The organism is Novosphingobium naphthalenivorans NBRC 102051, from assembly GCF_001590985.1.
GTDB classification, from domain to species: domain Bacteria; phylum Pseudomonadota; class Alphaproteobacteria; order Sphingomonadales; family Sphingomonadaceae; genus Novosphingobium; species Novosphingobium naphthalenivorans.
Genome location: NZ_BCTX01000040.1, coordinates 1 through 45,924, shown reverse-complemented (window position 1 = coordinate 45,924; position 45,924 = coordinate 1). Strand labels below are relative to the sequence as shown.

The 45,924-nt window shown below is 64.4% G+C and carries 41 protein-coding genes and 1 other RNA gene; 21 read left to right on the top strand and 21 right to left on the bottom strand.

Going from position 1 to position 45,924, the window contains the following annotated elements; translation table 11 throughout:
- Positions 1-32: 32 nt before the first annotated feature.
- Positions 33-977 carry a DUF808 domain-containing protein gene (locus tag NN5_RS14195; RefSeq protein ID WP_067734754.1) on the bottom strand — a complete coding sequence of 315 codons (945 nt, stop codon included), beginning with the start codon at positions 975-977 and terminating at the stop codon, positions 33-35.
- A gap of 253 nt (positions 978-1,230) precedes the next feature.
- On the opposite strand from NN5_RS14195, the gene NN5_RS14190 reads away from it, so the two are divergent.
- Both NN5_RS14190 and NN5_RS14185 read left to right on the top strand, forming a co-directional pair.
- Positions 1,231-2,055 carry a flagellin N-terminal helical domain-containing protein gene (locus tag NN5_RS14190; protein WP_067734753.1) on the top strand — a complete coding sequence of 275 codons (825 nt, stop codon included), beginning with the start codon at positions 1,231-1,233 and terminating at the stop codon, positions 2,053-2,055.
- Positions 2,056-2,228: 173 nt separating this feature from the next.
- The gene (locus NN5_RS14185) at positions 2,229-2,693 is read left to right on the top strand and encodes a MarR family winged helix-turn-helix transcriptional regulator (protein WP_067734752.1); all 465 of its coding nucleotides are present in this window, start codon (positions 2,229-2,231) and stop codon (positions 2,691-2,693) included.
- A gap of 10 nt (positions 2,694-2,703) precedes the next feature.
- Here NN5_RS14185 and NN5_RS14180 read toward each other — a convergent pair whose 3' ends face one another.
- Entirely contained in the window at positions 2,704-3,372 is a 669-nt protein-coding gene (locus tag NN5_RS14180; protein ID WP_067734760.1) for a glutathione S-transferase, read from the bottom strand.
- A gap of 127 nt (positions 3,373-3,499) precedes the next feature.
- On the opposite strand from NN5_RS14180, the gene NN5_RS14175 reads away from it, so the two are divergent.
- The 4 genes from NN5_RS14175 to tolA all read left to right on the top strand — a co-directional run bounded on the left by NN5_RS14175 (position 3,500) and on the right by tolA (position 8,209).
- Positions 3,500-4,735, top strand: a complete 1,236-nt coding sequence (locus tag NN5_RS14175; RefSeq protein WP_067734751.1) for a polyhydroxyalkanoate depolymerase — start codon at positions 3,500-3,502, stop codon at positions 4,733-4,735.
- Between the two features lie 75 nt (positions 4,736-4,810).
- Positions 4,811-5,215: a DUF2946 family protein gene (locus NN5_RS14170; protein WP_067734750.1), complete on the top strand. Its 405-nt coding sequence runs from the start codon at positions 4,811-4,813 to the stop codon at positions 5,213-5,215.
- A gap of 121 nt (positions 5,216-5,336) precedes the next feature.
- Entirely contained in the window at positions 5,337-7,490 is a 2,154-nt protein-coding gene (locus tag NN5_RS14165) for a TonB-dependent receptor plug domain-containing protein (RefSeq protein ID WP_067734749.1), read from the top strand.
- 8 nt (positions 7,491-7,498) lie between these two features.
- Entirely contained in the window at positions 7,499-8,209 is a 711-nt protein-coding gene (tolA, locus tag NN5_RS14160) for a cell envelope integrity protein TolA (RefSeq protein ID WP_084384939.1), read from the top strand.
- 20 nt (positions 8,210-8,229) lie between these two features.
- Here the strand turns inward: tolA and NN5_RS14155 are convergent, their stop codons facing one another.
- A complete protein-coding gene (locus NN5_RS14155; protein WP_067734747.1) occupies positions 8,230-8,844 on the bottom strand; it encodes a glutathione S-transferase family protein in 615 nt (204 codons plus the stop codon).
- Positions 8,845-8,948: 104 nt separating this feature from the next.
- Here NN5_RS14155 and ftrA point away from each other — a divergent pair, with 104 nt between their 5' ends.
- Positions 8,949-9,920: a transcriptional regulator FtrA gene (gene ftrA / locus NN5_RS14150; protein ID WP_067734746.1), complete on the top strand. Its 972-nt coding sequence runs from the start codon at positions 8,949-8,951 to the stop codon at positions 9,918-9,920.
- A 3-nt stretch (positions 9,921-9,923) separates the two neighbouring features.
- Here ftrA and NN5_RS14145 read toward each other — a convergent pair whose 3' ends face one another.
- The gene (locus NN5_RS14145) at positions 9,924-11,000 is read right to left on the bottom strand and encodes a cupin-like domain-containing protein (protein WP_245656494.1); all 1,077 of its coding nucleotides are present in this window, start codon (positions 10,998-11,000) and stop codon (positions 9,924-9,926) included.
- A gap of 156 nt (positions 11,001-11,156) precedes the next feature.
- Between NN5_RS14145 and NN5_RS14140 the strand changes: the two genes are divergently transcribed.
- The 7 genes from NN5_RS14140 (at position 11,157) to NN5_RS14110 (ending at position 19,509) form a co-directional block, all read left to right on the top strand.
- On the top strand, positions 11,157-11,705 hold the full coding sequence (locus tag NN5_RS14140) for a hypothetical protein (RefSeq protein ID WP_067734745.1): 549 nt from the start codon (positions 11,157-11,159) through the stop codon (positions 11,703-11,705).
- Between the two features lie 518 nt (positions 11,706-12,223).
- The gene (gene rpsF / locus NN5_RS14135; RefSeq protein ID WP_067734744.1) at positions 12,224-12,586 is read left to right on the top strand and encodes a 30S ribosomal protein S6; all 363 of its coding nucleotides are present in this window, start codon (positions 12,224-12,226) and stop codon (positions 12,584-12,586) included.
- A 3-nt stretch (positions 12,587-12,589) separates the two neighbouring features.
- Positions 12,590-12,814, top strand: a complete 225-nt coding sequence (gene rpsR / locus NN5_RS14130) for a 30S ribosomal protein S18 (protein ID WP_039284546.1) — start codon at positions 12,590-12,592, stop codon at positions 12,812-12,814.
- Positions 12,815-12,827: 13 nt separating this feature from the next.
- On the top strand, positions 12,828-13,427 hold the full coding sequence (gene rplI / locus NN5_RS14125) for a 50S ribosomal protein L9 (RefSeq protein ID WP_067734743.1): 600 nt from the start codon (positions 12,828-12,830) through the stop codon (positions 13,425-13,427).
- 152 nt (positions 13,428-13,579) lie between these two features.
- Positions 13,580-15,007: an AMP nucleosidase gene (locus tag NN5_RS14120; RefSeq protein ID WP_067734742.1), complete on the top strand. Its 1,428-nt coding sequence runs from the start codon at positions 13,580-13,582 to the stop codon at positions 15,005-15,007.
- 353 nt (positions 15,008-15,360) lie between these two features.
- Complete coding sequence (locus NN5_RS14115) at positions 15,361-18,138, top strand: TonB-dependent receptor domain-containing protein (protein ID WP_067734758.1); 2,778 nt, start codon at positions 15,361-15,363, stop codon at positions 18,136-18,138.
- A 144-nt stretch (positions 18,139-18,282) separates the two neighbouring features.
- The gene (locus NN5_RS14110; protein WP_084384937.1) at positions 18,283-19,509 is read left to right on the top strand and encodes a L,D-transpeptidase family protein; all 1,227 of its coding nucleotides are present in this window, start codon (positions 18,283-18,285) and stop codon (positions 19,507-19,509) included.
- Between the two features lie 27 nt (positions 19,510-19,536).
- Here NN5_RS14110 and NN5_RS14105 read toward each other — a convergent pair whose 3' ends face one another.
- The 4 genes from NN5_RS14105 to NN5_RS14090 form a co-directional block, all read right to left on the bottom strand.
- Complete coding sequence (locus NN5_RS14105) at positions 19,537-20,292, bottom strand: alpha/beta fold hydrolase (protein WP_067734740.1); 756 nt, start codon at positions 20,290-20,292, stop codon at positions 19,537-19,539.
- Positions 20,289-20,735 carry a GFA family protein gene (locus NN5_RS14100; RefSeq protein WP_067734739.1) on the bottom strand — a complete coding sequence of 149 codons (447 nt, stop codon included), beginning with the start codon at positions 20,733-20,735 and terminating at the stop codon, positions 20,289-20,291. The genes NN5_RS14105 and NN5_RS14100 overlap by 4 nt, the downstream gene beginning before the upstream one ends.
- A 39-nt stretch (positions 20,736-20,774) precedes the next feature.
- Complete coding sequence (locus NN5_RS14095; protein ID WP_067734738.1) at positions 20,775-21,140, bottom strand: carboxymuconolactone decarboxylase family protein; 366 nt, start codon at positions 21,138-21,140, stop codon at positions 20,775-20,777.
- A 151-nt stretch (positions 21,141-21,291) separates the two neighbouring features.
- A complete protein-coding gene (locus tag NN5_RS14090; RefSeq protein WP_067734737.1) occupies positions 21,292-22,317 on the bottom strand; it encodes an aspartate-semialdehyde dehydrogenase in 1,026 nt (341 codons plus the stop codon).
- A 194-nt stretch (positions 22,318-22,511) separates the two neighbouring features.
- Between NN5_RS14090 and NN5_RS14085 the strand changes: the two genes are divergently transcribed.
- Positions 22,512-23,855, top strand: a complete 1,344-nt coding sequence (locus NN5_RS14085; RefSeq protein WP_067734736.1) for a methyl-accepting chemotaxis protein — start codon at positions 22,512-22,514, stop codon at positions 23,853-23,855.
- A 68-nt stretch (positions 23,856-23,923) separates the two neighbouring features.
- Here NN5_RS14085 and lon read toward each other — a convergent pair whose 3' ends face one another.
- Positions 23,924-26,332 carry an endopeptidase La gene (gene lon, locus NN5_RS14080; RefSeq protein WP_067734735.1) on the bottom strand — a complete coding sequence of 803 codons (2,409 nt, stop codon included), beginning with the start codon at positions 26,330-26,332 and terminating at the stop codon, positions 23,924-23,926.
- A 260-nt stretch (positions 26,333-26,592) separates the two neighbouring features.
- Between lon and NN5_RS14075 the strand changes: the two genes are divergently transcribed.
- The gene (locus NN5_RS14075) at positions 26,593-28,701 is read left to right on the top strand and encodes a putative bifunctional diguanylate cyclase/phosphodiesterase (protein WP_084384936.1); all 2,109 of its coding nucleotides are present in this window, start codon (positions 26,593-26,595) and stop codon (positions 28,699-28,701) included.
- A gap of 16 nt (positions 28,702-28,717) precedes the next feature.
- On the opposite strand, the gene NN5_RS14070 is transcribed toward NN5_RS14075, so the two are convergent.
- From NN5_RS14070 to hrpB, 5 genes are all read right to left on the bottom strand, one after another.
- Complete coding sequence (locus NN5_RS14070; protein ID WP_067734734.1) at positions 28,718-29,053, bottom strand: YbaB/EbfC family nucleoid-associated protein; 336 nt, start codon at positions 29,051-29,053, stop codon at positions 28,718-28,720.
- Between the two features lies 1 nt (position 29,054).
- The gene (locus tag NN5_RS14065) at positions 29,055-30,941 is read right to left on the bottom strand and encodes a DNA polymerase III subunit gamma/tau (protein WP_067734733.1); all 1,887 of its coding nucleotides are present in this window, start codon (positions 30,939-30,941) and stop codon (positions 29,055-29,057) included.
- Between the two features lie 69 nt (positions 30,942-31,010).
- Positions 31,011-31,105, bottom strand: an RNA gene (gene ffs / locus NN5_RS14060) — signal recognition particle sRNA small type.
- Between the two features lie 57 nt (positions 31,106-31,162).
- Positions 31,163-31,441 (bottom strand): ETC complex I subunit, encoded by a 279-nt coding sequence (locus tag NN5_RS14055; protein ID WP_067734732.1) that lies wholly within the window; start codon positions 31,439-31,441, stop codon positions 31,163-31,165.
- Between the two features lie 45 nt (positions 31,442-31,486).
- Entirely contained in the window at positions 31,487-33,940 is a 2,454-nt protein-coding gene (gene hrpB, locus NN5_RS14050; protein WP_067734731.1) for an ATP-dependent helicase HrpB, read from the bottom strand.
- A 285-nt stretch (positions 33,941-34,225) separates the two neighbouring features.
- On the opposite strand from hrpB, the gene NN5_RS14045 reads away from it, so the two are divergent.
- Positions 34,226-36,067 (top strand): putative bifunctional diguanylate cyclase/phosphodiesterase, encoded by a 1,842-nt coding sequence (locus NN5_RS14045; RefSeq protein WP_245656492.1) that lies wholly within the window; start codon positions 34,226-34,228, stop codon positions 36,065-36,067.
- Between the two features lie 16 nt (positions 36,068-36,083).
- On the opposite strand, the gene NN5_RS14040 is transcribed toward NN5_RS14045, so the two are convergent.
- Positions 36,084-36,839 carry an energy transducer TonB family protein gene (locus tag NN5_RS14040; RefSeq protein WP_157081143.1) on the bottom strand — a complete coding sequence of 252 codons (756 nt, stop codon included), beginning with the start codon at positions 36,837-36,839 and terminating at the stop codon, positions 36,084-36,086.
- Positions 36,840-36,922: 83 nt separating this feature from the next.
- Positions 36,923-37,939, bottom strand: coding sequence for a polyprenyl synthetase family protein (locus NN5_RS14035; RefSeq protein WP_067734756.1), 1,017 nt, complete (start codon positions 37,937-37,939; stop codon positions 36,923-36,925).
- 109 nt (positions 37,940-38,048) lie between these two features.
- Here NN5_RS14035 and NN5_RS14030 point away from each other — a divergent pair, with 109 nt between their 5' ends.
- Entirely contained in the window at positions 38,049-38,348 is a 300-nt protein-coding gene (locus NN5_RS14030; protein WP_067734729.1) for a chorismate mutase, read from the top strand.
- A gap of 28 nt (positions 38,349-38,376) precedes the next feature.
- Here the strand turns inward: NN5_RS14030 and NN5_RS14025 are convergent, their stop codons facing one another.
- From NN5_RS14025 to NN5_RS14010, 4 genes are all read right to left on the bottom strand, one after another.
- The gene (locus tag NN5_RS14025) at positions 38,377-38,580 is read right to left on the bottom strand and encodes a hypothetical protein (RefSeq protein WP_067734755.1); all 204 of its coding nucleotides are present in this window, start codon (positions 38,578-38,580) and stop codon (positions 38,377-38,379) included.
- An 86-nt stretch (positions 38,581-38,666) separates the two neighbouring features.
- Positions 38,667-39,986, bottom strand: coding sequence for a sensor histidine kinase (locus NN5_RS14020; RefSeq protein WP_067734728.1), 1,320 nt, complete (start codon positions 39,984-39,986; stop codon positions 38,667-38,669).
- Between the two features lie 100 nt (positions 39,987-40,086).
- The gene (locus tag NN5_RS14015) at positions 40,087-40,764 is read right to left on the bottom strand and encodes a response regulator transcription factor (RefSeq protein ID WP_067734727.1); all 678 of its coding nucleotides are present in this window, start codon (positions 40,762-40,764) and stop codon (positions 40,087-40,089) included.
- Between the two features lie 66 nt (positions 40,765-40,830).
- Complete coding sequence (locus tag NN5_RS14010; RefSeq protein WP_067734726.1) at positions 40,831-41,142, bottom strand: PepSY domain-containing protein; 312 nt, start codon at positions 41,140-41,142, stop codon at positions 40,831-40,833.
- Between the two features lie 162 nt (positions 41,143-41,304).
- Between NN5_RS14010 and NN5_RS14005 the strand changes: the two genes are divergently transcribed.
- Complete coding sequence (locus NN5_RS14005) at positions 41,305-43,089, top strand: ABC-F family ATP-binding cassette domain-containing protein (RefSeq protein ID WP_067734725.1); 1,785 nt, start codon at positions 41,305-41,307, stop codon at positions 43,087-43,089.
- Between the two features lie 450 nt (positions 43,090-43,539).
- Here NN5_RS14005 and NN5_RS14000 read toward each other — a convergent pair whose 3' ends face one another.
- Positions 43,540-44,013: a DUF6456 domain-containing protein gene (locus NN5_RS14000; protein ID WP_067734724.1), complete on the bottom strand. Its 474-nt coding sequence runs from the start codon at positions 44,011-44,013 to the stop codon at positions 43,540-43,542.
- Between the two features lie 91 nt (positions 44,014-44,104).
- Between NN5_RS14000 and NN5_RS13995 the strand changes: the two genes are divergently transcribed.
- Positions 44,105-44,677 carry a helix-turn-helix domain-containing protein gene (locus NN5_RS13995; protein WP_067734723.1) on the top strand — a complete coding sequence of 191 codons (573 nt, stop codon included), beginning with the start codon at positions 44,105-44,107 and terminating at the stop codon, positions 44,675-44,677.
- 22 nt (positions 44,678-44,699) lie between these two features.
- Positions 44,700-45,914, top strand: a complete 1,215-nt coding sequence (locus NN5_RS13990) for a glycosyltransferase (RefSeq protein ID WP_067734722.1) — start codon at positions 44,700-44,702, stop codon at positions 45,912-45,914.
- Positions 45,915-45,924 lie beyond the last annotated feature (10 nt).

The window sequence follows — 45,924 nt, the reverse complement described above, 5'->3', positions numbered from 1 at the left end:
CTAGATAGCCCGGACGCGGAAGATGTCGGCGCTCAGTGCGGCTTGCCGCGCAGAGCGCCGATCATATGCACCAGAACGGCGATGACCGTGCCCAGCACCAGCCCCACCAGCGCCGAAGCCAGGGCATAGCCCAGCCATCCCGCAACCGGCCCCAGCGCGCCCGTGCTCGCGGCCAGCACATGTTCGATACCGTGAGCGGCCTGCGCGGGTTGCGGGAGGCCCAGCTGCTCAAGCCCGTGCAGGATGATCCCGCCGCCGACCCAGAGCATCGCCACCGTTCCGACACTGCCCAGGACCTGCAGCACCACCGGCATCGCCTTCAGCAGGAAACGGCCGACAGCCTGCGACGCCGCGCCGGACTTGCGCGCGAGATGCAGGCCGACATCGTCCATCTTCACGATCAGCGCCACGGCACCATAGACGCCCACGGTAATCAGCACGCCCACCACGGCCAGAGCCACGGCCCGCGTCAGCAGCGTGGCATCCTCGATTTGCGAGAGCGCGATGGCCATGATTTCCGCTGACAGGATCAGGTCGGTACGGATCGCGCCGGAGACGCGGTTGTTTTCAAACGTGACCGCATCTTCGACCGGGTCTTCCAGCGTCTCGCCATGCTTTGCACCGCCCAGCTTCTCCAGCACCTTCTCCGCCCCCTCGAACGAGAGGTAGCAGCCGCCCAGCATCAGGATCGGAATGATCGCCAGCGGCAGCAGCGCGCTCAGCAGCAGTGCCAGCGGCAGCAGGATCAGCAGCTTGTTGCGCAAGCTGCCCTTGGTGATCTTCCAGATCATCGGCAGTTCGCGGTCGGGGGTGAAGCCCGTGACGTAGCTGGGGGTCACGGCGGTATCGTCGATCACGACACCGGCCGCCTTGCTGCCAGCCTTGGCAACCCCCGCCCCGACATCGTCGAGCGAAGCCGATGCCGCACGGGCAATCACCGAGATGTCATCGAGAAGAGCAACGAGGCCGGAAGGCATGAAACAATGATTCCCCGTTCATGAAAGTTATCAAAAAGGGAATGCGGGCGTTTTTTTTGGCAATCAAGCTAAACAGCCGGAAACCATAGAAATAACAGCAATTTTGGGTGCCTCGCGGATGACCGGAATGCGACAAAATCGCACCAATCGCCCGCAATCCCTTAAAAGCCCTGCGCCCCCCGCCGTTCTCCTTCATGTCCGAAGGGTGCCCCTCAACGGCGCTCACAAGCGACTGAAAACTGGGGAATTAAGCATGTCTGTTATCAACACCAATATCAGCGCCATCCGCGCTTCGAACGCTTCAATTGTCGCCAGCAAGATGCTGGGCACTTCGATGGAACGCCTTTCCACCGGCAAGCGCATCAACAGCTCGAAAGATGATGCCGCCGGCCTCGCGATCGCCACCTCGATGACCTCGCTCATCAAGGGCATGAACCAGGGCATCCGCAACGCCAACGACGGTATCTCGCTGGCCCAGACCGCCGACGGCGCTCTGTCGGAAGTCACCAACATGCTGCAGCGTGTCCGCGAACTGTCGGTCCAGTCGTCCTCGGGCACCTACCAGGACACCGACCGTGAAGCGATGCAGTCCGAAGTGTCGGCCCTGACCGAACAGATCAGCGACGTGCTTTCTCAGACCAAGTTCAACGGCAACACGCTGTTCTCGACCACTTCGGGTTCGGACGTGTCCTTCAACATCCAGACCGGCGCCAACTCGGGTGAAACCGTCACGCTGACTTCCACCGCGATCGACGGCACCAACCTGACCTCGGCGGCGCTGGACGTTTCGACCTCGACCGCCGCCTCGACCACGATCGACAACGTCGATGCCGCTCTGGCGGACGTCAACTCCACCCGCGCTTCGCTGGGTGCTGGCCAGAACCGCCTCGAATCGGCGATCACCAACCTGACCAGCAACGTGACGAACCTCTCGGACGCCCGTTCGCGGATCGAGGACGCCGACTACTCGCTGGAAACGACGGCGATGTCCAAGGCGCAAATTCTCTCGCAGGCTTCGACCGCGATGCTCTCGCAGGCCAACCAGAGCCAGCAGAACGTCCTGAGCCTGCTCAAGTAATCCCCAGCGAGACCCAACCAGGTCCCGAAAGCACCCGGCGGGCAACAATGCCCGCCGGGTCAACTGGTTTTCAGGCGGCAGGCAAACTTGCCCCTGGGGTTGCTCCTCCAGACATCTTGTCAATTTTATTGATAGTCAATATTATTGACCAATAGTCTCTGACGGAGTCTGCGATGCAACCGCCCCCCTGGTACGCCGATATTGCCACCCCCGCCCTGCTGCGTCATGCCCGCACCACATACGGCAAAGCCATGCGCAAGGCGCTCGACGATGCCGGGTTCGACGACATTCCCGCCAACGGTCTCGATGTTCTGGGAGGACTGGCTCATGGTGTGCGCGGTGTCCCCATCGGCCAGCTGGTACACGAACTCTCGGTAACAAAGCAGGCGGCCGGGCAGCTTGTCGATACGCTCGTTGCGCGCGGCTACCTTGAGCGCACCCCCGACGGAAAAGACCGGCGCCAACTGCTTGTAACGCTTACCGAGCGTGGATTAGCCGCAGCCGAAGTGCAGGCCGCCGCCCGCGAGACGATCGACGACTTTCTGCTGGACCGTCTTGGTGCGCAGAAAGTGGAAGCGATGCGCGAAGGTCTGGCCGCCCTGATCGAGGCGCGCACGAAAGATTTCGTTCCGCACTGACGCCCGGCGCTCAGAACTCGACGTCGAGTTCTTCCATTTCCTCCGGCTCGGCCTTGGCCGCCGCGACCCATTCCTGCATCGGCGCCCAGTCCGCGATCGTCTGGCAATAGGCCTCGCACGGCGGCGAAAGCGCCACAGCATAGCTGACGAACCGCGTCGTCACCGGCGCATACATGGCATCGGCCACGGTCGGCTTTTCACCGAACAGGAACGGCCCGCCATAGCGTTCCAGGCAATCGGTCCAGATCGTCTCGATCCGTTCGATATCAGGCCGCGCGCCGGAGAAGACCGGGAATTTCTCGTGCTTCACTTTCAGGTTCATCGGCAGGGCCGAACGCAAGTTGGTGAACCCCGAATGGATTTCCCCCGAGACCGAGCGGCAATGCGCCCGCGCGATCGGATCGGCCGGCAGCATCTGCGCATCGGGAAACTGTTCGTTGAGAAACTCCGCGATCGCCAGCGTGTCCCACACGCTGGCGCCCTGGTAGTTCAGCCGCGGGACCAGCACCGAAGGCGAAAGCAGCAGCAACTCGGCCCGGTTGGCGGCGTCGTTGGGAACCTGCCGTTCAGTGACATCGAGTCCGGCCAGCTTGCACAGCAGCCACCCGCGCAGCGACCAGGCCGAATAGGTCTTGCTGGAAATCGTGAGCGTTGCCCCGACTGCAGCCTCATCGGTCATGACCTTTACCTCCGGCATCTTGGTTTTGCTTGCATCAGCCTATGACGCAGTGCAGCATAAATCCAGAGCGGATTGCATGCCGGTAATCGATTCCCGGCATTTAGAGCCGCCGGGGAAATTGTTGCACATGCTCTATCAGGCATATCAGGCCTATTGCGACATGATGGCGCCCGCGCGTCTGGCGGCCCGTTCGGCGACCGCCTTTCGGGATCGTTTTCTGGACGGCGCGGAAGAGATGCCGTTCGCACGCCGCCTCTTCGCACTCGCGGAAGTCTTTCATAAGTCAGCAATTACACATCATCGTCCGCCCTATGGCATTGACGAAGTGCTGTGCGGAAACGCGCTGGTCAAAGTGCGCGAGGAAGTGGCGCTGGACCTGCCGTTCGGCAACCTGCTCCACTTCGCCAAACCCGAAGTGACGGCGCCGCAGCCCAAGATTCTGGTCGCCGCCCCGCTTTCCGGCCACTTTGCCACCTTGCTGCGCAATACGGTGGAAACCCTGCTGCGCGATCACGACGTCTATCTTACCGACTGGAAGAATGCCCGCGACGTGCCGGTTTCGGCCGGCCCTTTCGGGTTTGAGGACTATACGGACTACGTGATCCGCTTCCTGCAGGAAATCGGCGATGCTGAAGCGGGCCGGGGCGCGCATGTGCTGGCGGTCTGCCAGCCCTGCGTGCCGGTGCTCACCGCCGTCGCCGTGATGGCGCAGAACGATGATCCGCTCCAGCCGCGCACGATGACGCTGATGGGCGGGCCGATCGACACGCGCGAGGCGCCCACTGTCGTCAACGAACTGGCGACCGGGCAGGCCTACGAATGGTTCGAGGCCAACCTCATCCATACTGTTCCCTGGCGCTACAAGGGCGCGGGCCGCAAGGTCTATCCCGGCTTCATCCAGCTCATGGCCTTCATCTCGATGAACATGGACCGCCACACCAGCCAGTTCCGCAAGCTCTATCAGCATATCGCCGATGTGGAGCAGGCCGAGGCTGCCAAGATCGTCGATTTCTACGACGAATATCTCGCCGTTCTCGACCTCACCGCCGAATTCTATCTGGAAACGATCGACAAGGTGTTCCAGCGCGCGCTCTTGGCCAAAGGCGAGCTGCAGCATCGCGGCCGCACCGTGGATTGCGGTGCCATCCGCAAGACCGCGCTGCTCACGGTCGAGGGTGAACGGGACGATATCTGCGCCGTCGGGCAGACGGCCGCCGCGCACTTGCTCTGCTCCAGCCTGCGGCCGCATCTCAAGCGCCATCACCTGCAGCCTGGCGTCGGGCACTACGGCGTGTTCGCAGGCTCGAAGTGGGAAAAGCAGGTCTATCCGCAAGTCCGCAATCTGGTTCTCGCCATGCATTGATCCCGCTCCCCGCGCTCCGCCTTTCTTGACGCAAGTCGATGACAAGAGGGGCAAAGGACGATACGGGACTTGCGGATGCACCTGATTCGAGCCTTCCTGCAGCGGCATTTTCATGTCGCTGCCGTGATTCTGGCGCTTGCGCTGGCGATGAAGGCGTTCGTGCCCGCGGGCTACATGATCGGTTCGACCGCGTCGAAATCCTTCACGGTAGAGATCTGCGATGGCCAGGGCGGTTCGGTCCTGTCCAAGCTGACGATTCCGGGCAAGGACGGCAGCGCGGCTGACGAGCATACCAAGGCCGCCAAGGACTGTCCGTTCACAGCGCTGTCGATGCATCTGCTGACGGGCGCCGACGACGGGCTGCTCGTCCTCGCGCTGGCCTTCATCCTGGCGCTGGGCTTCGCACCCACCCCGCCGCTGCGGCTGACCCGCATCGGCTTCCTGACGCCGCCGCTGCGAGGACCACCGGCCCTTTCCTGAAACGCGTCCGCCGGCCTGCCACGGCAAGGCCGCGGGCGTGCTGACGCGCCGCACCTGATCCGCGCTGCTTCCGCGCGGATACGGGCCGCGCCGTACTCCCATGCGATTTCAGGATTAGACAATGTACAAGCATACCCGCGCCCTGCGCGCTGCCCTTCTGGCCACCTGCCCGCTTTTCGCCACCGGCCTTTTCACCCCTGGCGCCCATGCGCAGGACAGTGGCACGGCGCTTCCGGCCGTCGATGTCGAAACCACCGGTGAAGTCACGGCTGGCAGTCCGCTCGCCGCCACCAGCCTCTCGTCCGCGGATCTGAAGGCCAGCGACCCGACCTCCACCGATACCGCCAGGGTGCTGACTTCCATTCCGGGCGTCAGTGTCAATTCGGGCGGCGGGTTCTCCTCGATGCCCGTGATCCGGGGCCTGTCGGAACAGCGCATCAAGGTGCTGGTGGACGGCCAGCCGATCGATGCGGCCTGCCCCAACGACATGAATTCGCCGCTGTCCTACACCGTGCCGCAGACCCTCTCTTCGGTCTCGGTGATCCCCGGCGTCGCGCCGGTGAGCATGGGCGGCGACAATATCGGCGGCGTCATTGCGGTCTCCGGTCCCGAACCGCGTTTCTCCACCGACGGCACCCTGCTGCTGACCGGCGAGGCCTCCGCCTTCTACCGCTCGAACGGAGACGGCTTCGGCGGCGCGGTGACGCTGACGGCGGCGGGCACCAACCTTTCCGCCACTTACACCGGCTCCTACACCCAGTCGGACAATTACAAGGACGGCGGCAGCATGGGCACGGTGCGCTCCACCGAATATGCCAAGACCGATCATGCCCTCGCCCTCGCCTGGCAGAACGCGGCCGGGCTGTGGGAGATCAAGGGCGGCTATCACTTCAGCCCCTACGAAGGCTTCGCCAACCAGTGGATGGACATGACCTCCAACAAGAGCTGGTTCGTGCAGGGGCGCTACCGGGGCGTGTTCGACTGGGGCAATGTCGACTTGTCGGCCAGCTACCGCGACACCGACCACGAGATGAATTTCCTCGCCGACAAGCTGCCCGGCGACATGCCGATGAACACGCAGGTCCACACTTTCACCAGCGCGGCGAAGTTCGAACTGCCGCTGTCGAAGCGTGACACCGTGAAGTTGGGCCTCGAATACCACCACCAGTGGCTCGACGATTACTGGCCTCCGGTCGAGGGCTCGGCGATGATGAGCCCGAACACCTTCGTGAACATCAATGCCGCCCACCGCAACCGCATCGGCGCCTATGCCGAATGGCAGGCCCAGTGGTCGGACACGCTCTCCAGCGTGGTGGGCGTGCGCTACGACCGCGTCGAAATGAACACCGGTGACGTGCAGCCCTACGGCACCTCGATGATGCAGATGGCCGACGTCATGGCGGCCAATGCCTTCAACGCCATCGACCGCAACCGCAACGACAACAACTGGAACGGCTCGGCGATCGTCACCTGGGCGCCGGTGGACAGCGTTTCGGTCGAACTCGGCTATGCCCACAAGACCCGCTCGCCCAATATCTACGAGCGCTATTCCTGGGGCCGCGGCACGATGGCGAGCCGCATGATCGGCTGGTTCGGTGACGGCAACGGCTATGTCGGCAATCCCGATCTCAAGCCCGAGCGCGCCGATACCGTCAGCGCCACGCTCTCGCTGGCCCCGGCGCAGGGTGTGTCGCTGAAAGTCTCGCCCTACTACACCCACGTCAATGACTACATCGACGCGGTCTATGTGCAGGACCTGCTCACGCCGATGGGTATGCCCACCGACTTCGTGCAGCTGCAGTTCGCCAATCTCGATGCCGAGTTCTACGGCGTCGACGTCTCGGGCGAGGCGGTTCTGGCGGGCACGCGCGAGAACGGCACGGTGGTCAGGGCCTCGCTGGCCTGGGTCCATGGCGAGAACCTGACCGAGCATCTGCCGCTCTACCACCAGATGCCGCTCAATGCGAAGCTGGGCGTGGCGCACCGCACCGGCGCGCTGGAACTGGGCGGCGAAGTGGAATGGGTGGACCGCAAGGACCGCGTCGATCCGCGCCGCAATGAGCCGGAAACGGCCTCCTACGCCCTCGTCAACTTGCGCGCGGCCTACACGCTCGCCGGATGGCGCCTGAGCGTCGAGGCGCAGAACCTGTTCGACAAGGGCTATTACCTGCCGCTCGGCGGGGTTTCGATCGGCGATTACAAAGCCACCAGCGATCTGCGTCCGGTGCCGGGCATGGGCCGTTCGATCAACGTCGGCCTGAGCACGAAGTTCTGAGAAAGCGCATGCGCCCTGCCTTCCCCGAGGACAGGGTCTCCGGCCGCTACACCCTTGGCCGGGGAACACACATGCGCCAGAGCGCCGCGCTGGCGGGCAGTTTGTTGCTGAACCTTCTGCTGCTCGCTGGCGTGGTCGCCGCCATGCGCGGACCGGACCTCCTTGCCCCCGGTGTCCGGTCCGCGCTGGTAACGGTTTCCATGGCGCCAGAGCCCCGCAAGACGGCCCCGCCGCCGCCACCGGCCGCAAAGCCGGAGGCCAGGCAGGCGGTCGCAGCGGGCCAGCCCCTGCCGGAACCCAGCCCCGCGCCCGTCCTGCTCCCGAAACCGGGGCCGGCACCTGCCAGCACCTCCGCACCGGCCGCGCCGCAGCCCAAGGCCGAACCGCCACGGCCCGCAGCCGCTGCTGTGCCCCGGCCCGAACCGCGTCCGGCGGAAGCTTCCGCCAGCCAGATCGACGCCTACCGCCAGCAGCTCTGGCAAAGCATCCTCGCCGCCCGCCCGCGTGGGACGGCCGGCACGGGCACTGTCACGATCCGTTTCCGCATCGACCGCAGCGGCGCGCTCGTCTCGGCCGCCGTCACGGGATCGAGCGGCCAGTTCATGCTGGACCGCACCGCCCTGCAAGCCGTGCGCAAAGCGGCCCCCTTCCCCGCGCCGCCCGCAGACATGGACGACGCGGCCCTCACCTTCACCGTGCCGGTGAACTTCCACCGGTGAAACCCGGCAGATCAGGCCGCTCACGCGTAGGGATAGGCCTGAAACGCCTCCAGCGCCTCGGCCCGCGCCGACAGCGCCGCAAGTCCGGGCAGTGCCGGCACATCCAGCCCATCGGGCACCATTTCGCGGGTGAACCGGAAGGCAACGGCACTGGTGATGTCCGCCTGAAGCGGGCTATCCCCGAACAACCACGGATCGGCCTTCGCGGCTTCTTCCTCCAGCAGGCGGTAAGCGGCGGCGAGTTGCCCGCGAACCCGGTCGAGCCAGGGGGCGTGCTGCTTTTCGGCCGGGCGCAGATTGTGTTCATAGACGATCTGCACGCTCTTCTCGCAAGCGGCCAGAGCCAGACCGATGATCCGCTGCGCACGGGCATGGTCTTCGGCACTGTCCGGGGCAAGGCTGCGTCCGGGCGCGGCCAGCAGCGCGGCATGTTCGAGGATCAGGCCGGAATCCATCAGCACCGTTCCCTCCGCCGTAACCAGCGTGGGCGCTTTCACGACCGGATTGATTTTCGCGAATTCATCGAAGTTCGAGAACACCGAAAGCGGTGCATGGGTGAACGGCAGATCCTGCATCGCCAGAGAAATCGCGACGCGGCGGACATAGGGCGAATCCAGCATTCCGATCAGTTTCATGGCTACTCCTTGCCGCTGCCGGCCCCCGGTGGAGCCAGGACCAGGGTCTAGCCGGGCCCGCGAATCCCTGGCCAGTGGCTGAATTGGCCATTATCGTAAGAATCATGCCAAAGCCTTCCGCCCCGCTCGTCGCCGCCCTCGTCTATGACGGATTATGCACGTTCGAATTCGGCTGCGCCTATGAAGTCTTCGGCCTCGCCCGGCCGGAGATGGGGCCGGACTGGTATCGCTTTGCCACCGCGGCTGCGGCGCCGGGGCCGGTTCGCGGCGGCGGCGGCGTTCAGGTCCATCCCGATGGCGGGCTGGACCTGCTCGTCGAGGCGGACACGATCGTCCTGCCGGGATGGCCGGGCCCCGATGCCAAGGCCCCCGAGGCCCTGCTCGACGTGCTGCGCCGGGCCCATGCGCGAGGACGGCGCATCGTATCGATCTGCGGCGGCGCATTCGTTCTGGCGCAAAGCGGCCTGCTCGACGGCAGGCGCGCCACGACACACTGGCTGCATCAGCAGCGGCTCGCCGCCGGTTTTCCCGAAATCGCGATCGACCCCCACGCGCTCTACGTCGAGGACGGCAATATCCTGACGTCGGCGGGAAGCGCGGCGGGGCTCGACTTGTGCCTTCACGTGGTGCGCAAGGATTTCGGTTCCAGCGCCGCCAACAGCGTCGCGCGGCGGCTGGTCATCGCCCCGCATCGCGATGGCGGCCAGTCCCAGTTCGTGCAGCGCCCGCTGGTTCCGCCTTCGGGGCGACGGGTCTCCGCCCTGCTGGACACGATCCGCACCCGGCTCGGCGAGCCCTGGCCGGTCGAACGCATGGCGCAGGAAGCCCGTGTCAGCGTGCGCAGCATCCAGCGGCACATCCGCGATGCGACCGGAATGCCGCCCGGAGAATGGCTCCAGACCGAACGCCTTGCCCATGCACGCGATATGCTGGAGGAAACGAAGCTTTCCATCGAGGCGATCGCCGCCATGGCCGGCTTCGGCTCCGCCACCAATTTCCGCCAGCACTTTCGCGCCGCGGTGGGCCTGCCGCCGGCGGCCTACCGCAGCCGGTTCCACGCCGGGATCGCGCCTTGACGATCAGCCTTGCGGAAAGGCCTCGTGCCCGAGATTGGGCCAGAGGAAATTGGTGCAGGTCAGCATCACGCTGAAATCCAGCGCGCGCACCTGATGCCACCAGCCGATCGGAATGAAGAGCATATCGCCGGGGCCCAGCTCGACATCGTAAGGCGTCACGTTGCGGGCCAGCGGGTGGGCCGCGATCCGCGCGGGATCGTCAAGATCGTGCACCGCGCTGAAGACGTGGCGGTGGTTGTACATCCAGCAGGTCTGCGAAGGCGGCACCAGCCGGATCCGCTTGCGGCCCGCCACCTGGATCAGCAGGTTGTTGGTGAGGTCGAAATGCAGCGGCGTAAAGGTGCCCGCCGGCCCGAACCAGAGCATCCCCGGATCGGCGGTCAGATAGGCCCCGACCGGCGCGATATCCGCCATCAGCGGCGCGAAGGCAGCGGCATTGGCGGCGTTGTTGTAGGCCGTGATATAGGCATCGTTGCCTTGCCCGCCGGGCTGCGTGACCATGGCAATGAACGCGTCGAACGGCAGCGTGTGCCGGTGCCGGTCCTTGGCCAGTTCGAAATCGCCCGCCCCCTCGCGCCCGCCCTGATATTCGACCGGCACGCTGCCCACGGTTTTCGCGAGGTACTCGGGCGTCCACTTCGCCAGCGCGGGCCAGTGATCCACGGCCCCTTCGATCACCACCGGGCGGCCCGGCGCATAGAAGTGATCGAGGAAAGCCTGCCCCGGCAAATCGCGGCAGCGCATCAGCGCGCTCGCCTGAACCGAAAGCCGTCGCTGCCGTTCCTGCACGCCCATGATCCAGTCCCGCCGGGCAAGCGCGAGCGCCTCGCCCGACGGCGCCTGCGGTGCGGCGGCCTGTGGAGCGGCGGCCTGCGCGGACCCCGAAGCCTTTCGCGGCCCGCCGGTATAGGGCCGCGGCGCACCAAGTCCGGCCAGCCCGATCGAACGCAGCGCCGCATCGAGCTTCGCCCTCTGCGCGCCTTGCGGCGTGAGCGATCCCGTCACCGGAGCGCCGCTATCCTGCCTGCCGTCCTGCCTGCCGTCCTTGCCCCCTGCCATCGAAGCGATCCTTTCTGCCAACTGCCTGCCCCGCACCCTGCAACCCATGGCGGCAAGCATCCAGCCGCGATGCCGCGCGGGCGTTGCGGGGATATTTCAGGGGGGAGCGGCATTGTCCCGCTTGGCGAGCGGCAACGCTCGTGCAAAAACTTCCAGACACAAGCGAGATCTGAATTCATGGCGAAGCGCGTTTTTTCACGGAAGGCGGAAGAAACCATCACATCCGATGAAAATGGCATCTGCTACGAACGGCAGTTTCCGCTCTGGCTCCGTATTTTCTTGATGCCCTGGGCGCTTCTCTGCCTTCCTTTCCTTTTCCTCTATTGGGACAGTGCACAATCCGTCGACTGGGCAAATCCTCCCATCGCGGGGGCCGTTTTTGCAACCATCTGCTTTGTGATCCTCCCCCTCGGCTTCTCGGGTCTCATTCTCGGGCTCGCGCTGTTCGGAGTTGCAGTGGACCTGAGACTGGACGCCAGATCGGGCGAGACGGCCCTTCGACGGAAGTCCCCGCTGCGGAACCGCGTAACCCGCTATCCCCTCGCTGCCCTGCAAATCGCCAAAGTGGAACTGGAAGCCGACCATCCCGCTTACGATGCCGCAATTGTCACGTTGAAAATGCCGGATGGCGTCAAAGTGAAGATGGGATGCTTCTTCCGTGACGAAGATGCCAAATTCTGGGTGGCGCAGATCCGCAAAACCATCGACGCTGCGCCAGAAGCTTAAACAGGCCCGACGACGGGGATGAGGCCGCACAGCAGACGCCTCCGCCCGGGCCGAAACCATTTTCCTACAGCCCCCGCCGCGCGGTATTCTCGGCGCATGTCCCTGCCCCTGCTCTCCCGCCCCGCCGCTCCAACGCCTGCTGCCACAGGCCCGGCCCGAAGATCATCGCCTTACCGTGCCACCATGGGCCGGTGCGCGACGGCAGGTTTGAGCATCCGCCGCAAGGTGACACTTCCGCCCGCACAAAGTGACACTCCCGCGCCGCAAGGTGACACTTTTGCCCTGCAAGGTGACACATTGGAGCCCAAAGTGACACCTTTTCCCCCTGGACTGTGTAAACCGTGTCAACCTGTCACCTTGCGACACATGGCCCCGCGGGTGCCAAACCGCTTGCAATCCGCGGTATATCCGCTAAGGGGCCGCCTTCCCCGTGTTCGGGGAAACCGAAGAAAGCCGGAGGGGCCCCGCAATCCCGCGGACAAGCCAGCGATCGGTTAGATGAATGAAAGGAAGCTGCCGTGGCTCTTTATGAGCACGTGTTCCTGGCTCGCCAGGATCTCAGCCAGTCGCAGGTTGATGCGCTGGCCGCCGCCGCCACCGAGATCGTCGAGAGCAACGAAGGCAAGGTCCTCAAGACCGAGACCTGGGGCCTCAAGAACCTCGCGTACAAGATCAAGCGCAACCGCAAGGCTCACTTCGTGATGCTGAACATCGAGTGCGCCGGTGACGTTGTCGCCGAACTCGAACGTCAGACCCAGATCAACGAAGACGTGATCCGCTATGTGACCATCCGCGTCGACGAGCACGAAGCTGGCCCGTCGGTGATGATGCGCAAGAACGACCGCGACAACCGCCGTCGCCGCGAACGCGAGGGAAACTGATCCATGGCACGTGCATTCTTCCGTCGCCGCAAGTCCTGCCCGTTCTCGGGCAAGAACGCGCCGAAGATCGATTACAAGGACGTCCGTCTGCTGCAGGGCTTCATGTCCGAGCGCGGCAAGATCGTCCCCAGCCGCATCACTGCGGTTTCCGCCAAGAAGCAGCGCGAGCTGAGCCAGGCCATCAAGCGCGCCCGGCACATCGGCCTGCTGCCCTTCATCGTGAAGTAAGGAGGACTTTCCCATGGACCTTATCCTCCTCGAACGCGTCGAAAAGCTCGGTGCCATCGGCGATGTCGTTTCCGTCAAGGACGGTTACGCGCGCAACTACCTGCTGCCGAACAAGAAGGCGCTGCGCGCCAACGACGCCAACAAGAAGCTGTTCGAAGCCAACCGCGCCAAGATCGAAGCCGACAACGCCGAAAAGCGTTCGGCCGCCGAATCGCACTCGGGCAACGTCGAAGGCAAGCAGGTCGTCCTGATCCGCGCCTCGTCGAACTCGGGCCAGCTCTACGGTTCGGTTTCGGTGCGTGACATCGTCGACGCTCTCAACGAACAGGGCGCCGAAGTGGCCAAGCAGATGATCGTGCTCGAACGCCCGATCAAGACGCTCGGCATCTTCGACGTGCGCGTCAACCTGCACCCCGAAGTTTCGGTCACGGTTCAGGTGAACGTCGCCCGTTCGCCGGACGAAGCCGAACTGCAGTCGCAGGGCGTGGACGTCATGGCCGCGATGTTCGAACAGGACACCTCGGGCTTCACCGAAGCTTACGATCCCAATGCCGAGCCCGGCGAGATCGTGGCCGAGGAAGAAGCTCCGGCCGAAGGCGAAGCGGAAGCCTGAGCTTCCCTTTCACCGTCAAGGAATTCAGGGCCTTCGCTCCCCCCGGGAAGCGGAGGCCTTTCCTTTTTCTGCAACACGCCCCATTTTCTGCAACACTTCCATGCAAAAAGCCCAGCTATTGCAGCGCAGCATGATTTGCGCGATAGACGGCCATGCAAATGATGAAAGAAACCCTCGCGGAATTGGTCCGCGTATATGACGCCGCCGTTGCCTGCCTGAAGGCCGACATGACCGCCTTCATCGAGAACGGCACCCTTCCCCCACCCGAACGCCGCACCGAGCGGCTCTGGACGTATCCGGAACTGCGCGTGACCTATCGCGGGCAGGAAAAGGCCGCCCGCGCCTCGCGCGCCTTCGGCCGGCTGGAAACCGCAGGCACGTACTGCACCACCGTCACCCGGCCCACTCTCTTCGCCGAATACCTCGCCGAACAGCTCTCGCTGCTCGAAGCCGAGTATGAAGTGGAATTCGAAGTCAGCCGGTCGGCACAGGAGATCCCGTTCCCCTATGTCCTCGACGGCGTCGCCATCGGCACCGTCAGGCCGCAGGACCTGGCGCAGCACTTCCCCAGCACCGACCTTGCCATGATCGGCGATGAAATCGCGGACGGCATCCACGTCTTCGAAGAAAACGACCCGCTGCCGCTGGCGCTGTTCGACGGCCTGCGCACCGACTTCAGCCTTGCGCGCCTTGCCCACTACACCGGGACCAGCCCAGAGCACTGCCAGCGCTTCGTGCTGTTCACCAACTACCACCGCTATGTCGATGAATTCGTGGACTGGGCCGGCAAGCAGGTCGGCTCGGACGGCTACACCGCCCTGTCCGGCGCCGGCGGCCTCTATCTCGACGCACCAGTCGACAATGCCCGCGCCCGCCTGTCCGACACGGCCTGGCGCCGCCACCAGATGCCGGCCTATCACCTGATCAAGGAAGACCGCTCGGGCATCACCCTCGTCAACATCGGCGTCGGCCCCTCGAACGCCAAGACCATCACCGATCACCTGGCCGTGCTGCGCCCCGAAGCCTGGCTGATGATCGGACACTGCGGGGGCCTGCGCGAAAGCCAGCGGATTGGCGACTACGTGCTGGCCCACGCCTATCTGCGCGACGATCACGTGCTCGATCCGGTGCTGCCGCCGGAGATCCCCCTGCCCGCCATCGCCGAAGTGCAGCAGGCCCTCGCCGAAGCGGCCGAACGGGTCAGCGGCGGCGGCGTCAATCTCAAGAAGCGGATGCGCACGGGCACGATCGTCACGACCGACGATCGCAACTGGGAACTGCGCTACACCGCCTCGGCCAAGCGCTTCAGCCTCAGCCGCGCGATCGGCATCGACATGGAAAGCGCCACGATCAGCGCCCAGGGCTATCGCTTCCGCGTGCCCTACGGCACCTTACTATGCGTTTCCGACAAGCCGCTGCACGGCGAACTGAAACTGCCTGGGCAGGCCAACCGCTTCTACGAGGAAGCCATCGCCAGCCACCTCAAGATTGGTCTCATCACTTGCGACCTCTTGCGCGAACAGGGCGACCGCCTCCACTCGCGCAAGCTTCGCGCGTTCAACGAACCACCGTTCCGGTGATGCCCAAGAGGCACGGTTGAGACTGGTTTATCAGATCGAAGACGGCTGCCTGACCGAGACTCGGCCAGACAGCCGCGCCAGCCCTGCCAAATGCTGCAAGCCGCTCATGCGCCTGCGCCAACCGCAGCAACAAGGACGACCTTACATTTCTCTAATATTTCAATATATTTCACATATATATCATAATCATTTAATATATTGAAATATTAGTTGCATATATACCACTTCAAGTTGCAAATATAACTAAGATTATTGCTACCTTATGGCACAAAAGGTCGTTCCGGCAGTAACCGGGAAGGCCTCAAGCCGCACGGCCATTCCTCCAAATGTCCGAAAAAAATAAGGAGCATCCGATGACCTCCCCCAACAAATGCCTGTTGCTGGCATCCACTCTTCTCATGGGCCTGCCCTCAGTCGCACAGGCCCAGGACGCCGACGTGGACACCCCCGGCGATGCCATCATCGTCACGGGCAGCCGCCTCACCAATCCGAACCTGGAGCAAGCCGCGCCGATCATGAGCGTTTCGGCCCGCGACATCGAATTGTCGGGCCAAGTCAATATCGAGAGCATTCTAAACGACTTCCCACAGCTCATTCCCGGCACCACGGCGGCTTCCAACAATCCCGGTGGCGGCGTGGCGACGGCCGACCTGCGCGGCCTCGGTGCCCAGCGCAATCTCGTCCTCGTCAACGGCCACCGCTACGTGTCCTACGACACCAACCAGATCGTCGACCTCAACACGATCCCGAGCGCGCTGATCGAGAAGGTGGACGTCGTCACGGGCGGCAAGTCCGCCGTCTACGGCTCGGACGCGATCAGCGGCGTCATCAACTTCGTCACCAAGCAGGACTTCCAGGGGCTCCAGGCGAACGCCGACTACCGCCTGACCAAGTATGGTGACGGCGCGCAGTATTCGGGCGGTCTGCTGGCCGGCACGAACTTCGCCGACGGGCGCGGCAACATCACGCTTTACGGCGAATATGCGCGCCGCAACGCGATCAAGCAGTCGGCCCGCAGCTACACCGCGGTGACGCAGACCGACGATGGCGAAGGCAACCTCGTCGCCGGTGGCTCCAGCTACATCCCGGCCGGTGCTATCGCGCTCGACGGCAATCGCTACAAGTTCGACCAGAACGGCGACTACTCGTCCTACACCTCCGCCGATGCCTACAACTATGCGTCCGAAAACTACCTTCAGGTTCCGCAGAAGCGCGAACTGCTGTTCGCCCAGACCCATTTCGACGTCAGCGACGCGCTGACCCTCTACGGTGAAGGTCAGTTCATCCACAACCGGGTGACGAACCAGCTCGCCCCCACCCCGCTTTCGGGGACCTATGCGCTCGACGTGGACTCCTCGTTCCTGTCGTCCGCTTCGCAGGCACTGCTGGCCGGATACGATACCGACAACGACGGCTATACGACCGCCTCGGTCTATCGCCGCCTCACCGAAGTGGGCGACCGCATCTCGGTCATGGACAGCAAGGCCTATCGCGGTCTTCTGGGCGCGCGTGGCAAGGTCGCGGGTAACTGGAACTTCGATGTCTACGGTTCGTTCGCACGGACCCACCAGGTCGAGCACCAGTATGGCAACGTCTCGGCGAGCCGGGTTCAGCAGGCGCTGCTGACGACTTACGATTCCAGCGGAAACCTGGTCTGCTCCGACACCAGCAATGGCTGCGTCCCGCTCAACATCTTCGGGGCCGGCAACATCAGCCAGGAAGCAGCCGACTTCATTTCGATCGATACAGTCAATCGCTCGACGATCACCGAGAAGGTCGTGAGCGGCGCGATCACCAACGACGACCTGTTCGATCTCGGCGCTGGCCCTGCCGGCTTTGCGATCGGCGCTGAATACCGCAGCGAACACGGCGACTTCGCCCCCGACGAAGCCCTGTCCTCGGGTGACGTCATCGGCTTCAACGCCAGCGAACCGACGTCGGGCGGCTATCACGTAACCGAACTCTTCGCCGAGTTCGACGTGCCGCTGATCGCCGACAAGCCGTTCATCAAGCGGCTCGAACTCAACGGCTCTGCCCGTTATTCGTACTACTCGACCGCAGCCAAATCGGTGGGCACTTTCTCGGCCGGCCTGGCTTGGGCTCCGGTGCAGGATATTACGTTCCGCGGCCAGTTCTCCCGCGCCGTCCGCGCACCGACCGTCAATGATCTCTACAGCGGCAGCGCTGAGAACTACGAGACCGCGTCGGACCCGTGTGCCAGCGATGTTGCCACTACCAATGCCAATCTCTATGCTTCCTGCCTGGCCTCGGGCATCCCGTCAGGCAAGATCGGCAACTACACGACCGACACGCAGATCGACAGCTACAACGGCGGCAATTCCGACCTGCGTGAGGAGACGGCCAACACCTACACGGTGGGCGTGATCATCAAGCCGACGATGGTGCCAGGCCTGTCACTGACCGTCGACTACTACCACATCAAAATCGACAACTTCATCACAACCATCGGCACGTCGAACCTCATCAATGCCTGCTACGGCACCGAGGACAACGACTACACCCCGATCGATTCCAGCTACTGCGCGCTGCTTCCCCGCAACACAACGAGCTACGTGATCGAGGGTGCCGTCGACAACCTCACCAATGCAGGCGGCGTCAAGACCGATGGCATCGACTTCGATGCCGGCTATTCGATCCCGCTCAACCTGTCGTCCAGCAGCGACAGCCGTCTCGATTTGCGGTTCAGCGGCACGCGCCTGTTGCACTGGAACTTTGATCCCTGGACCTCGGTCAGTGGGGACTCGTACGACTGCGCCGGTAAGTTCGGGCTGCTGTGCACGAATGTCTATGCCAAGTGGCGCCTCAACGGCCGGGCGACGCTGGCAACCGACAAGGCGACGCTCTCGCTGGCGTGGCGTCACCTCTCACCGGTACATGACGACGGTTCGGACAACTACTACACCGTCACCCGGATCAAGGCCTACGACTACTTCGACCTGACGGCCTCGGTCGACATCGGCAAGAAGATGACCTGGGCGCTGGGCATGAACAACATGTTCAACCGCAAGCCGCCGGTCCTGGGTGACAACCAGGAGCAGTCAAACACGTATCCGTCGACCTACGACGTCTATGGGCGCACGTTCTTCACGAGCGTGAAGGTCAACTTCTGATGCGATGCCGGGGAAGCAGACCGCCTGCTTCCCCGGCCATCTTCCCCCTTCCGGGACAGCGACGGCGGCGTCCATGAAGCCGGGCCAATGGAAATCTGTTGAAATCCATTGTCCTGCGGTCCCGAAGTGTGCTTTCAGAGGCGCATGGCGAAGGGGAACACCGTTTCTGGTTATTCGGCGGGGGGAGCTCTTCCGGCGATTCTGATGGTCATGGCGCTGGTATCCTGCGGCGCGGCCGACAATCCGGCGGATCCGGTCAATCCGGCGTCCGTCAGCCCGGAGGCAACCTCCGAACCTGCCGTTCCCGCCGCCGGGATATGGAGTTCGCAAGAGGTTGCCCGGCTCCTCCACTGGGTGCAAGCCGCACCGCAGGATGCGCTTCCCGCACCGGATGCACGCGAGCTGGAAGCCGCAGCCTCGGCAGGCGATCATGCCGCGATCGATGCCGCCGCATCCGCCCTGGCACTCAAGCTCGGCCGTATGCACTTGTTCGGCATCGCCACCACGGCCCAACGCGCCGGCTGGCATATCACGGATACCGATACCGCGATCGACCTCCAGGCCCGCCTGGACAAGGCCCTCGCCTCGGACGACATCGACGGCTTTTTCGAAGGACTGCGTCCCGCCAGCCCGGACTATGCCGCACTGCGCACGGCCTATGCTGCGGAAACCGATCCGGAGAAGCGCCTCACCATCGCCCGCAACATGGAACGCTGGCGCTGGATGCCGCAGTCGCTGGGCCGGTCCTATGTGCTCGTCAACACCGCGACGTTCGAAGCGCGCTTGTGGCGAAACGGCAAGCAAGCCGGCACCTGGCGCGTCATCGTCGGCAAGCGCTCGACGCCGAGCCCGGTCTTTTCCGCGCGGATCACCGGCGTGACGTTCAATCCCTGGTGGGAAATCCCCGCCAGCATCGTGCGCGAGAAACATGGCAACTTCCCTGCCCGGCTCGGCTACGTGCGGACGGCAAACGGCTTCCGCCAGAAACCGGGACCGAACAACGCGCTGGGGCAGATGAAGCTGGTCATGCCCAATCCCTTCAGCGTCTACATGCACGACACCCCGAGCAAGAGCCTGTTCGCGAAGGACGTGAGGGCCTTCAGCCACGGCTGCATTCGCGTGGGAGAGGCCCTGAATTTTGCCACCACCCTGCTCGACGGCGCCAGAACGCCGGAAGACGTGGATACGATCGTAGAGGGCCGGCAGACCACAACGATCAGCCTGCCCTCCTCGCTGCCGGTCTATATCACCTACTTCACCGCCGGCCTGCTCGGTGACGGCAGCTTCGTGGTCGTGCCGGACATCTATAGCCGCGACAAGCGGATGCCCGATATCGCTCAGGCTTCGGATACGGAGTGCTCTGCCGGATAACGAGGGGGGCAAACACTCCGCGCCGGATCAGGACTGCAGGAACTCCGCCATCGCGTAGCCCATTTCCTTGAAGGTGACGGACGACATGTGGTTGCCGGGGATCTCGGCGTAGTGCCCATCAGGCAAAGCTGCGGCGAGATCCTGCGCGGAACCGTTGTCCTGATCGTCAGCCCCGCAGACGCACAATGCAGGCATCGTCACGCCGGCAATCGCCTCGGGCGGCGTATCGTCGACTGAACCGAGCAGCAGGCGCGCCGCGACGCGGTCGACCTTCATCGTCTTCATGAACGCTTGCGCCACGAACGCCGGGTCGCCGCGCTCGATGGTGCCGAAACGGTCAATGGCGTCCACGAAGTGCGCCGACCGCCGTGCCCAGCCGGCCAGACCGGAAAGCCCCATACCGCCCAGAATCAGCTTGCGCGGCGACAGCCCTGCCAGAACGCCCCGCACCGATGTCCGCGAGCCGAGCGAGAAACCGCCCAGATCGTAATCAGTCAGCCCCAGTTCGGCCACGAGCAGCTTCAGATCCTCGACCAGCACATCTTCGGGATAGAGGCGCGGATCATGCGGTGCCTCGCTGTCCCCGTGGGCGCGCAAGTCCGGCATGATCACCTCGAAACCGGAAGCGGCGAGGATTTGCGCATTTCCGTACTTGATCCAGTTGACGTGTGCGCTGGAAAACAGACCATGCAGCAACAGCACCGGGCGCCCTGCCCCGATAGTGTGCACGGCCAGCCGCGTACCGCCGAAACCTTCGATGTAATCCTTGCGCACTTCGCTCACTCGGGGACCTCCAGACCTGCCGCTTTCCAGCGCGAAGCGACACTCTCAGTCGTCGCGCTGTAATGGCGTGGCAAGTCCTTGGTATCCAGCCAGCTTTCATGCAAGCTTTCACAGCCCGCGTGGGCCACGGGCCGGAAAAAACCGGGCTCGTCGAAACTGCCCAGCGTCAGATCCATGTTGTCCGCGCTCTCAAGAAAATCGAAACCGAGCGGCGTTCCGCAATGCGAACAGAACGGCCGCAGCGCAATCGGCGAGCTCGCGTACCAGTCCGGCTCACGCTCCCAGAAAATGGAGGCCGACGGTAATTGCACGAAGGCCGCCGCGAAACCGCCCGTAGCCTTCTGGCACATGCGGCAATGGCACAAGTAGGCCTCGTCATTTTCGACTTGCGCGGTGTAGCGGATGCGGCCGCACTGACAGCCGCCAGTCATGGTTCTGGTCATGACCGGCAGGCTAGATCACCTGCCGGCATGGCGAAACCCTCAACCCTTCGCCTTTTCATCCCACTGGTCGAAAGCTTCGAGCGCCTGCGCGGCGTACATCGCCGAGGGCCCGGCCCCCATATAGACGGCGATCCCCATCGCCTCCGCCACTTCCTCGCGAGTCGCCCCCTGACGCTGCGCGGCTGAGGCATGATAGGTCACGCAAGGATCGCAGCGCACGGCCACCGATATCGCCAGCGCGATCAGTTCCTTGGTCTTGGTGTCAAGCGCGCCGGGTTCGAGCGCGGCCTTGCCCATCTCCGAAAACGCCTGCATCGGCCCCGGCGTGCTGCGCTTCAGCTCGCCTACGGCCGGGTTGAGCGTCTTGGCCATGTTGGGCCAGTCCTTGAAGTTGCTTTTGGACATCGGTTCGGTTCCTTTCACATCCGCCTTCCCGCAAAGGATGCCCCGGCTCCATGCGGCAGGTCAAATCTCTTTACGCCATGAAAAAAGGCCTCCGAAGCCCATGCCCCGGAAGCCTTTTTTCGATCTATGCCGGAATGCGGCGAAGCCGGTGTCAGCCCTTCTTGAGGTGACGGCGGCCCAGCAGTTCCGCGATCTGCACCGCGTTGAGCGCGGCGCCCTTGCGCAAGTTGTCCGAAACGCACCACAGCGCCAGACCGTTCTCCACGGTCGGGTCCTCGCGCACGCGGCTGACATAGGTCGCGCCGTCGCCCACGCATTCGATCGGGGTGACGTAACCGCCGTCCTCGCGCTTGTCGACGAGCATCACGCCCGGCGCCTCGCGCAGGATATTCTGCGCTTCCTCGGCAGAGACTTCCTTCTCGAACTCGATGTTCAGCGATTCCGAGTGGCCAACAAACACCGGCACGCGCACGCAAGTGGCCTGCAGCTTGATCTTGGGATCAAGGATCTTCTTGGTCTCGACCACCATCTTCCATTCTTCCTTGGTGGAACCATCGTCCAGGAAGACGTCGATGTGCGGGATCACGTTGAAGGCGATCTGCTTGGTGAACTTCTTCGGCTCGACCGGATCGCCCACGAAGATCGCGCGGCTCTGCTCGAACAGTTCGTCCATGCCAGCCTTGCCCGCGCCTGAAACCGACTGGTAGGTCGACACGACCACGCGCTTGATGCCGTAAGCATCGTGCAGCGGCTTGAGCGCCACGACCATCTGCGCGGTCGAGCAGTTGGGGTTGGCAATGATGTTGCGCGCCGTGTAGCCATCGATCGCGTCCGGGTTCACTTCCGGCACGATCAGCGGCACGTCCGGATCCATGCGGTAGAGCGACGAATTGTCGATCACCACGCAGCCCTGCGCGGCGGCCTTGGGCGCATAGATCGCGGTCGGGCCCGATCCAGCAGCGAACAGGGCAATGTCCCAGCCGGTGAAATCGAAATGCTCGATGTTCTTGACCTTGAGCATTTTGCCGGTTTCGCCGAACTCAATCTCGGTGCCCGTCGAGCGCGGCGAAGCCACCGCTGCGATCTCGTCGCAGGGGAATTCGCGCTCGGCGAGGATGTTGAGCATTTCGCGGCCGACATTTCCGGTCGCGCCGACGACGGCAACCCGGTAACCCATTCTTCTATCCTTCCAGCAATCTTCTTGCGCGCATCAAGGCACACAAACGCGGCCCGTTACAAGCTGGCGTGCCGCAACACAAGCGCGCATTAGCCTGGCCGCCAAGTCCTCAAAGGCCACCTACGGAAAAACCCTGAACACCCCCAGATGCGGATTTTTCACCTTAGCTTGCAAGAAAGGCCACATTATCCGGAATGGCAGATATGTTCTTTTCCAAAAAAAACCAATTCAACCCTGAAACAGCCGCTAGCGAGGCATTTTTCAATCTCTCGCCAGACGGCATGCTGGTCATGCGCGATGGTGTGTTCGTCGCCTGCAATCCTGCTGCGCAGCGTATCTACGATGCCCCGCGTGACCGGATCATCGGTTCGAACCCCGTCGCGTTTTCGGCCCCTGAACAAGGCGATGGCCGAAAATCGGAAATTCATGTCGGCGAACGGTTGCAGCAAGCCATGCGCGAAGGACATGCACGCTTCGAATGGCATAATCTCAAGGCCAACGGCACTCCCCTGCGCATCCTCGTAACGCTCATCCCGGCACGGATCGGCGGCGACGACGCTCTGCTGGTCCTCGTTCAGGATCTTGCCGAAACAGCGCAAGTGGTCGACACGCTTCGCAACAGCCTCGCCGATCTCGCCAAAGGCAACCTTGCCAACCGCATTACCGTTCCCTTTCGGGCAGACTACGAACTGCTGCGCAAAAGCTTCAATGAATCGCTCGATGCAATGGGCCGCACGATCGACACGGTATCGCAAGTGGCGACGAGCGTTCGGGCAGGCGCATCCGACATCGACGAGGCGACCCATCAACTTGCCGCACGGTCATCGCAGGCGACCAGCGTGCTGCGCGACACAACTGCGGCCATGAACCGCGTTACCGCCATGGTGCAGGAGACGGCCCAAGGGGCCGCCAATGTCTCGGCCTCGATCCGTCAGGCCGAACATGAAGCCACTGCCGGTGGAGAAATCGTCGACCGGGCCGTGGATGCCATGAACGCCATCGACCAGTCGTCGGAAGAAATCACGCAGATCATTTCGGTAATCGACGGCATTTCGTTCCAGACCAACCTTCTGGCACTCAATGCCGGCGTCGAAGCCGCCCGCGCGGGGGAAACCGGCAAGGGCTTTGCCGTTGTTGCGACGGAAGTCCGGGCCCTGGCACAGCGCTCCGCCGCTGCCGCGACCGAGATCAGCGCGCTGATCAACAAGAGCAGCGAACAGGTGAAGCAGGGCGTCGGACTGGTCGCCGAAACCGGCAAGATGCTGAAGCAGATTGCGGCACGCGTCACCGAGATCAACAGCCTTGCCGAAACCATTTCCCGGTCCGCCGAAACGCAGGCCCGGGAAATCGACAAGACCAGCAAATCGGTCACGCAAATCGACCAGATGCTCGATCAGAACAGCGCCATCGCTTCGGAAAGCACCTCCGCAGCGCAGCGTCTCGTCAACGAAGCTCAGGAACTGGCACAACTTGTCGCCCAGTTCACCACCGATCGATCGGCCACACACCAGAAACCCCAGCTTCGCCGGGTCGGCTAACGGCTAATCCTGCACTGTAATCTTTCCGAATAAGGCGGCGGTCCGCTACGGGACCGCCGCCTTATTCATCAGTGCGCCGTCGCAGAAGGCGCCGGATGGGGCGCAGGCGCCGCCGCCAGTTCGTCCGCCTCGGTCCACTCGATGGCTTCGAGCGGCTCCGTAAGCGCCTTGGCGAGAACTTCGTCGACGTGGCTGACCGGAATGATCTCCAGCCCCTGCTTCACGTTTTCCGGAATCTCCGCCAGATCCTTGCGGTTTTCCTCTGGAATGAGGACCGTGGTGATGCCGCCGCGCAATGCCGCCAGCAGCTTTTCCTTGAGTCCGCCGATCGGCAGCACCCGGCCGCGCAGCGTGACTTCGCCGGTCATGGCGACATCCTTGCGCACGGGAACCCCGGTCAGCGTCGAGACAATGGACGTGACCATGCCGATGCCCGCCGAAGGCCCATCCTTGGGCACTGCGCCTTCGGGCAGGTGGATGTGGATGTCCTTCTTGTTGAAAATGCTCGGCTTGATCCCGTAGGCGGGCGACCGGGCGCGCACGAAGCTCCAGGCAGTCGAAATCGACTCGTTCATCACATCGCCCAGCTTGCCCGTCGCCTTGATCGCGCCCTTGCCGGGAACCGTGACGCTTTCGATCGTCAGCAGTTCGCCGCCTACTTCGGTCCAGGCCAGGCCCGTGACCGCACCGACCTGATGCTCTTCCTCGCCCACACCGTGGCGGAACTTCCGCACACCGGCGAAGTCAGCGAGGTTGTCCGGCGTGATGACCACTTCGGTCGCCTTGCCTTCAAGAATCTGGCGCAGCGACTTGCGGGCCAGCCGTGCAATCTCGCGCTCCAGCGTACGCACGCCCGCCTCGCGGGTGTAGTAGCGGATCAGGTCGCGCAGGCCTTCTTCGGTGAGCGTGAACTCGCCCTTCTTGAGCCCGTGCGCATCGATCTGCTTGGCGATCAGGTGCCGCTGCGCAATCTCGACCTTCTCGTCCTCGGTGTAGCCTTCGAGCCGGATGATCTCCATGCGGTCGAGCAGCGGCTGCGGCAGGTTGAGGCTGTTCGCGGTGCACACGAACATCACGTCGGACAGATCGATGTCCAGCTCCAGATAGTGGTCCTGGAACTTGGCGTTCTGTTCGGGATCGAGCACTTCGAGCAGGGCCGATGCCGGATCGCCGCGGAAGTCCTGACCGAGCTTGTCGATTTCGTCGAGCAGGAACAGCGGGTTCGACTTGCCCGCCTTCTTGAGGTTGGTGACGATCTTGCCCGGCAGCGAGCCGATATAGGTACGGCGGTGGCCGCGAATCTCGGCCTCGTCGCGCACGCCGCCCAGCGACTGGCGGATGAACTCGCGCCCGGTCGCCTTGGCGATCGACTTGCCCAGCGAAGTCTTGCCCACGCCCGGCGGGCCGACGAGGCACAGGATCGGCCCCTTCAGCTTGTTGGTGCGTGCCTGCACCGCCAGATACTCGATGATCCGGTCCTTGACCTTGTCGAGCGCGTAGTGATCGGCATCGAGGATGTCCTGCGCCGCCGAAATGTCGCGCTTGAGCTTGCTCTTCTTGCCCCAGGGCAGGCCGAGCAGCACGTCGAGGTAATTGCGGATGACCGTCGCTTCGGCGCTCATCGGCTGCATCGACTTGAGCTTCTTGAGCTCGGCCGTAGCCTTTTCACGCGCTTCCTTGGAAAGCTTGGTCTTCTCGATCTTGTCCTGCAGCTCCTGGAGCTCGTTGGCTTCCTCGCCATCGCCGCCGCCGAGTTCGGACTGGATCGCCTTGAGCTGCTCGTTGAGGTAGTACTCGCGCTGGGTCTTTTCCATCTGCCGCTTCACGCGGCCACGGATCTTGCGCTCGACCTGCAGAACGCCGAGTTCGCCTTCCATGAAGGAATAGACCATTTCCAGCCGCTTGAGCGGATCGGGTTCGGACAGCACGGCCTGCTTGTCCGACACCTTGGCGGACAGTTGCGCGGCCACCGTATCCGCCAGCTTGGCCGCGTCCTCGATGTCGCCGAGCTGATCGCCGGCATCCTGGCTCAGCTTCTTGTTGAGCTTGGCGTATTCGTTGAACTGCTCGACCACCGAACGCATCATCGCCGAGACTTCGGTGCCTTCCGCTTCAAGCGGGGCAATGGTCTCGACTTCGGCGACCAGCATCTCGCCATCGTCGGTCTGCTCGGCCCGCAGCGATTCCAGACGGGCGCGGTCCTGCCCCTCGACAAGCACCCGCACAGTGCCGTCCGGCAGCTTGAGCAGCTGCAGCACACTGGCAATCACGCCGGTATCGTAGAGATCATCGCGATCCGGATCGTCGCAGCCGGGATCGAGCTGGGCGAGCAGGAAGATATCCTTGTCGCCCGCCATGGCCGCCTCAAGCGCGGCCACCGACTTTTCGCGGCCGACGAACAAGGGCACGACCATGCCGGGAAAGACGACAATGTCGCGAAGCGGAAGAAGCGGTAACAGGTTCACAGGTATTTCCATATTCCAAAGCGCGCCCATGCACACAGGGACGGATCGCGGATTGTTCGAAATATGGTGACACCGCCAGCCCAGCGCAATGGTGCAGCCCGGCCCAATTGTGGATGCCTTTCCCGGCGTTCGTTGTCACACGATGGAAATATGACACTTTTGTGAATATTTCTAAATAAATTCAGTCAGTTAGACTCACATATTATCAACGATTCCCGCTTATTGAGCCCCCATGCCAGCGCACGAACGCCGGCATGGGGAGCGCAACGGTTATGTTCGGTACTGTGAGTAAACACGCCAGCCGGCTTCTCGGCCTGGTCTTCAGGTCTTTTGAACGGCGCCTGATTCTGGCGATCTCGCTGATCATCGCCTGTACCTTCGGCCTTCAGGTCGTCTCACAGAACCGCGCCCTCGCCCTGCGCCGCGAAAGCGGGGAATTGCAGGCCACGATCAGCATGGCCGAGCACAGCGCCCAATTGATGAAGCAGGTCCTGCGCTTCCGCATCGAGGCCAACGACATGGACGGCGCGCCTGCCGGAAACGCAGGGCAAGAGGTCGATGCCCTGACCGATGCCGCCATGAGCATCGGGGAAACAGTCAACGCCATGCGCATGGATGCGCCCGGCATGTTCGACTGGACCGCGCAGCGCAATACGTTCGGCAACCTCGACCAGGTCATCGCCGCAGTAACGGCGGGCGGCAAGGCCAAGCGCCAGGCGCTTGAAGAGGTCGACCACATGCTCGCATCGGCCGTGCACCTGCAGGAACAGGCCGAGCGTCGCCGCGACAGGGCCTATGCCAATCTGGAGAGATCGACCCGGCAATGGTTCGAGCGCGTGTCCACGATCGGCATCGTGACGCTGCTGCTTGCCGCGATCATCCTGTGGGACCTGTGCAGCAATATCCTGCCCGCGCTGCGCCGGATGCACGGCGCCCTGCGCCGTCTGGCAGATGGCGATCTCGACCTTGCCGTCGAGCGCTTCACCCTGCACGAGCTGCGGCCGCTCGCCCATGCGCTCGAAACCTTCCGCCGCAATGCCCTGGCCGTGCGCGACCTCGCGTTCACCGATCCGGCTACCGGCCTGCCCAACCGCCGCGCCTTCATCGATGCCGCCACGCGCCGTATGCGCGACACGGCAACGCCGAACGGCGACTTCGTGGCCGTCTTCGACATCGACCGGTTCAAATACGTCAACGACGATTATGGCCATGCCGTGGGCGACACGCTCGTCCAGCTCATCGGCGAGCGCGCCCGCACTCTGCTCGGCGACGATGCCTTGGTCGCCCGCATCGGCGGCGACGAATTCGCCGTCTATCTGCAGTGCAAGGACGGCGAGACGCCGGCAACCCTGTGCAGCAGGCTCGCCGCCGAAGTGCGCAAGCCCTTCGATTTCGATGGCTTTTCGATCGCCGTCACCATCTCGCTGGGCTATATCGAACGCAGCGAAGGGCACGGCGACGACATTACCGTGCTGATCTCCAAGGCCGATCTCGCCCTCTATGCCTCCAAGCGCGGGGGCCGCAACCGGGCCACGGGCTTCACCGGAGATCTGGAGGAAGCGCGCAATCTGGACCGGATGCTCGAACGCGATCTGGCCCGCGCCCTGTCGAGCGGCGAACTGCGCATGGTCTATCAGCCGATCTATGCCGTGAGCGACCATGCCAGCGAAGTGGAAGCCCTGGTCCGCTGGCGGCATCCGGAGCTCGGCGAAGTCTCCCCCGCCAAGTTCATTCCCGCCGCCGAACGCTCCGGCCGGATGCCGCAACTGGGCGCCTGGATCATCGAGCGCGCCTTGTCCAATCTCACGCAGTGGCCGGAGCTGTCGATGAGCATCAACCTCTCGCCGCTTCAACTCCAGCAGGATGGCTTCGTCGCCTTTCTGCTCGAACGGTGCCGGATGCACGCCATCCTGCCGCACCGCATCATTCTGGAAGTGACTGAGACGGTCTCTATCGAACGCAACACGCGCGCGCTGCTGACGCTTGAACTTCTGCGCAATGCCGGCTTCCGCATCGCGCTCGACGATTTCGGAACCGGCTATTCTTCGCTTTGCATGATGAAGACGTTCCGCTTCGACCGGCTCAAGCTCGACCGTTCGCTGGTCAAGGATATCGAGGCAGACGCCACGTCACGCGCCGTGTTCGACGCGGCTGTGCAGATGGCCCGGCAGATCGGCGCGGAAGTGGTGGCCGAAGGCGTGTCGGAAGGCCTGCTCGTCAAATCCGCCAGCGAAGCCGGCTGCACGCATCTGCAGGGCTTCCACCTCAGTATGCCGGTAGAAGCCGAAGCGATCGAGGCGCTTTATGCGGAGAGCACCAAGGCTCTCCACGCCGAAGCAGGCGAGCGGGCCAACAAGGCACGGGAAAGCGCCGCCGCCTGAGCTTCGGCGACCGGGCTCAGAACGGCAGCTTGAAGCCCGGCGGCAGGCCCATGCCCTGCTGCGCCTTGGCCAGTTCCTCGTTGGCGACGGAATCGGCCTTGACCCGCGCATCGTTGTAAGCGGCGGCGACGAGATCCTCCAGGATCGCCTTCTCGGACGGCTGCATCAGGCTGTCATCAATCGCAACGCCGATAACGCGGCCCTTGGCCGAGCAGCGGATCTTGACGAGACCGCCGCCGGACAGGCCTTCGACCTCCAGCTGGTCAAGCTTGCCCTGCGCTTCGGTCATCTGCTTCTGGATGGTCTCGGCAGCCTGCTGCGCCGCCTGGATCATCTCTTCCATCGACTTCATTTCAACGTCTCCAATTGCGTGACCCGCCGCCGACAGCGGTCGGGCGGTCATCTTCGATCAGTTCGGCATCGGGAAAAGCGGCCAGCGTGGCTTCCACCAACGGCGATCTGCGCACCGCCTGGCTGTCAGCCGCCTTTTCCGCTTCTGCCTGTTCCACCAGCGTGGGCGTGCCTTGAGCGTTCACCCGCTCCACTTGCCAGCGTTCGCCCGTCGCTTCCTGCAGACTGTTGCGAATCAGGCCGGTGATATCCTCGTTGAAACCCGGCGGCTGCGAATAGCGCAAGAGCCCGGCGCCGAGTTCGACCACCCGCACCTGCATCCGCAGGACGTTGGCGGCCACATGCTGATGCGCATGTTCCACATCCTCGACCAGCGCTTCCCACCGGGGCGCAACGGATGCCGCTGCCGAGGGCGTACTTCCCGCCGTACCGCCGCTTTCGGATACCGGCGCAGCGGCCGGAGCCCGCGCGGCGATATCCTCCAGCTTCTTCACCAGCGATCCCGGATCGGGCATGTCGGACGCGTGCATGATCCTGAGCAGCGCCATCTGCGCCGCCACCAGCGGATCGGGCGCGGAGCGGACCTCATCATGCCCTTTCAGCAGCAATTGCCACAGGCGATGGAGCTGCCCCGCCTTCAGAGCCTTGGCCCAGGCCTCTATCGCCTCGCGCTCTTCAGCCGAAGGCGCGTCGGCCGCGCCGCTGACCTGGGCCACGGCAATCCGATGGGCAAGCTCCATCAGCCCGCGCATCATCGCGATCGGCTCGACGCCCAGCGCGAACTGATGCGCCACCAGTTCGAGCAGGTCCGCGCCCTTGCCATCGAGAATGGCCGTGAACAGCTTGCGCTGCACCGACTTGTCGGAGAGGCCGAGCATGTCGCGAACCTTGTCGGCCCGCACCTTGCCCTCGCCATCGAGATCGGCATGGGCGATCGCCTGGTCGAGGATCGAGAGGCCATCGCGCACCGATCCCTCGGCCGCGGCGGCCACCATCGACAGTGCCTCTTCCTCCGCCTCGACGCCTTCCTTGCCGCAGACCATGGCAAAGTGGTCCGCCAGCATCGGCGTCGGGATGCGGCGCAAGTCGAAACGCTGGCAGCGTGACAGCACCGTCACTGGCAGCTTGTCGACTTCGGTGGTGGCGAACAGGAACTTCACATGCGCAGGCGGTTCCTCAAGTGTTTTCAGCAAGGCATTGAATGCATTGCGAGACAGCATGTGAACTTCGTCGATGATGTAGATCTTGTAACGCGCCGAAACGGCGGCATAGCGCACGGCCTCGATGATCTCGCGCACGTCGTCCACGCCGGTGTGGCTGGCGGCGTCCATCTCGATCACGTCGATATGGCGGCCCTCGGCAATCGCCACGCAAGGCTCGCATTGGCCGCAAGGATCGATCGTCGGCCCGCCCTGCCCGTCCGGGCCGATGCAATTGAGTGCCTTGGCGATCAGGCGCGCGGTCGAAGTCTTGCCGACACCGCGCACGCCGGTCATCAGGAAGGCATGAGCCAGCCGGTCCCGCTTGATCGCGTTGGCCAAGGTCTGGACCATGGCTTCCTGCCCGATCAGTTCACCGAACGTCTGCGGACGGTATTTGCGAGCCAGCACGCGATAGGGCTGTGCAGACGTTCCGGCAGGAGCCGGTGCGGCAGCGGGCGCTGCTGCAGGCTGCTGTACGGGCGCCGCGGTCTCGCCGAACATGGCCGACTGTCCTGCCGCTTCCCCTTCGGCTGCGGCCGGTTGCGGGGCGGGCATCGCAGGTGCGGGATCGCCGAACATCGACGATTGCCCCGCCGCCTCAAGATCGGCAGCGCTGGGCGCGGCCTCTTCCTTCTCCCCATTTTCCCAGGGAGGGGAATCGCCGAAAGTATCGCGTGAATCGTCCATCGTTTCGCAAACTAGGGCTCAAACGCGATCAGGTCACGCCCGAGATGGGGGTTATGCGCGGCGATGTAGGGTAAAGGAGCCGGCCGACCCGCCGCAACCCGTTGTGGCTGCTTCCTTCCGGACCTGACCAGGTTGGCGGACGCAAGCGTCCGACCGACTCCCGGGCCGCCATATGGCGAGAGCATTGCCGTTTGTCCAGCCCTGCGGCCGGACAAACACGCTCAGCGGAAATTGTCGGCGTAAGCCTGGATCTTCAGGCGGCGCGGCGGCGTGGCGTGAACTTCGGCCTCGATGCCATAGCGTGCGGCATAGGCCTTGGCCTCGTCCGCCGTCGGGAACTTGAGCACCACCTGCTGCTGCGTGTCGCCAGAACCGGCCCAGCCCATCAGGGGATCGGGCTTCTTGGCTTCGGCGGGCTCAAATTCGAGGATCCACTGGGCCAGCAGTGCCTTGCCGGACTGCATGGCGTTCTTCGGGCGTTGATAGATGCGTGCGCTCATGGACGAGCGCTTTGCTCCCGAATCAGGCCGGAAATCAAGCCGAAATCACTTTCCTTTCGACGCCTCGAACGCATTGCGGGTCTTGAGGCTGGGATCTTCGGTCCAGGGTTCATCCGGCCAGCGGTGCCTGGGATAGCGGCCTTTCATGTCGCGCTGCACATCGCGCCACGATCCGCGCCAGAAACCGGGCAGATCGCGCGTGGTCTGGATCGGCCTTCCCGCGGGCGAAGTCAGCTTGAGCAGCAGCGGCTGCGGCGGCTGGCCGAAAGTGGGATGCCGGTCGAGCCCGAACAGTGCCTGCACGCGCACTTCGACGCTGGGGCCGCCTTCGTCCTCGTAATCGATCGCGTGCGCCGTTCCGGCCGGGCTGCGGAATTCGGCCGGGGCGAGCTTCTCCAATGCCTGCTGGTCCTCCCAGGTCAGGCGGGCGCGCAAGGCCTCATGCAAGGCTCCCTTGTCGATCGCGTCGAGTCGGCGCCCCAGCAAGGGGCCAAGCCAGACATCAGCCTCGGCCAGCAGCGCTTCGTCAGAAAGGGCCTCGATCCCGGCATAGCGGGCACGGCGCAGCAGCGAGAGGCTGGACTTGCCGAAAGGCACCAGCGCCAGCCCCTTGTCGCGCACGCGGCCCAACAAAAAGGCCCGGATCGCATCCGGATCGGGCGAGGGATCGGGCCCGCTTGCCAGCGTGATCGCCCCCAGACGCCGTTCGAGCCGCGCCTCGACGCGTCCCTCATCCTCATTCCAGCGCAGGACCGAACGCCGCGCGATCATGTCGCCCAGCCATTGCTCCACTTCGCCCGGTTCGAGCGAAGCGCCGGACAGGATCCGCGCCCCTTTCGCCTGCCCCTGCGCGTCGCCGATCACCATCCACTCGCGCGCGGCGAGCGGCGATGCCGGATCGAGCACATAACCCCTGCCTCCGGCGGACAGCCACGTCTCGCCCGACGAGTCGCGGCGGCGTGCGATCATGTCCGGGCGCCCCATCGTCAGCAGCACACCAACAGGGACGTCCTCCACCGCTTCCCGGTCCGCAGCCAGTGCCCGCGCCCGTTTGGCCCAGCCTGCAGCCAGCTTGCGCGATGCCTCGGCCCGTGCCGAACGATCGCCTGCCCAGCGCGAGAGGCGCTGCGCCAGATCGTCGCTGCGCCCGCCCAGCCCGCGTTCCTGCAGCAGCAGGGCCAGCTTCGCCGCTTCCCCTTCCGCGCCGAAACGGGCCGCGCGCAGGATCATCGCCGCCTGCGCCGGGTCCATCGGCAGACTGGCGACCTTGCGGCCGAAATCCGTGATCCGTCCCGCCGCGTCGAGCGCTCCGAAAGCTTCCAGTTCCTTATGCGCAGCCTCCAGCGCGGGCGCCGGCGGCGGATCGAGCCAGGCCATCGCAGCGGGATCGCTATTGCCCCATTGCGCCAGAGAGAGCGTCAGCGGCGCAAGATCGCTGGTGGTGATTTCGGGCGGATCGAAAGCTGGCCGCCCGGCATGAGCAGCCTCTTCCCAAAGGCGGTAGGCCGTGCCCGGTCCCTGACGGGCCGCACGCCCGGCCCGCTGCCCGGCCGAAGCCTGGCTCGCCCGGTGCGTGACAAGCCGGGTAACGCCAGCGGCCTTGTCGTACTCGGCCCGGCGGGACAGGCCGCTGTCCACGACTACAGAAACGCCGTCCAGCGTCAGCGAGGTTTCGGCAATGGCGGTCGCCAGCACCACCCGGCGGCGGCCTTCGGGATCGCGGCGGATCGCGGCGCGCTGCGCGGCCGGTTCGCATTGCCCATGAAGCGGCAGCACCAGCGCTTGCGGAAGCTTTTCCGCGAGCCGCCCGGCCACCCGCTCGATCTCGCGGACGCCGGGAAGAAACGCCAGCACATCGCCCTGCTGCTCACGCCAGGCGGCAAGGATGGCCGATGTCACCGCATCCTCGATCCGCTGGTCCGGACTGCCGCCCAGCCAGCGGATGTCCAGCGGCCAAGCCTTGCCCGCGCTCTCGATCACCGGCGTGCTTTCCCCCAGCAGCCGGGCGAAGCTCGAACCGTCGATCGTCGCGGACATCACCACCAGCCGCAGGTCCTCGCGCAGCACCTCGCGGCACTCGATGGCCAGTGCAAGACCAAGGTCGCTGTCGAGATGACGCTCGTGCGCCTCGTCGAAGAGCACGGCGGAAACGCCGCTCAATTCGGGATCGGACAGGATCGTCGAAACGAAGATCGCCTCGGTCATGACGACGACACGGGTCCGCGTGGAACGGCGCGTGTCGAGGCGCGTGACATAGCCGATCGTCTCCCCTGCCTTTTCCCCCAACTGCTCGGCCATCCGCTCGGCGGCCGCACGGGCTGCGACACGGCGGGGGGACAGCAGGATCACGGTTCCGCTGCACCACGGCTCCGCCAGCAGCGCGGGAGCGACGGCCGTCGTCTTGCCCGCGCCCGGCGGTGCAATCAGCACGGCACCGGTCCGCTCACGAAGAGAATGAAGCAGATCGGCAAGAACAGCGTGGATAGGAAGATCGGTCACCCGTGCCCTTTAGGGGCAGAACCGTCTCCGCGAAAGCGCTTCGCTCCCGAAAGAAAGGCGAAGAAAGATGCAAGGACACATTCACCTTTCTTTCGGCATTTGGCAGCATGGCAGAACTGCCATCCACGCTTCTTCAACATTTCTTCCGTAACGAGAGCACGGAAGACTATTGATCTCCGCCAAGAAAGCTCAAATACCCTGACGATGAACCGGGCCGGTCAACATCCTCTTCCAGTTGCGCAATACCTGCGGCTGCGGGAACAAATTCCTGCGCTTTATGGACTGTTGTCTGTAAACGCCGCCGTCCTGGCCTATACCCATCGCCACTTGGCGCCAGGGCCGCTGGTTCTCACCATTCCAGCCATCATGATCACCGTGTGCATGATACGCATGCTGGTATGGATGCGGCCGGTTTCCGCAAAGGACCTCGACGTGACGCTGGTGCAGCCCCGCCTCCGGCGCACGGTGCTTCTCGCCATGGTCCTGTCCGTCGCCTATGTCTGCTGGGCCCTGATGCTGGACCAGTACGGCGGCCCTTACGAGCACGGCCATGTCGCGATCTTCGTCGCGGTAACGGTTCTGGGATGCGTTTTCTGCCTCACCTTTCTCCCGCTCGCAGCCCTGCTCGTGGCGGTATGCGTCCTCGGCACCTTCCTCGTTTACTGCTTCCTGCAGAAGACCGAAGTTCTGGTGGCCATAGCGCTGAACATCTCGCTGGTCACAGCCGTCGTGCTGAAGATCCTCCGCGATTATTACGAATCGTTCGTCAGCCTCGAAAAATCCCAGCGCGAATTGCAGGATGAGCGGCGGCAAGCCCACAGTCTCAGTGAAGAAAACGCCCGTCTGGCACAGACGGATTCGCTGACAGGCATGCCCAACCGGCGCTATTTCTTCGCCACGCTGGAAGGGCTGCTCGAACGCACGCAGCTGGAAGAGACTTTCACGATCGGCCTGATCGACCTCGATCGCTTCAAGCCCATCAACGACACCCATGGCCACGCCCACGGCGACCGCCTTCTGCAAGTCATTGGCCAGCGCATGATGAACCTGTGCCCCGACAATGCGATCGTGGCTAGGCTGGGCGGCGACGAGTTCGGGCTGATCGTGATGGATAGCCCGAAGGGCGCAGAACGTATCGCCCAAACGCTGTGCCGGGCGGTTCAGGAACAGGTCCGGATCGGCGATGTTCTGGTCTCGGTCGGCTGTTCGGCAGGCCTTGCCGTCTATCCCGAAACCGCGACCAGCGCCGATCTGCTGTTCGACCGGGCCGACTTCGCGCTCTATCATGCCAAAAAGGAGAAGCGCGGCCAATGCGTGCGCTTCTCCGACAAACTCGAATATCTGATCCGTTCCGAGCAGGCCATCGACGCAGCCTTGCACAGTGCCGATCTGACGACCGAACTGTCGCTCGTCTATCAGCCGATCGCTGCAACCGAGAGCCTCGAAACGATCGGCGTGGAATGCCTGGCCCGCTGGGCCTCGCCCACTCTCGGCAACGTGTCGCCAGAGCTTCTGATCGCCTCGGCCGAACGCGCGGGACGAGCACGGGAAATAGCCCTGATCCTGTTCGACTCAGCGCTCGACACGCTTCGGCAGTTGCCCGCGTCGCTGCGCATGTCGTTCAACCTGTCCGGCCACAATCTGTGCGATAGCGATACGATCACCGCACTTCTGGAACGCCTTGCAGCATCGGAATGCGATACGAGCCGCCTGCTCTTCGAAATCACCGAGACCTCGCTCATCACCGACATCGACGGTGCCGAGGCTGCCCTGCAGCGGCTGCGCGATACCGGCGCACGCATTGCCCTCGATGATTTCGGAACCGGCTATTCGAGCTTGTCCTCGCTTCACAAGCTGCCGCTCGACATGGTGAAGATCGACCGCAGTTTTTCCGCACGCCTGGGCGATGCTTCCGGACGGCGGCTCATCACCGCGATCCGCAACCTCGCCCGTTCGCTGTCGCTGGAATGCGTGATCGAAGGGATCGAGACCGAAGATCAGCTCATCAGCGCCCGCCTCGCAGGCTTCGCGCTGGCACAGGGATACTTCATCGCGCGCCCCATGAGCCTGCCCTCCCTGCTCGCCCGCATCCAGGAGAATTCAGCCGCCCGGTGGAGCGCGGCCTGACGGCTCGCCGCAAGGTTCAGCCGGCGGCCGAGCCCTTCACGCCATAGTCGATCCGGATCCGGACCCAGGTGCCCAGCTGCGGCTTTCCATTGATACGCGGCGGAATGACCTGAAACTGCCAGGCCGCATCCAGCACGGCGCGGCCGAACCCGGAACCGCGCGGGGATTCGCCGAGGATCTGGCAATTATCGACCTTGTAGTGCTCCAGCGTTTGGCAGGCGATCATCCCCCACCCCTGGCGCGGCGCACTGGCAGGCAAATAGCCGCCAAGTTGCGCATCGGTCGGCTCCCGGAACCAGTCGGCATTGTAGAGGATTGCCCCGCCGGGGCCTTCGCCCGGTCCGTAAACCGCTCCGCCGCCCGCAGGTGCGCTGTTGCCGGCGTGCCGCATACCGCCGATGTCTGCCGCGGCCATGTCGGCGCTGGACATCTTGAGGAACGTGAAGGCCGGCTTTTCGGCAGCGGCAGGCTGCTCGACAGGCGGCACAGGCACTTTCACCTGCGCTTCCTGCTGGACCGGCTTGCGCGATTCCCGCTTTTTTTCCTGCGTGGTCTTTTTCTGGGCTTTCTGGCCCGCATCCTGATTGTTGCCGGTGACATCGAACGTCATCGGATTCTTCTGCTTTTCCAGCCGGGGGGCAACTTGCGTCTGATAGATCGCCACCAGCAGCGCGAGCACGATGATCGCCGCCGAAAGCAGCGTGGAAACCAGGCGTTGACGGGGCGACCCGGGTTGATAACCCGCCGTCACTCGATCGGAGTCGAAGTGCATCACACCGCTGAATAAGTGAGCCCGGGTTTCACTGCAATTACGGCCTTGTTGCAGAGGCAAAGACGAGGCCGTCACGACAGCACTCAGTAGCGGCGCGCCACCACGAATTCGACGGCTTCGGCCATGGCGGAACGAGCCTCGCCCGCAGGGAACCCGGCAATCGCGTCAATGGCGCGCTGTGCATATAGACGAGCCCGCTCGCGGGTTGCCTCGACACAGCCGTGACGGTTGATCAGTTCCACCGCGTGCGCAAGGTCCTCGTCCTCGGTGCGGAAACCGGCGATGGCTTCTTCCCAGAACTTGCGCTCCTCAGCGTTGCCACGGGCATAGGCCAGGATTACCGGCAAGGTCATCTTGCCTTCGCGGAAGTCATCGCCCTTGTCCTTGCCCGATTCGGACGCATCGGAATCGTAATCGATGGCATCGTCGACAAGCTGGAAGGCAATGCCCAGATTGCGGCCGAAGGAATCGAGCGCCATTTCCTCAGCCTCGCTCTTTTCGGCCACCACGGCAGAAATGCGAGTGGCAGCGGCAAACAGCGCGGCGGTCTTGGAACCGATGATCTGGAGGTAATGTTCTTCGGTCGTCTCGATCTTGCGCTGGGCGGTCAGCTGATCGACCTCACCCTCGGCAATGATGCTGGCGGCTTGCGAGAGGATCTTCAGGACCTTCAGGCTGCCGTCCTCTACCATCAGTTCGAACGAGCGGGTAAACAGGAAGTCCCCCACCAGCACGGCGGCCGGATTGCCGTACACGATGTTCGCGGCCGCCTTGCCCCGGCGCAGATCGGACCCGTCGACAACGTCATCGTGAAGCAGCGTTGCCGTGTGAAGGAACTCCACCGCCGCTGCGAGCTTGTGGTGGCGCGTGCCCTGATAACCGCACAGTTCCGCCCCGGCGACTGTCAGCATCGGGCGCATGCGCTTGCCGCCGCCCGAGATCAGGTGCCCGGCGAGCGCCGGAATCAGCGGAATCTCGCTTTGCATCCGGTCCAGGATGACGGAATTGACGCTGTTCATGCCAGCAGCGGTCAGCGCCAGCATGGGAGCGAGGGAAGGCTGCGACCTGCGGGAACGCAGGGTAATAACGTCTGCACTCATCGTCCCGCGCATTGCGCGCTGATCGCCTGCAACGCAAGCGCAAACGCCATCGGCAAGGCAAACAGTCCTGCTGGCAGACAGCCAGAACCCGTGCTAGCGGGACCACACGATGACCCAGGACACACCCGCCACCGATCCCGTTCTCGCCGGCTTCCGCTCAAGCATCGACAATATCGATGCCGCGCTGATCCATATCCTGGCCGAGCGTTTCCGCATCACCCAGGCCGTGGGCGCCTACAAGGCCGAGCACGACCTGCCCGCCTCGGACCCGAGGCGCGAGGAGCGGCAGATCGCCCGCTTGCGCAAACTGGCCGAAGACGCCCATCTCGACCCCGACTTCGGCGAGAAGTTCATCCGTTTCGTGATCGACGAAGTGATCCGCCATCACGAACGGGCGAAAGCGGGCTGACGGAACGGCCAGCCCGCGGGCGGCCGCATCACTCCTCGACGAGATCCTGCAGCTTGCTCAGCAGCGTCTGGATGCGAGTGGCCGCCTCGGTGAACGTCGTCACGTCCTCGCGGTTGTTGTTGCCGCGCGCTTCCTTGGCGGCTTCGACATAGCCTTCCATATCGGCCTCAAGGGCGTCGACCAGCATTTCGATCTCGTCGGCGGTCAAGGAAAGGGAGATGGTGTCGGTCATGGCTGCTCCTTGGAATTCTTCGGGGCGTCCCATGAGGATCCCGCGGCCGTTCCGCAACCCGTTTCGTGCCGCTTGTCCCCGGCCAGTCAGGCCACTGCGCGCGGCAGCCGGAGCTTGACCAGAAGCCCGCCCAAGTCCTCACTTTCGTCCAGCGCCACGGTGCCGCCATAGATTTCAACGACATCGCGCACGATGGCTAGGCCCAGCCCGGTGCCCGGCTTTCCGGTATCGAGCCGCGCGCCGCGATCGAAGATGCGCACCCGCTCGGCCTCGGGAATACCCATGCCGTCGTCCTCGATCCAGATCTCGCAGAACCGGTCCGACTTCTCGCCCGCGTCAACGGTCACGAAGACACTGCCGCCGCCGTACTTCGCCGCGTTCTCGATCAGGTTGCCGAGCAGTTCTTCGAGGTCCTGCTTTTCCAGCGCCACTGCCGCCCCGTGATTGCCGTCGAGGTCGAAGCGCGTATCCTCGTAAAGCCGCTCGACCGCGCGCAGCACGGCTTCCAGGCTCGGCCAGACTTCCGCGCGTGACATGCCCGCCGCGCGCCGCCCGACCGCACGGGCGCGGGCCAGATGGTGATCGACCTGGCGGCGCATCACCGCCGCCTCGCGAATGACGGTGTCGGGAAGATCGGGCGCCCTGGCGGTCGCCGCGTTCATCACCACGGTCAGCGGCGTCTTGAGCGCATGGGCAAGATTGCCCGCATGGGTCCGCGCTTCTTCGGCCTGCCGCTCAGTATGGGCGAGCAGCGCATTGAGTTCCTCGACCAGCGGCTCGACTTCCTGCGGCAGCGGCTCGGTCACGCGCGCGGCGCCGGTGGTGCGCAGTTTCTGGATCGCCCGGCGCACATGGCGCAGCGGAAACAGGCCGTACCAGGTCTGCATTCCCGCCATCAGCAGCAGGCCAAAGCCGAGCGCGACGAAGCTGTAGATCAGGATCGAGCGGATCATCTTGATCTGCTGGTTGAGATCCTTGCGGCTCGCCGCGACCGTGAACATCCACTTGGTATTGCTGCCGGGCAGGATGATCGAACGTTCCATCACCCGCAGCGGTTCGCCTGCAAACTCATTGCTGTCATAGACATGAGGCTGCGCGTCGAAATGATCTTCCGGCACGTCGAGGCTGCGGTCCCACAGCGAGCGCGAAGGGAAGTCCTCATGCCCCTTGCCCCGGATCTGCCAGTAAAGGCCGGAATTGGGCTCCAGGAAACGCTGGTCGCCCAGCGGCCGGATGAAGAACACTTCACCGTCCGGCCCGATCTCTGCCGAGCCGATCATGCCGGTGAGCATATAGCCAAGCTGCTCGTCGAAATTGCGCGTGACAAGGCCGGTCAGCGTATGGTCGAGCGCCAGCCCGCCCACCAGCAGCAGGACCGAAATCCAGCCCGCCGCGATCAGCATCATGCGCCGGGCGAGCGACCCGGTATGGGTAGGCGCGGGACTGCGCGCTTCCGCAGCCGGAGCCGGCGCCTCTACGGGCGCGACGTCCGGCCCGGCCGGCGCCTCAGCCGCGCGGGGCGTCGGCGGGATCGTCGAGACTGTAGCCAAGGCCGCGGATCGTCGTGATGACATCGGCACCCAGCTTCTTGCGGATGCGCGTGACGAAGACCTCGATCGTGTTCGAATCGCGGTCGAAATCCTGATCGTAGATGTGCTCGATCAGCTCGGTGCGGCTGACCACCTTGCCCTTGTGGTGCATCAGGTAGGACAGCAGCTTGTATTCCTGCGCGGTCAGCTTGACCGGCTCGCCGGCCAGCGTGACACGGCCCGAACGGGTATCGAGCCGCACGTCGCCCGCCGTCAGTTCGCTGGAGGTATTGCCCGAAGCGCGGCGGATCAGCGCGCGCAGGCGGGCAATCAGCTCCTCGGTCTGGAACGGCTTGGCGAGATAATCGTCGGCCCCGGCATCGAGGCCCGCCACCTTGTCCGACCAGCTGTCGCGCGCGGTCAGCACCAGGACCGGGAAATTGCGCCCTTCCTTGCGCCACATGCCGAGCACGGTCAGCCCGTCGATCTCGGGCAGGCCCAGATCGAGCACTACGGCATCGTATTCTTCGGTCGAGCCCAGGAAGTGCCCGTCCTCGCCATCGGTGGAGAGGTCCACGGCATAGCCGGTCTGCTCCAGCGTGGTCTTGAGCTGGTTGCCCAGAGTGGGTTCATCCTCGACGATCAGGATGCGCAATTCAGGTCTCCCTTAAAGAACCCGGCTGAAATGGGCCGAAACCCGGTGAGCGTCAAGCGAGGCAGCTTAACGGGATTGGCCGATGATGCGCCCGGTGCGGGCATCGACATCGACGAAATAGACTTTCCCGTCTTGAATGAACTTGAGCCGGTAAGCCATTGCTGCGGAATCATAATCCGGCCCGAGGTACTGCTTGCCGGACATGCGCGGCAGCACGATCTGCTCGATCTGCCGGATCGAGAGGATATTGCCCGCCTTGCGCTCCTTGCGCGCCTCGCCCTGTTCGCCGCCGTTGTCCGCATAGACATGGACGGGAAGCGATGCCGCGCCGAGCGCAAGCACCGAAAGCGCGGTCAAAGGGGCAAGAAGCTTTTTCATCACAGTCTGGGTGCCTAAGCTTGGGGCGTTGAACAAGTCCTGAATGTGGCCGGAAGGTGGCAGACAGGTTTGCCTGTTGCCGATTTCCCACGCTCCAAAGCCGCCGGCGCGTTTCCCGCGCCCCGCTTGCAGCCCCCCGCCCGCCCCTGTAGGGCGCCGCGCATGGCAATCGCACCGATCCTCAGCTGGGAAGGCCTCGGCCTGATCCAGGGCTCCGGATGGCTCTTCCGGGGCCTCGACATCAATATCGCCCCGCGTGACCGGCTGGCCCTGATCGGGCGCAACGGCGCGGGCAAGACCACGCTGCTCAAGCTGATCGCCGGCATTGTCGATGCGGACGAAGGCAAGCGCTCGATCCAGCCGGGTACGCGCGTGGTCACGCTGGAACAGGACCCGTTCTTCAAGGGGCACGACACCCTGCTCGATTTCACGCTCCACGGCCCCGGTGCCCCGCAGCGCCACGAAGTGGAAGCCATTGCCGACCAGCTCGGCATCGACCTCTCGCGCGAGGCCGCCAGCGCCTCGGGCGGTGAGCGGCGCCGGGCCGCGCTGTGCCGGGCGCTGGCCTCCGAGCCCGACCTGCTGCTGCTCGACGAGCCGACCAACCACCTCGACCTCGCCGCCATCGAATGGCTCGAATCCTGGCTGCAGCGCTACAACGGTGCGTTCGTGGTCATCAGCCACGACCGCACCTTCCTCACCCGCCTGACCAGTGCGACGCTCTGGCTCGACCGCGGATCGCTGCGCCGCAAGGAAGTGGGCTTCGGCGGCTTCGAGGCGTGGGAAGAAGAAGTCCAGAAGGAAGAGACGCGCGCCGCCGAAAAGCTCGACGCCAAGCTCAAAATCGAGGCGCACTGGCTCGAACGCGGCGTCACCGCGCGGCGCAAGCGCAACCAGGGTCGCCTCGCCAAGCTGTGGGAAATGCGTGCCGAGCGCGCGGCGATGATGTCTCCCACCGGCACTGCCAAGATGGCCGTGGCGGGCGACGGCAGCAAGACCAAGTCGGTGATCGTCGCCGAGCACGTCACCAAGCGCTTCGGAGACCGCACCGTCCTCAAGGACTTCAACTTGCGAATCCAGCGCGGCGACCGGATCGGCATCGTCGGCGCCAACGGGGCGGGCAAGTCCACCCTGCTCAAGATCCTGACCGGCGAACTCGCGCCCGACGAAGGCACCGTCACGCTCGCCAATACGCTGACCACTATCATCATCGACCAGCAGCGCAGCCTGCTCAAGCCCGAGATGAAGCTGCGCGACGTGATCGCCGACGGCAGCGACTGGCTCGACGTGCGTGGGGTACGCAAGCACGTGCAGGGCTACCTCAAGGACTTCCTGTTCGATCCCGGCCTGATCGACGCCAAAGTCGGCACGCTGTCGGGCGGCGAGCGTTCGCGCCTGCTGCTGGCCCGCGAATTCGCCCGGCCCTCCAACCTGCTGGTGCTGGACGAGCCGACCAACGATCTCGACCTCGAAACACTCGACCTCCTGCAGGAAGTGATCTCCGACTACGACGGCACCGTGCTGATCGTCAGCCACGACCGCGACTTCCTTGACCGCACCGTGAACCTGACGCTCGGCCTCGACGGATCGGGCGTGGTCGACATGATCGCGGGCGGCTATGCCGACTGGGAAGCCAAGCGCAAGCAGCGCACCGCTCCCGGCAAGGCCAGGGCAAAAGCCGAAGGGGCCGCCCCGCCCCCTCCCCCGCCGCCGAAGAAGGGCAAGCTCTCCTACAAGGACCAGCGCGACTACGACCTGCTGCCCGGCCGGATCGAGGAACTGGAAGCGGCCATTGCCCGCGACGAGGAGGCCCTGGCCGATCCCGCTCTCTATACCCGCGATCCCAAGAAGTTCGCGGCCCTGACCGCCGCCATCGAGAAAGCGCGTGCGGACAAGGAAGCCGCCGAGGAACGCTGGCTGGAACTGGCGGAGCAGGTCGAGGGCTGAGGCCGCGCCAGCGTGCGTCGACAGGCTCAGCACGAGCGGAGTGGGCGGTAAGACTCATTCTCAGCCCGCTCATCCTGAGCTTGGCGAAGGATGTTGGCCCAGCACAAGGTGACACCCGGTTGACACGGGTGACACGGTCCAGAGGGAAACGTGTCACCTTGCCGCCGCATGTGTCACTTTGTGCGGTCGAAGTGTCACCTTGCCGCCGCATGTGTCACTTTGTGCGGTCGAAGTGTCACTTTGCCGGCTCTGAGTGTCACCTTGCACCACCGATGTGTCACCTTGCGCATCCGAAGTGTCACCTTGTTCAGCGCAATGTGTCACTTTGCGTGCCACAAATCCCCCCTCATCCGTTCGTGTCGAGCGTAGTCGAGACACGCTGACGGTGCGCTGCCGTGTCTCGACTACGCTCGACACGAACGGGACCGGGGGACAGGCACGGAACACCCCTTAGCCTCCCAGCCGGTAGAAATCCGCCACCCGGTCGAGCGCCAGCCCCAGCACCAGCTTGCCGCTGCGCACCGGCCAGCCCAGCGCCTTTTCGGCCGAGGGCAGCCCCTCTCCCGCACAGGCCACGCGCCACAGGATGTCCGACAGACCCGGCCCTGCCGCGGCTATCGCCCCGTCGAAGCGCGCCTTGGCGGCAAGCTGGCGTTCGCCCGGCGTCAGGCCGGGATCAGCCCCGCCCGGCACGCGCACCGGGTCCCAGCGCATGGTCACGCGCGGAGCGAGTTGCGCCCGCTCCCAGTCGGCCCGCAACTGCTCGCCCGCAGCCAGTTGCCGGTCGGTCAGGTGCCCGCGCGCGTAGAGCCAGCTGAGCGGGGATTCGGCCAGATTGACCGTCACGCTGCGCCGCCCCCGGCGGGCACCGGAACGGCGCGGTCCTTCGCTGGTCAATTCGCGTTCGACGAGATGGGGCTTCATGGCTGTCTCCCTGTGAGGAACGGGAAACTTGCCAAACACGGCTACCTGTAGGAAAGAGAAAAACCAAATAGGTTATCCACCGAGGTCCGCCATGATCAACCGCATCCGCGACATCCGCCTGCAAAAAGGCCTGACGCTGGCCGACGTGGCCGCCGCCTGCGACCCGCCGACGACGGCGCAGACCATCGGCCGCCTCGAAACCGGGATGCGCAACCTCTCGCTGGTGTGGATGAACCGGATCGCCGCCGCGCTGAACGTGGAGCCCGAACTGCTCCTGCGCAGCGAGGCCAGCGAGCCGCCGCGCATCGTCGCGGTCTTGGGCGATCAGGGCGCCGAAGCTGCGCGCAGCCCGATCGAGCCGATGCTGCCCAACACGCTCTCCGCCGACACCCCCTGGCTGGTGCTGGTGGTGGAGGCCCCCTGCGGCGAGTACCGTGCCGGGGATCAGGTCTGGCTGCGCCAGCATCCGCCCGAAGCCGCCGCCAAGCTGATGAACCGCGATGTGCTTGCACCGCGCCCCGGCGGCCGTTTCGCGTTCGGGCGCCTGATCGACGGCGACGAGGACCGCGTCGCCCTGCTGCCCCCGGCCAGCGGCCAGCGGCAACTGGTGGTCGACCATCCCGCATGGCTGGCCGTTGCCGAAATGCTTGTCAGGTCGCTGTAAGGCACTACGAACAGCCTCACCCATGCGGATCCTTTCGATCTCCACCCTCTTCCCGAATCCGGTGAAGCCTTCGTTCGGCGTGTTCGTCGGCAACCAGATGCGCGCGGTGCTCGCGCGCGGCGATGTCGATCTGACGATGATCAGCCCGATCGGGATGCCGCCCTGGCCGCTGTCCACACGCCCGCCCTATGCCCGGCTGCGCAGCATTCCCGAAGTGAGCGAAGCGGTGGGGATGAAAGTCCACTACCCCCGCTTCACCCTGCTGCCCAAGATCGGCGGCGACACCAATCCGGGGCGCATTGCCTCCGCCGTGCTGCCGCTGGTGCGCAAGCTGCACGCGGAAAAGCCCTTCGATCTCGTCGATGCCCAGTTCTTCTTCCCCGATGGCCCGGCCGCCGCGATCGTCGCGCGGGAATTGGGCCTGCCGCTGACGATCAAGTCGCGCGGGGCGGACATTCACTTCTGGGGCCAGCGGCCGCGCGCGCTGTCGCAGATGCGCAAGGCGGCGGATCAGGCGGCCGGCCTGCTCGCAGTCAGCCAGGCGCTGCGCGACGACATGATCGCGCTGGGGATGCCGGCCGGGCGGATCGGCGTACATTACACCGGGCTCGACCGCGACAAGTTCCACCCGATCGAGCGCGGCGCCGCGCGGGCGCTGGTCTCGGCCATGCCAAACCTTCACATCTGGTCCGAAGGGCCGCTGCTGGTCACGCCCGGCGCGCTGATCCCGCGCAAGAGCCAGGGCTTGGTGATCGAAGCACTGACGCGCTTGCCCGAAGCCCGGCTGGCGCTGGCCGGCGCGGGCGAGGACGAGGCCAATCTCAAGGCCCTGGCCCAGCGGCTGGGCGTGGCGGACAGAGTCCACTTCCTCGGCCTCGTCAATCACGATGTCCTGCCGCATGTGCTCTGCGCCGCCGACGTGCTGGTGCTGCCCTCGGCCAGCGAAGGGCTCGCCAATGTCTGGGTGGAAGGGCTCGCCTGCGGCACCCCGATCGTGATCCCCGACATCGGCGGCGCCCGCGAGATCGTGAAGGACAAGAGCGCCGGGCGCCTCGTCTCGCGCACGCCCGAAAGCATTGCCGAAGCGGTGGCCGACATCCTGGCCGATCCGCCCAGTCAGGCCGACGTCGCTGAAAACGTCAGCCGCTTCAGCTGGGGGGTGAACGCCCGGAACATCGTGCGGTTCTGGCAGGATGTGCTGCAGGGCAAGCCCATCGGCGAGCTGGCCCCAGACTAGGGCCAATCGA

Coding starts and splice junctions, on each gene's coding strand:
- NN5_RS14195 (WP_067734754.1), bottom strand. CDS start 977: ATGCCTTCCGGCCTCGTTGCTCTTCTCGATGACATCTCGGTGATTGCC.
- NN5_RS14190 (WP_067734753.1), top strand. CDS start 1,231: ATGTCTGTTATCAACACCAATATCAGCGCCATCCGCGCTTCGAACGCT.
- NN5_RS14185 (WP_067734752.1), top strand. CDS start 2,229: ATGCAACCGCCCCCCTGGTACGCCGATATTGCCACCCCCGCCCTGCTG.
- NN5_RS14180 (WP_067734760.1), bottom strand. CDS start 3,372: ATGACCGATGAGGCTGCAGTCGGGGCAACGCTCACGATTTCCAGCAAG.
- NN5_RS14175 (WP_067734751.1), top strand. CDS start 3,500: ATGCTCTATCAGGCATATCAGGCCTATTGCGACATGATGGCGCCCGCG.
- NN5_RS14170 (WP_067734750.1), top strand. CDS start 4,811: ATGCACCTGATTCGAGCCTTCCTGCAGCGGCATTTTCATGTCGCTGCC.
- NN5_RS14165 (WP_067734749.1), top strand. CDS start 5,337: ATGTACAAGCATACCCGCGCCCTGCGCGCTGCCCTTCTGGCCACCTGC.
- tolA (WP_084384939.1), top strand. CDS start 7,499: ATGCGCCCTGCCTTCCCCGAGGACAGGGTCTCCGGCCGCTACACCCTT.
- NN5_RS14155 (WP_067734747.1), bottom strand. CDS start 8,844: ATGAAACTGATCGGAATGCTGGATTCGCCCTATGTCCGCCGCGTCGCG.
- ftrA (WP_067734746.1), top strand. CDS start 8,949: ATGCCAAAGCCTTCCGCCCCGCTCGTCGCCGCCCTCGTCTATGACGGA.
- NN5_RS14140 (WP_067734745.1), top strand. CDS start 11,157: ATGGCGAAGCGCGTTTTTTCACGGAAGGCGGAAGAAACCATCACATCC.
- rpsR (WP_039284546.1), top strand. CDS start 12,590: ATGGCACGTGCATTCTTCCGTCGCCGCAAGTCCTGCCCGTTCTCGGGC.
- rplI (WP_067734743.1), top strand. CDS start 12,828: ATGGACCTTATCCTCCTCGAACGCGTCGAAAAGCTCGGTGCCATCGGC.
- NN5_RS14120 (WP_067734742.1), top strand. CDS start 13,580: ATGCAAATGATGAAAGAAACCCTCGCGGAATTGGTCCGCGTATATGAC.
- NN5_RS14115 (WP_067734758.1), top strand. CDS start 15,361: ATGACCTCCCCCAACAAATGCCTGTTGCTGGCATCCACTCTTCTCATG.
- NN5_RS14110 (WP_084384937.1), top strand. CDS start 18,283: ATGGCGAAGGGGAACACCGTTTCTGGTTATTCGGCGGGGGGAGCTCTT.
- NN5_RS14100 (WP_067734739.1), bottom strand. CDS start 20,735: ATGACCAGAACCATGACTGGCGGCTGTCAGTGCGGCCGCATCCGCTAC.
- NN5_RS14095 (WP_067734738.1), bottom strand. CDS start 21,140: ATGTCCAAAAGCAACTTCAAGGACTGGCCCAACATGGCCAAGACGCTC.
- NN5_RS14090 (WP_067734737.1), bottom strand. CDS start 22,317: ATGGGTTACCGGGTTGCCGTCGTCGGCGCGACCGGAAATGTCGGCCGC.
- NN5_RS14085 (WP_067734736.1), top strand. CDS start 22,512: ATGGCAGATATGTTCTTTTCCAAAAAAAACCAATTCAACCCTGAAACA.
- lon (WP_067734735.1), bottom strand. CDS start 26,332: ATGGAAATACCTGTGAACCTGTTACCGCTTCTTCCGCTTCGCGACATT.
- NN5_RS14075 (WP_084384936.1), top strand. CDS start 26,593: ATGTTCGGTACTGTGAGTAAACACGCCAGCCGGCTTCTCGGCCTGGTC.
- NN5_RS14070 (WP_067734734.1), bottom strand. CDS start 29,053: ATGAAGTCGATGGAAGAGATGATCCAGGCGGCGCAGCAGGCTGCCGAG.
- NN5_RS14065 (WP_067734733.1), bottom strand. CDS start 30,941: ATGGACGATTCACGCGATACTTTCGGCGATTCCCCTCCCTGGGAAAAT.
- NN5_RS14055 (WP_067734732.1), bottom strand. CDS start 31,441: ATGAGCGCACGCATCTATCAACGCCCGAAGAACGCCATGCAGTCCGGC.
- NN5_RS14040 (WP_157081143.1), bottom strand. CDS start 36,839: ATGCACTTCGACTCCGATCGAGTGACGGCGGGTTATCAACCCGGGTCG.
- NN5_RS14035 (WP_067734756.1), bottom strand. CDS start 37,939: ATGAGTGCAGACGTTATTACCCTGCGTTCCCGCAGGTCGCAGCCTTCC.
- NN5_RS14030 (WP_067734729.1), top strand. CDS start 38,049: ATGACCCAGGACACACCCGCCACCGATCCCGTTCTCGCCGGCTTCCGC.
- NN5_RS14025 (WP_067734755.1), bottom strand. CDS start 38,580: ATGACCGACACCATCTCCCTTTCCTTGACCGCCGACGAGATCGAAATG.
- NN5_RS14020 (WP_067734728.1), bottom strand. CDS start 39,986: ATGATGCTGATCGCGGCGGGCTGGATTTCGGTCCTGCTGCTGGTGGGC.
- NN5_RS14010 (WP_067734726.1), bottom strand. CDS start 41,142: ATGAAAAAGCTTCTTGCCCCTTTGACCGCGCTTTCGGTGCTTGCGCTC.
- NN5_RS14005 (WP_067734725.1), top strand. CDS start 41,305: ATGGCAATCGCACCGATCCTCAGCTGGGAAGGCCTCGGCCTGATCCAG.
- NN5_RS14000 (WP_067734724.1), bottom strand. CDS start 44,013: ATGAAGCCCCATCTCGTCGAACGCGAATTGACCAGCGAAGGACCGCGC.
- NN5_RS13995 (WP_067734723.1), top strand. CDS start 44,105: ATGATCAACCGCATCCGCGACATCCGCCTGCAAAAAGGCCTGACGCTG.
- NN5_RS13990 (WP_067734722.1), top strand. CDS start 44,700: ATGCGGATCCTTTCGATCTCCACCCTCTTCCCGAATCCGGTGAAGCCT.